Raw genomic sequence first — 57,671 nt, 5'->3', positions numbered from 1 at the left:
TAGGGTTGCTTTGTGGTGTTATATTATTTGTTAATATAGTATTTATTATTAAGCAGTCTGTAACAGCTGAATTAGTAACGGAACCTGTACCATATGTAAGTAATGTTATTGCTATTGGTAATTTAATATATACTGAATATATGTATATATTTCATTTGTCTGGTATATTGCTTTTAATATCAATAGTTGGAGCTTTAGTATTAACTTTACGTGCTAAAAACAGTAGTGTGCGTAGGCAGAATATAAATATGCAAATCAATAGACCATCTTCTATAAAATATGTAAATGTTAAAGTAAAAGAGGGAGTTAATTATGAAGATTCTAATTGATGCTGGTATTACTTTGAATCATTTTCTTATTTTGGGTGCAATTTTATTTACTATTGGTGTATCTGGAATTTTTATTAATCGTAAAAACATCATTACTATTCTTTTATCAATAGAATTAATGTTATTAGCTATAAATATTAATTTTACTGCTTTTTCAGTATACCTTGACAATATTTTGGGGCAAGTCTTTGTGATGTTTATATTAACAGTTGCTGCTGCAGAATCTGCAGTAGGATTAGCCATCATTGTAGTATATTTTAGAAGTTCTGGTAATATTGATATTGAAACAGCTAATAAAATGAAGGAATAAAGAGTTTTTCTTGAGTATTTGTTGACTAATTATAATTAATTATTTTAATTGATTTATGATCAATTAATTGAGGATCAGGTTTTATGGTTAAGATTGAGCTATTATGTGTTTTTTTTCCATTGATAGGTGCTATTTTTGGTAAGATAATCAATAATAGATTTGCTTCTCAATTAGTTATAACTTGTTTAGTAGTATGTGCATCATTGTTGTCATGGTACTTGTTTTTTAATTTTAAAGACAGTTATATTATTACATTATTTCCATGGATTGAGTTATATAAGTTAAAAATTAATTGGTCACTATATATAGACTCATTGAGTATAATTATGCTGGTAATAGTGAATACAGTATCAGCAGTAGTGCATCTTTATTCAATAGGTTATATGTCTCATGATGCTGGTGCACCTAGGTTTTTATCTTATTTATCATTATTTACATTTTTTATGTTGATTTTGATAACGAGTGATAATTTTGTTCAGCTTTTCTTTGGCTGGGAAGGTGTAGGACTATGTTCTTATTTATTAATTGGTTTTTGGTTTGAAAAGGCTTCAGCTACTAAAGCAGCGATGAAAGCTTTTATTATGAATAGGATAGGGGATTTTTTTTTTATATTAGGGATTATAGCAGTATTTTGGGTATTTGGATCTTTAGAGTTCAGTAAAATATTTGGAATGCTTGATTCAGTGTATGTTGAAGGAAAGATGAATTTTCTTGGCTACCAGATGCCTTATGTAGACGTAATATGTCTATTGCTTTTTATTGGTTGTATGGGTAAATCTGCACAGATTGGCTTGCATACATGGTTACCTGATGCAATGGAAGGACCTACCCCTGCTTCTGCGTTGATTCATGCTGCAACTATGGTAACAGCAGGAGTATTCCTTGTTGCTAGATGTTCTCCATTGTTTGAAGTATCAGAATTAGCACGTAATGTTATTCTGACTGTTGGCACATGTACTTGTTTTTTTGCAGCAACTGTTGCTATTGTACAAGATGATGTGAAAAAGATAATAGCATATTCTACTTGTAGTCAATTGGGGTATATGTTTATTGCATGTGGTTTATCAGTATATGATGTAGCTGTATTTCATTTGATGACTCATGCTTTTTTTAAAGCTTTGTTATTTTTGTGTGCTGGTAATATAATTCATTCTACACATGAACAAAATATTCATAAAATAAATGCTTCTTGGCGTCAAATACCATTTACATATGTACTGACTTGGATAGGTTCTTTAGCTTTAGCAGGTATTTTCCCTTTTGCTGGCTTTTATTCAAAAGATTTAATTATTGAAAGTAGCTATCATGTTAATACTATTTCTTTTATAGTATGTAATTTGGTTGCATTTTTGACTTCATTTTATTCTTGGAGGTTAATTATATTAGTTTTTCATAGAATTAATTCAAAAAGAGAGTCAATACATGAATCAGGCAAGATAATGCTTCTACCTTTATTAATATTAGCTATAGGTTCTGTTTTTGCTGGTATGTGGGGGCAGAATTTATTGTTAATTAATGATCCTGCATTCTGGAATGGTAGTATAATAATCCATGAACATGAGGAAGTTGTTTTATTTGTAAAATTATTGCCATTGCTTCTAAGTATACTTGGAATAATATGTGCTTATTCAAGATATTTTTACAGTTACTTTGGTGATTTGCGTTTTAATAAGCTGTTAAAATTCTTATATAATAAATGGTATTTTGATGAATTATATAATGTTGTATTTGTAGTACCTATTAAGTGTATAGCTAATTTATTTTCTAAAGTAATTGATAAAAAAATAATTGATAATTTTGGGTTAGGTGGTATTAGTAGATTAGTAGATTCCTGCTCAAAAGGTAGTATTAAAATACAAACTGGGTTTATTTTTGATTATGCATTTGTTATGCTACTAGGGTTGATAAGTATTATCATGTGGTTGATTTATAATAATATAAGATTTTAAAGATTATGCTATTTTTTATGGTTTTCTTGCCAATATTAGGGTCATGCTTATTAGCAGCTAGTAATTTTAAGGCAGATTCTTTATTCATAAAGTTAGTTTCTTTAGTGTGTTCTAGTGCTGTATTCATTATAAATATTGTTATAGCTGTAAAATTTGATTATCTATTTAAGGGTTTTCAGTTTGTATATCGTTTAGCGCAAGGTTTTGCAGTCGGTATAGATGGCTTATCTTTACCACTTCTATTATTAACAACTTTTTTATTTTTATTATCTGTTATTTTTGCTTTATATAATATGAAGTCAAGTAACTTACGAGTATTTCTTGCTTTATTATTATTACTAGAAGGATTAACGATAGGGGTATTTACTTCACTTGATATAATAATGTTTTATATATTTTTTGAAGCAGTTTTAATCCCAATGTTTTTTATTATAGGAATGTGGGGACATGAAGATAGAGTATATGCTACATTTAAATTATTTTTGTATACTTTAGCTGGTTCTTTGTTATTTCTGGTAGCAGTATTATATGTATACTTCTTTTCTGGTGGGGTAAGTGATATAGAAAAATTGACTTATATTTTATCAAGTTATTTAAATCTGACTGCACAAAAATGGGTTTGGATTGCATTTTTTATTTCGTTTGCAATAAAAATACCTGTTGTACCTTTTCATACTTGGTTGCCAGATGCTCATGTTCAAGCTCCTACAGTAGGGTCTGTTTTATTAGCTGGTATACTGATTAAAATTGGTACATATGCATTATTAAGATTTTCTATACCTATGCTGCCAGAAGCTAGTGTATATTTTGCAAATTTCGTTATAGTATTGAGTATTATAGCTGTAATTTATGCATCATTAATATCTTTTGTTCAGAGTAATATTAAAAAGTTAATAGCATATTCCTCTATAGCTCATATGGGATTTGTTACCGCAGGAATATTTTCTTTCAATGAATATGGTGTATCTGGTGCTGTATTTCAAATGATTAGCCATGGTCTCATATCAGCAGCATTGTTTACCTGTGTTGGTATACTTTATAATAGGACTCATACTTTGGAGATATCCAAGTATAGTGGATTAGCAAAAATAATGCCTAAATTTTCTATTATGTTTATATTTTTTTCAATGGCTTCAATTGCTTTACCTGGTACTTCAGGTTTTATAGGAGAATTTTTATCTATATTAGGAGTTTTTCATTACTCTAAGTTATTTTCAGTTTTGATTGCTCTTGGTGTGATATTAGGTGCTTTATATATGTTATTTTTATGCAAGAAAATAATCTGGGGCGCACCAAATTGTGATTTAATAGATTGTAATCTTAGTAAAAGTGAGTTATTTATTTTAGCAACTTTAGCTACTTTTATATTATTATTTGGATTATATCCTTATTATATCTTGCTAAAATGCTTAACTCCATTAGTGGAGCAGCTGTATTTAAAAAACTTTATACTTTAGCAGCATTTGAGATTATTATGTGTTGGAATAATTTTGTCTATATAATACCAGAAATTTTCTTAGTGAGTTCATCATTAGTGTTCTTATTGTTAGGGATTGTACTGAATAAAAAAGTTATACATGTTTTGTCTCTGATTAGTTTATTAATTACTGTTGGTATTGTTGGTATTAATTTAGAGATCGAGCCTCAGTTGATTTTTAATGGGCTTTTAAAATCTAATTTATATATTTCTGTTGCAAAAGTTATAATTTTATTATCTAGCAGTAGTGTTTTATTTATGCTGTTAGTTTCTGGTAAAGAATATTGTTATGAATTTTCTATAATGATTTTATTTGCAGTTTTTGGATTAATTACTTTAATTTCTGCAAATAGTTTACTTTCTTTTTATTTGTCATTTGAAATACAAAGTATAACTTTATATGCGTTGACATGTTTTGATAAGAGTGCAATTAGATCTTCTGAATCAGGCATAAAATATTTTGTGTTAAGTGCATTGTCTTCTTGTATTATGCTATATGGCATTTCTATGTTGTATGGTTATACAACACAGGTTGGATTTTCTGGGATATGTAACTTCTTTTCCAATAATGATAACATACCTTTAGGTGCAATTTTAGGAGTGATACTTATTTTAATTAGTATATTTTTTAAACTATCAGCGTCTCCATTTCATATGTGGGTACCTGATGTTTATCAAGGTACTTCAACTATTATGACAACATTTTTTTCTATAGTTCCAAAAAGTACTTTTATACTTTTATTGATGAGAATATTGAATGAGGTATTACCAAGTTTATCTAAGGATTGGCAACAGATAATGATTTGTGTTGCTGTGTTATCTATATTTGTGTCAGCATTTGGTGCAATGAGGCAGACTAATTTGAAAAGGTTATTTTCATATGCAGCTATTGGTCATATTGGATATATGTTAGTCTCGTTAGCTGTAAACACTACTGTAGGTAATGCAGCTGCTATGATGTATCTGTTATTGTATGTTATCATGAATATAGGACTTTTTTGCATTTTAGTACAATATAATGATGATGATTGTAATTTGTTAAATTTAAAAGGGTTGCATAATAAATCTCCAGTTATTGCATTTTGTATTGCTGTAATTATGTTATCTATGGCTGGAATACCACCTTTGGCAGGCTTTTTTGCTAAATATGATGTACTGTCAAGTTTAGTAGAAAATGGTTTCATAAAAACTGCGGTAATTTTTGCTCTTGTAAGTGCTGTTTCATGTTATTATTATTTGAAGATTATTAAGGTGATGTATTTTGATTTGAATGATGATTCTTGTAATGTCTCAATTGCTAATAAGAAATTGTGTTTTGTTCTATTGTTGACAGTAATAGTTAATCTTGTATTTTTTGTTTTTGTTAGTCAGGTAAGAGATATTATAGGTTATTTTTTACATTTTAATTTTTTTAATGGATAATAATCCGAATCTTCGGTATATAATACCTGAAGTTATTAAATATTAAAGCATGTGAAAACAGTTTCTGTATTTGGCTCTACTGGTGCTGTTGGCCAAATGATAATTGATATAATATTTTCTGAGTTAGATAAGTATCAAGTAAAAGTATTAGTTGCTAAGTCAAATATTCAACTGCTAGTGTTTCAAGCTAAGTTGGTTAATGCAGAAAGAGTTGTTATTACTGATATTAGTTTATATCAAGAATTAAAGGATTTATTGATTGATACAAATATTAAAGTGAGTGCCGGTAATGATGGCATGATTATGGCTACGTCTTTGGATGTAGATTATGCAATGATGGCTATTGTAGGAATGGCAGCACTTGTACCGATGACCTATTTAGTAAATTCAAACGTTAAAGTTATTGCGCTGGCAAATAAAGAAAGTATAGTTTGTGGTGGTGCATTATTACTTAGTTTAGCAAGAGAAAAAAGTGTTAAAATTATTCCTGTGGATTCAGAGCATAATGCTATATACCAAATACTTGCTGACAAAGGCCATAAAGATTTAGAAAAAATTACATTAACTGCGTCTGGTGGGCCTTTATTATCGATGAATTATGAACAAATGCGATATGTAACTGTTCAAGATACAGTTAAGCATCCTATTTGGAAAATGGGAAAGAAAATATCTGTTGATAGTGCAACTATGATCAATAAATCTCTTGAGATTATAGAAGCATATTATTTATTTTCAATAAAAGCTGAAAAATTGGATGTAATAATACATAATGAATCTGTAGTACATGGGATAATATCTTATATAGATGGAACATCTATTGCTTTCATGTCTGTACCAGATATGAAAATTCCGATTATGCATTCATTATCTTGGCCAAATAGATCAGCTGCTTTATGTAAAAAACTGAATTTAGCATTATATAATCAATTGACTTTTATGAAGCCTGATATTTATAAATTTCCTGGAATAAAATTAGGTTTTGAAGTTTTAAAAACATCGAATGTTCATGCTAATAGTATTATTTTAAATGCTGCGAATGAAATTGCTGTTAATGCTTTTTTATCTAAAAAGATAATGTTTCTTGATATTGTAAATATAGTGTACGAAACATTAAATTTGGTTAATTACGGACGTATTAATTCTTTAGCAAGTATTCTTGATTGTGATGCAATAAGTAGGAGAGTAGCAAGTAGTATCATTGATAAATTATGTTAATATATATTAAAACATTTGCTATCATTGTATTATTAGTGTATTGTTTTATTTGTTTAGTAGTATATATGTTTCTGGTGTATTAACTATATGTTGTTTATCAATAATAATTACTTTTAAAAAAATATTAATTATTGAAAATAAATTATTTTAATACAGTGACATATTTGTTTTGATATTGTTAAATAATGCGTTTACTTAGCATGGTATATTTAGTATAAATATGTTAGGATAAGGAATATGTCTTATAGGTGTCGGATGTTTAGACGTAATATCTTGAATATACTGTTGATATTGGTTTTTTCTTTTGTTGTTTCATGTTCAAATAAAGTTAAATATCAATTTAGCAGGAAATATTCGCCAATTTATAATCCTGAAGGTGAATTTTTTGGTAATGATGAAGAATTTTATCGTGCTTATTCAATTTATAAGGAGCGTAGGGATTCTGCTACTTCAGGTATTAGTAAAAATAGTAAGCATGTTGATACAAAAAAGTTGAGACGAAAAGTTCAAGTAAGAAATGCAAATCCATTAGAGGAATATGATATTTTTTTAGAAAGAGAAGATCATGATTTAATGATAGATAGGAATGGAGTTAATTTAGTTGATGTGGAAGGTGCTAAGTTTGTTGTTCCTATAGAAAATGATATGCGTGATACAGTGCATGATGAGAAGCAAATAGGAGTGTCAGACACTAGTGTTAGTGGTTCTAAACCTCCAGTAAAAAAAGTTGAAGATAAAGGTAAATTACAGGATACTAAAGATAAGAAAGTTGATGACTCTAAATCTCCAGTAGTGAAGACTGGAGATAAAAGTAAGTTACAAGATACTAAAGGTAAGAAAGTTGATGATTCTAAGCCTACAGTGGTAAAAGTTGAGGATAAAAGTAAGTTACAAGATGCTAAAGGTAAGAAAGTTAATGATTCTAAGCCTCCAGTAGTAAAAGTTGAAGATAAAAGTGAATTACAAGATGCTAAAGGTAAGAAAGTTGATGATTCTAAGCCTCCAGTAGTAAAAGTTGAAGATAAAAGTAAGTTACAAGATGCTAAAGGTAAGAAAGTTGATGATTCTAAGCCTACAGTGGGAAAGGTTGAAGATAAGAATGAATTACAAGATTCTAGTGACTCTAGCAATGATAATCAAAGTGATAGGAAAGAACATGGGTTACTTTCATTATTAAAGTTTCCAAAAATAGAAGATGATAAACACAAAGATTTCAATGATGAATTAGAAGATAATAAAGTTAATAATGATGATGGTATTTTATTATCTCAGCCAAAGAATAGTGCAGAATCCTCTCAACATATTCCTGAAGAAGGTGAGCAAAAAAGTAATCACAAACCTTTACATTTTCTTTCATTTTTGAAGGAATCGAGTGATGAACAGTATGATGTTAAAAAAGGTGTACAGAAAGTAGAGAGTAAAAATGATCAAGATAAGTCTCCTATTTTGCGAATCAAAGAAGAAGAAAATGTGAAAATAATTAAGGATGATGAACAGGGTAGTGTTATTAAGGATGGTGATAATGATCATAAAGTAGTTCTATCTCAAGAGGAAGAAGAATTGTTGCAGAATCTTAGAAAAATAAAAGAGTATGATGAAGATTATACTATTACTTATTACTATGATGATGATAACTATGACGATACAGAATATTATAGAAAATAATAGTGAGAATTTTCATAAAAATTAAAAGTAGTAACATTTACTTTTGGTGTATATAATCTTCTATTGATGTGGAAGATTGCGGTGTGGTATGCAATGTGATGTTATAAGTAGTATTCTAAATGAAGAAAATTTGTTTGACTGTATAAAAAAAAAAGATAAGTTAACTCATGAGGTTAAAGTTGGTAGTGTAGTAATTGGTGGTAATAACCCTATAGTAATACAGTCAATGGCATTAGGTGGATCTGGAAATGCTGATGAAGATGCGCATGAAGTTTTAGAATTGGCAAAAGCTGGATCTGAACTGGTAAGAGTTGCAGTGAATTCAGAACAGGCTATAAAAAGTATTCCTTATATTAGGGACGTTCTGGTAGATAATGGTTTTGATGATAAGATGATAATAGGATGTGGACAGTATGAAATTGCTAGATTAGTAAAGGAATATCCAGAGTGTGCATCTGCTCTAGGGAAAATACGTATAAATCCAGGAAATATTGGTTTTGGTAATAAAAGAGATAAAAATTTTGAAGATGTTATAGAGTTTGCAATAAAATACGATATACCTATTAGAATAGGTGTGAATTGGGGAAGTTTAGATAAGTATTTAGCTTCAAAATTAATGAATGATAATGCATTGCTTAGCAATCCTAAACCAGATTATATAGTTTTACAAAAAGCATTGGTGATTTCTGCAGTGACAAGTGCTAAACGTGCAGAAGAAATTGGTCTTTCAAAAAATAAAATAGTTATATCTTGCAAAACTAGTAAAATACAAGATTTAATCCCTGTTTATACAGTGTTGTCAAATGTATGTAATTATCCTTTACATTTGGGTTTAACAGAAGCAGGTTCTGGTATTAAAGGAATAGTTAGTAGTGTTGCAGGAATATCTTATTTATTGCTTAATGGTATAGGTGATACTATACGTGTGTCACTAACTCAACAACCTGGTGAGTCAAGGGTGACTGAAGTGAAATTATGTCAAGAAATTTTACAAAGTATAGGATTAAAGAATTTTAGTGCACAAGTCACTTCATGTCCAGGTTGTAATAGGACTAATCCTAAATATTTTCATCAGTTGGTAAAAGATGTAAATGATTATATAGCAGGTCGTATGTCTGTGTGGAAAGACACTCATCCCAGAGCTAAAGATATGGTTGTAGCTGTTATGGGTTGTATAGTCAATGGTCCAGGTGAAAGTAAACATGCGAACTTAGGCATCAGTCTGCCTGGTTATGGTGAAAGACCTGTAGCTGCTGTATATCAAGATGGTGAAAAGTTATGTACTTTAGAAGGTAAAAATATTTTTGAGCAGTTTACATCAATAATTGAAAATTATGTTAACGTCAACTATCAATGAATAAAAAAGGTATTCTATATTATGAAATCTACAACTGGCGAAATGCCGTTTTTTAAGCATTTTGAAGAATTAAGATATAGATTATTTTTTTGCTTTGTGTTTTTTTGTATTATGTTTGGTGTGTGTTATTTTTTTTCTGAAAAAATATATAATTTTCTGTTAATTCCTCTAATAGATTTGGAAGGTGCTAATTCTGAATTTTCTTTAATATATACTGATTTAACAGAAGCTTTTTTTGTATATTTGAAGGTTGCTACTATGGCTGCTTTACTGTGTTCTTTTCCTGTTTTTGCATGGCAATTTTATATGTTTTTAGCTCCAGGGTTATACAAAAAGGAAAAACTGGTGTTATTACCATATTTAATATCAACACCAGTGCTTTTTGTAATTGGAGCTGCGATAGTTTACTATTATATATTTCCCTTAGCTTGGAGGTTTTTCATTGCTTTTGAAAATAGAGATGCTTCTATGGGTGTACCTATAGAATTTATGCCATCAGTAAGTGAGTATTTAGAATTAGTGTTGCAACTGATGTTTGCATTTGGAGTAGCATTTCAAATTCCTATATTTTTAACATTAATGTCTAGAATTGGTATAGTATCAGCTAAAAGCCTAGCAAAAAAAAGAAGAGTTGCAATTGTAATTATTTTTATCCTCGCTGCTATACTTACACCACCTGATGTATTGAGTCAAATAGGGTTGGCAATACCAATGTTATTATTGTATGAGGCATCAATATTAGCTTGTAAATATATTGAACGGCATGATAAATAATAATTTTGTTTACTTGTATCAATGTTTTTTGTATGTCATGGTATTGTTATAATTGATTAGTTTATTAGGTAATGAGAAAGATTTCTGAAGTGTTTTTACGTAGGAATAGGGTATCAATATTTCTATTAATGATGATATTGATATTTGGTTGTTATTCTTATTTTAACATTCCTAAAGAAAAGAATCCTGAAATTAAAAAACCTATTTTATCTATTTATACTACATTGCAAGGTATGTCATCCGAAGATGTAGAGAAGCTATTAGTATATCCTATTGAACGAGAAGTGAAGGCTATTAAAGGTATTAGTAGAATTACTTCTGTGGCTAAAACTGGATATGCAAATGTGATATTGGAATTCAATGCAGGATTTGACTATAAGGAAGCTTTGGAAAATGTTAGATCAAAAATTGATATAATACGTGCTAAATTGCCTCAAGAAGCAACTTTTCCTATGGTAAGTGAACAAAATTTCAGTTTATTTCCAGTATTAAGTATAGCTTTGACTGGTGATTTACCTAATAGAACATTGTTTAAGATTGCACGTAATTTACAGTCAAAATTAGAAGGTCTGTCGAATATAGAAAGTGTTAAGATTATAGGAAATAGTAAGGATATAGTTGAGGTCAATATTTCTCCTGATGTTATTAATAGCTATAATTTACAAATGCAAGATGTAGTGATGGCTATATTAAATAATAATCAGTTTGTAAATGCTGGAAATTTGGCTTCTGTAATTGGTAAATATACTTTGCATTTGCCGGGTCTTTTAAAAAATGTTCAAGATATTATGAATATACCAATCAAAACTGATGGGTATTCTGTGGTAACTGTTGGTGATATTGCTAATATAAAACTTGTACACCAAGATAATAAAGAGTTTGTTAGAGTAAATCATTATCCATGTTTAGTTTTAGAAATATCAAAGCAAACAGGTAAAAATATTATTGAAACTATATTTCAGGTAAAAGGACTCATAAGTAATTTAAGTGATGTATTCCCAAAAAATTTATCTATTATTTATTTGCAAGATGAATCAGAAGAGATACTGAATATTTTAAATGAGTTACAGAATGCTATTTTAATTTCAGTTTTACTTGTTGTAATCATTATGATGATATTTATGGGTACTAAAACTGCATTGTTAGTTGCTATATCTATACCTGGATCTTTCTTGTTTGGTATGATCGTCATGTATTTTCTAGGTTATACTTTAAATATAGTAATTTTATTCTCTTTAATTATGGCTGTTGGTATGCTAGTTGATGATGCAATAGTTGTTACAGAATATGCTGATAGAAAAATGATTAATGGATTGAGTAAAACTGAAGCATTTAAGCAAGCTGCATATGATATGTTTTGGCCTGTTGCATCAGCTACTTTAACAAAATTGGTGGTATATATTCCATTGTTATTTTGGCCTGGAACTACTGGTGAATTTATGAAATATATTCCAGTTGCATTAATTACAACTTTAAGTGGTTCATGGATTATGGCATTGATTTTTATTCCAGTTTTGGGATCTATTATAGGAACGCCATCCGTTACTGATAAAAAAAGTATAGCAAAGATTGTAGCGATAAGTACTGGTGATTTTATAAAATTAGGCAGTTTTACGGGAGGTTATAGTCAGATTTTAAAGTATATACTTGTTCATCCTAGAAAATTTATTTGTATAGTGGTTAGTATATTGTTTGTTTCTACTTTAGGATATTTTATAGTTGGTCCGGGTATAGAATTTTTTCCGAATATTGACTCAGAAAGGGTACTTATGACGATAAGATCAAGTAATAATTTATCTGTTAATGAGAGGGATAATATCTTAAAAGAAATTGAAAAGAGAATTTGTAATGTAAGTGGAATAAAATTTATTTATGCAAAGGCTGGTTTGTTTGAGTATTCACTAGATGTAGATGATATTATTGGTGAAATTCAGGTAGAGTTAAAAAGGTGGTCTGTGCGTAGGAAATCTGAAGCAATATTGACTGAGATAAAGAATAAATTACAAGATATTAAAGGTATTATTGTAAATATTGCAGAAGACAAAATGAAGCCAGTTACTGGTAAACCAATACGTATTGATATTAGTTCTTACAATGTTGCTAAGGTTAATGATGTGGCAAATAAAATAATGTCTATTATGAATAATTCTTTAGGATTTGAGAATGTTACAGATAATAGATCATCTTTAGAAATAGAATGGAAAGTTGATGTTGATAAATATAAGGCAATAAAATCTGGTGTTGATACTTCTATGATTAATAGATTTATAAAAATGATAGCTGGAGGAATATTATTAAATAAATATCATCCAGATAATGTTGATGATGAAGTCGATATTATTGTTAGATTTCCTAAAGAATACCGTAATTTAAATACCTTAAATAATTTGTTTGTTAGTAGCTTCAATGGATATACTGCTGTTAGTGATTTTGTTGTTTATAGAGCTCAATATAAAGAGGGAAGGATAAATCATGTTAATGGGATGAGAACGGTAAGTATAACTTCTGATTTATCTCAAGGGTATTTGTTAGAAAAGATGATAAATTTTTTAAAACAAAAATTTAAAGAGGATATAGATCCAGAGGTGCTGGTTGAAATAAAAGGAGAAATAAAAGATCAGGAAGAATCCCAAGGATTTTTAATTAAAGTATTTTTTGTAGTAGTATTACTTATTATGCTGATTCTAATTACTGAATTTAATAGTATTTATGATGCATTAATTATTATCACAGCAATTTTTCTATCAACTACTTGTGTATTTTTTGGATTTTTCATTACAGGACACGTTTTTTCTATGGTTATGGGGGGAGTAGGTATTATTGTATTGGCTGGTGTAATAGTAAATAATAATATATTACTGCTTGATGCTTTTTATATTAATATGGAGAGTGTTTGTGATAAAAAAGATGCTATAATAATGGCATCTTTGTCTAGAGTAAGACCAATATTATTGACAGTTGTTACTGGAATTATTGGGTTAGTGCCTATGATGTTGCGTATAAATTTTGATTTTATTAATCGGCAAATTATTTATAATTCCCCATCGAGTCAACTATGGTTTGAATTATCTTATACTATAGCTATCGGGTTATTTTTAGCTACTATTATTACTTTATTTTTCACTCCTGCGTTGCTTATGATTGGGAAATATAATAAAATTAATAAGTCAATTATAAAGGGAAATTAGGGTTACTGTTAAGAGAAATTACTTGACTTGGCTAGCAGTTATAATATAAACTGCTACCGCGGTTTTATCTGGATATGTGTCATTTTTAAATAATCGGGTGCACTAAATCTTAGTTTGTTGTACATTAGTTTTTGCTAAGGGTTTTTATGGTTAATCTACAGAATTTTGATAACTTAGAATTAATAAGGGTGGCTAAGGATATTGCTGACCAAAAAGGCTTAAATTTGGATATAATAATAAGGGCTATAGAAGAAGCTATTCAATTAACTAGTCGCAGTAAGTATGGAAATTGTAAGATTAAAGTTACAGTAGATAGGAAAACTGGTGTTGTGTCGACTTATAGACAAGTATTAGTTATTAGTGATAATGGTGAAATTGTTATTCCTGAAAATAAAGAAAGTGAAATAGATTCTTCTGATATAAGCAAATATAAACTGATTACTTTGGCAGAAGCTAAGCAAATTGATGAAAATGCTGAAATTGGAGATATAATGCTAGAGCATTTGCCTGTTATTGATCTTGATTATAGTTCTGCTAAGATTGCAAAGCAAAAGATAGCTCAAATTATTGTATCAGAAGAGCGTAAAAAACAATATGAAGATTTTAAAGATCGTATAGGTGATATTGTTTATGGTACTGCTAAACGTATAGAATATAATAATGTTATTGTAGATTTAAATGGAAACGAAGGTTATTTATCAGCTGCAAACTTGATAAAAGGTGAAGTATTTCGTGTTGGAGACAGGGTAAAAGCTCATATAGAAGATGTGAGAAAAGAAAATTCAGGACCTCAAATATTTCTTTCAAGAATCAATAAAGGGTTTATGGAGCAATTGTTCAAGCAAGAAATTCCAGAAATATATGATGGGATAGTGACAATTAAGGCAATAGCAAGAGATCCAGGATCTAGATCAAAAGTTGCTGTTTTTTCTTCAGATAAAAATATTGATCCAGTTGGTGCGTGTGTTGGTGCAAGAGGTGTAAGGATTCAGAGTATTATTTCTGAATTACATGGTGAGAAAATTGATGTAATTTTATATTCTCCAGAACTTGCTAAATTTATAGTTAATGCTATAGCTCCAGCAGAAGTTTTAAAAGTGATTATTGATGAAGATAAAGAAAAAGTAGAATTAATCATTCCTGAAAATCAGCTAAGTTTAGCAATTGGTAGATATGGACAAAATATTAGGTTAGCATCTGAGTTGATTGGTTGGAAAATAGATGTAATAGGTGATGAAACTGAATCTACTAGAAAAGCAAAAGAATTAAATGCAGGATCAAAAATATTTGTTGAAGGATTAGATGTTGAGGAAATAATAGGACAGTTATTGTTTACTGAAGGATTTGTTAGTATTGAGGATATAGACCAAGCATCTGTTAGTGATATTTCTGCAATAGATGGGTTTAATGAGGAAATAGCAGAAGAATTAAAGAGTAGAGCATCTGATTATTTGACGCGTAAAGATGCTGAAATGAAGCAAATTTTGGATAGTTTGTCAATTGACAAAGATGTTACTACTTTACCATTTTTAAAGCCAAGTGACATTATAGCATTGTCTGAGAATGGTATTAAAAATCTTGAAGATATTGCTGGATTATGTACAGATGAATTTTTCGATATTGTTCCTAATATTGCGTTAACTAAGGATCAAATTGACTCTGTTATATTAGAGTCTCGTAAAAAAATAGGATGGTTGTAACTTTTGTTTTTGGGTAGTTGTGTATGAATGAGTCTAAAGGTGTTGTAGATAGTGGATTGATGTCTGGTAAAACTGAACGTACAACACTCAAGCTTAGTGATAAGTTAAAGTTATCTTCTAATATACAACAGAATATGAAATTTGCTTTAAAAAAATCCATAACTACTGTAGAGGTTCGTAAAAGTAAAAAAAGAAGAGATATTGATAATATTGAACAAGCTTCTGTAGTGTTACAAAATGATAATGTTTATCAAAGTGATAGAGATAATAATGCTCTGACAATACAAGAACAAATTTCTCGTATGAATGCTTTACAAAATGCTAGTATAAATGATAAAAAAGAAGAAGTAAGTGATGCTCAGGCAGATAAAAAAGAGGAAATTATTAACGCTGAGTCAATAGGGTTGTTGCATATTGAGGAGAATATCAATACTGATCCGGTTATTGAAGAGGAGCATAGTGAAAAAATTGAAGAAGTCATAGAAGAGTCAGTTATAGAAGACCAACCTGATTCAGCACCTTTAGATATAATTGAAGAAAGAAGCGAACCAACAGATGATCAAAATGTAGATAATAGTATAATTGATTTATTGCAGTCTAAAGCTGTTGAAGAAAAGAAGCTTAAGAAATATGAAAAAGAACATGAAGAAAAGAAAGGCAATCCGAAAAAAGGTGTCTCTAATCATATGTACAGTAAGCATGTGAAATTGGTAATAGAAGAAGAATTAGAGGATAATAATAAACAGGTTATCCAAGTACATAAAACTAGAAAAAATCGTGCTGTTAATTTTATAAAAAACAAAATTACTCGTAAGGTACTAATACCGAAAAAGATTACTGTACAAGAATTAGCTAGTAATATGTCTGAAAGAGTAAAAGATGTACAGAATATGTTATTTCAAATGGGGAGGCGTGATATTAAGCCAAATGATTTTTTAGATTCAGAGCAGGCTGCTATTATTGTAGAAGCTTTTAATCATACTTTCAAGTTAGTAAATGATGGAAAATTAGAAGATGATTTATATTCTGATGGTAATGATAAGGAATTACTTCCTAGAGCACCAGTTGTAACTGTTATGGGTCATGTAGATCATGGTAAAACTTCATTACTTGACGCTATACGTGAGTCAAATGTTGCAGATGAAGAGTTTAAAGGTATTACACAACATATAGGTGCATATCAGATAGTACTTGATTGTGATAAGAGGATTACTTTTATTGATACTCCAGGTCATGAAGCATTTACTGCTATGAGAGCATGTGGTACAAATGTTACTGATATAGTGGTATTGGTTGTGGCTGCTGATGATGGTATTATGCCTCAGACAATAGAGTCAATTAATCATGTAAAAGCAGCTAATGTTGCAATGATAGTTGCTATTAATAAAATTGATAAACATGATGCTAATCTTGATAAAATTACTAATAGTTTACTTAATCATGGGATTGTTGCAGAAAGCTTAGGAGGAGATGTTATTGTTGTTCCTGTATCTGCTAAAGAAAAGATAAATTTGGATCAATTAAAATCAAGTATATTATTAATGGCAGAGTTGTTAGAGTTAAAAGCTGTTTATAATACTAGAGCTTCTGGAGTAGTGATTGAATCAAAAGTTGATAAAAGTTGTGGAGTTATGGCAACTTTAATAGTACAAAAGGGAACTTTAAAAGCAGGTGATATTATTGTTGTTGGTCATAATTCGTATGGTAAGGTACGTAATATGTTTAATAGTGATGGAAGAAGTGAAAAAATTGCTATTCCATCAATGCCAGTGAAAGTATTAGGTTTAAATAATATACCTAATTCTGGTAGTAGTTTTATTGTTGTAGATTCTGAAAAGCAAGCACGTGAATTGATTAATTATAGGCAAGAATTGCTTAATACATCTTTGGAAGAAAATACAAAATCAAAAATGGATGCTAGTAGCATGTTAGCTTGTGATATAGTTGATGAGTTAAACGTGATTTTAAAATGCGATGTCATGGGGTCTGTTGATGCAATATGCTATTCGATAAGTAAAATTACTCATGAAGATATTAAGTTAAATATTTTATATAAAGGTGTAGGTAATGTTACAAAATCTGATGTGTTGTTAGCGGAAACTTCAAATTCTATCATTTTAGCTTTTAATGTAAAAACCGATGCGCAGGTAAAAGAATTAGCGAAGCAAAAGTGTGTTGAAATAAATCACTACTCTGTTATATATGACATAATAGATGATGTAAAAAGAATATTAAGTAGTATGTTAAAGCCATTGCAGCAGGAGGTGCAAGTAGGTACTTTGGCTATAAGGAAAGTATTTTCTTCTGGAAATGCAGGAAGTGTACTTGGGTGTTATGTAACAAGTGGGGTGGTTAAAAAAGGTTCTTTAGTAAAATTAAGCCGTAATAATAATGTTATTCATGAAGGAAAGATTAAAGTTTTACGTCGTTTTAAAGATGATGTGAAAGAAGTTGCATCTGGATTTGAATGTGGTATTTTGTTAGATTATTCAAAAGAAGTGTATCCGGAGAGTGATATAATTAATGTATTAGAAGTAATTGAAGAAATTAGAGTAATTAAATGATTTATAAATCTGAGAATTTTAGAAATTTAAAAGTTGCTTCAGTGTTGAATAGGGCAATATCTAAAGTTTTAATGCAAGATATTTGTTTAGCTAATAGTCATTTAATAACTATATCTAAAGTAGAAGTAAGCAATGATATAAGAAATGCCAATGTTTTTATTATAATTTCTCAAGACTGTACAGATAAAGAAGCGATTATTAAAGAATTAAATGACTCATCTTATTTTATTAGAAAGGCAATATTTTCTTATGTAGATCTTAGGTATATACCTAGATTATATTTTAAGCCAGATTACTGTTTTGATAATTTAGTTAGAATAAACCAAATATTAGAATCTCAATAGATATTATTCAGTGGATTTTAAATAAATTACTTCCTTTTTTTTGCTATGTTTATTCCTTCAGTAATTGTTGAAAAAATAAAAGTAAAGTACAGATAATTATGTGGTACTTTAATATGTATTCCATCTAATACCAAAATTATACCTAACATAAGTACAAACATAACAGCTATAGTTTTGATATTACTATACTTAATAACAGCTTTTATAATATAATTTAAAAATAAAATGGTAAATATAATAGAAGTTGCAAATACTATTTGTATAATGAAGATATTGTGTGTAATACCTATAGCGGTCAATATTGAATCTATAGAAAATATAAAATCTACTGTTATTATTTGTAATATTACGACATAGAAATTTGATTTTAAGTTGCTGGTTTTGTGTTTTTTATTGGAAATATCATTCCATATTTCAGATAAACTTTGATATATTAGAAATGTTCCACCGAATATCATAAATAAATTATTAGGTGAAAGCTTAAAATTCAATAGTGATATAATTGGTTTGTTTAATGAAATTATATATGATGCTCCATATAACGTGATAATACGCATTATTAATGCTAATGATAATCCTATGTATTTTACTTTATTTCTTAATTCTGGATGTATTTTGGTAACTGCAAGTGAAATAAAGATAATATTGTCTACCCCTAATACTACTTCTAGCACTAATAAAGTGAAAAATTTTATAATGTCATTTTCCATGCTTATTGCTTTATAGAATGTTAACTGCTATGTACTATATGTTATTTAATGCATATAATATTAAAAATCTATTGAATGTTATTGATACTATAGTTCTTGTATTTTTATTTTCAACTTATTTTTAATTCTTAAGTGATAGAGTTTATTTAGTTATAAAATTGAGGACATTAGTGTTATCAAAGAATCTTGAGGCTAGTTTACATAAAGCACTATCTATTGCATTTGACTTTCATCATGAATATGCTACTTTAGAGCATCTTTTGTTGGCTTTAACTGATGATATAGATGCAAGACGTGTTTTTTATGCTTTTCGTGTATCAATTGATAAACTAAAAATCACAATTATAAATTTTCTCAGATATGAGATTCCTACTTTAATTAATAAGGATATTTCAGAAGTTAAACCTAATGCTGTTTTTGAACGACTAATACACAGGGCTATTATACATGCTCATACTTCTGGTAAGAGTGAAATTACAGGTGCAAATATTCTTGCTGAGATTTTATCAGAAAAAGATTCTTATAGTGCATGTTTTTTGCATGAGCAAAATGTAAAATACATAGATGTTATGAATTATACTTCTAATAACAATTTATATACTGGTGAATTTAATATAGATCAAGAGTTTGTAAGAGAGATGGAGTATGGTAAACCAGTCAGTAATGTAAATAAAGATGTATTAAAAGATAATGAGATTTTAGAGAGTTATTGTGTTAATTTAAATGAGGCTGCAAAAAAAGGAAAAATAGATTATGTGATAGGAAGATCATATGAATTGGATAGGACAATGGAAGTGTTACTAAGAAGGAGGAAGAATAATCCATTATATGTTGGTGATCCTGGTGTTGGTAAAACTGCTATTGTTGAGGGGTTAGCATTAAAAATTATAGAGGGAGATGTGCCAGATCAATTAAAAAAAATGGTCATATATTCTTTAGATATGGGTGCATTATTGGCTGGAACACGCTATCGTGGGGATTTTGAAGAAAGGATAAAATCTGTAATTAAGGCAATAGAAGCAAAAGAAAAAGCAATATTATTTATTGATGAAATTCATACAATTGTTGGAGCTGGATCTACTAGTGGTGGGTCTCTTGATGCAAGTAATTTATTAAAGCCTGCTTTGGCTAGGGGAACTTTAAGGTGTATAGGTGCTACTACTTATAAAGAATATAATAATAATTTCGAAAAAGACAGAGCATTAGCTAGAAGGTATCAGAAAATTAACGTAGAAGAATCTTCAGTGAGTGAGACATTAAGAATATTAGATGGTATCAAGTCTTATTATGAATCACATCATCAAGTGAGGTATACCAACCAAGCAATTAGGTATGCTGTAGAATTATCAGATAGATATATTTCAGGGAAAATGCTTCCAGATAAGGCGGTAGATGTTATAGATGAAGCAGGTGTATATTGTAAATTACATAATACTGGTAGTAAAGTTATTACTGGAAGTGATATTGAACATATAATTTCTAGAATTACAGAAATACCATGTAGTAGTTTATCATGTAATGACTTAGATAGAGTAAGGAATTTAGAAGCAAATCTTAAACAAAGTATATTTGGGCAAGATTTTGCAATATCTCATCTTGTAGATTCAATTAAAATTGCTAAAGCGGGACTTAGAAATCACAATAAGCCTTTAGCGAGTTACTTGTTTGCTGGGCCAACTGGTGTAGGTAAAACTGAATTAGCAAAACAGTTAGCAGAACATATGGGAATGAAATTAATAAGGTTTGATATGTCTGAGTATATGGAACCTCATGCTATTTCCAAAATTATAGGTTCTCCTCCAGGGTATGTAGGATATGATCAAGGAGGATTGTTAACTGACTCTATTTCAAGACATCAATATAGTGTGTTATTACTTGATGAGATAGAAAAAGCACATAATGATATATATAATATATTATTGCAGATAATGGATTATGGGTGTGTTACTGACACTTATGGTAAGAAAGTAAATTTTCATAATGTGGTGATTATTTTGACAACTAATGCTGGAGCATTTGAATTAAGTAAAAATTCTGTAGGATTTATTAAAAATAAGAGTTTCTCTCATGGAGATAATGAGAAGGCAATTGAAAGAATTTTTAGTCCAGAATTTCGTAATAGGTTGGATGCTATAATTTCATTTTCGTCCTTAGATCAAGAAGTTATGTTGCGTGTAGTGAAGAAATTTATTTTTCAACTTAAGGAACAATTGGCAAAGAAAAATGTACATATAGATGTAACAGATGATGTGTTAATGTATTTTGCACAATCTGGTTATAAGGATGCTTGTGGTGTAAGGAATATAGAAAATATTATTTCCAAAAAGCTTAGAAAATATTTAGCAGAAGAAATATTATTTGGTAAGTTATTTAATGGTGGAAATGTAAAGATTAAACTTGATACCAATACTAATAAGTTAATATACGATTTTTGTTGTGCAGATGCATAAACAACAAGTATTGAAATATTAATTTTGTTTCATAGTTCAAATATTTACTAATGTTAACCATATGATATGGTTCTCATAATAGTTTTAGTAGGTTTACGTTTTTGTACTAATTGTATTAAATAATTAGTATTTATTATTGATTAGTAAAACCTTATATGCTAATATTAGTAAGTTTATTAACATAAAATTTAAAAAATGTTAAATTTTAATAAGATACCAACATCTAAGACTCCATCTAAATTATATCTTATCATTGCTTGTGCATCATTGATTATGTTGTTAACGTTTTTATTGATGCGTGAAACAGAGGTACTTGTAAAGAAAGATAATATAGTTAGTAATATAATCACAGTATTTTTTGTTTCGTTATTGTTATTTGCTAGTGCTATTTTTAGTATTATGTATTTATATGACTGCTTAATATATAAAAATAATTTGATAAGTTTATTTAGGAAAGAACATAAAGCAATAATAGAGCCACAGCAGATTGAATTAAATGAAAAGTTTGAACATTATGTTAAGTGGTTGTTGGAGTTTAAAAAGTCACAGTTCGATAGTCTTTCTGATGATGTTAATTTAATGATACAGCAAAGCTCATTTAATTTAGAGGAATATAATAGGGCAATAGATGGATTAAAGTCTCTACAAAATATGCAAAGAGAAATTACAACGCAGTCAAATAATTTAGCATATAGGTTTCAATTATATGATTATGAATATAGTGATAGTTTAAAAGTTGCACAAGATGATTTTGTCAGACAAGTGATGTGTGAGAGAAACTCATATCACAGCTTTTATGATTATTTAAAAGAGTTAAGTGTACCTGCTGAAGATGGTTGTAATGATCCGTTATTTAGCATAAGTCCTAGTATGATTTATATTAATAATTTTCCATCTATAGTATCTGTTTTTAAGTCCTCTAGTGCTTTATTAACTGTAATTGGTAGATTAGAATCAGATAATCCATCATTGTTTAGTGAGTATTGCCAAAGGTTATATAATTTTGATTGTAGGTTAGCATTAACTAATGAAATATCATTATCTAATACATTAAGAAATAATAGTGAGATATATAATGATATTGGTAGTTGGATATACAATGCAGAATTAAAATATAATATGGCATGTAATTCTGTTGCTGCTAAAAGACATTATTGTGATTCATTTATGCTTACTAGAGATTTAGTGTCGTCAAGCGTTGATGAATTCAGTAGTATTGACCTGGATTTGCAAGATGCAGAATATGAAATAGATAGAATATTTGCAATGAGTAGCCCAATTATAGAACAAGTAGCTGAAGATTTAGATGTATTAAAAGAAAGTAGACAGGAAACTCTTGATAATTTTGAGATGGAAGTAACTGAAGAATTAGAGGATTATACAGAAGAAGAAGTACCGGATGAAGTGCAATATGAATTACCTAGCAAATCATTAAGTATGCAGATCATTGAGTTTTTGCAACAAGAAGAAAAATTAAAAGCTTTAATTGAAAAAAGGGATGCTATGACGTCAAGTGGTAACTTGTTGAGCAAAGCTGGTGAAATGTTATCTTATATCAAAATGAGATTTGATGTAGTAAATTCTCATGTTGCTGTTCAGCGGTGTAATTTACATAAAATAACAAGTGAAATATTGTCATTATTAAATGATGTATCAAGTAAAAAAAGGTTTATAGATGCAATAGATATAAAAGATAAAGCTGCTCACTTATTTGAAAATTTATCTCAAGAAGAAAATGATCAAATAGGATTAATTGAAGAAATGAAGTATATTGTAGCACAAATTGTTAGTATTGCTAATTCTACAGAAAATACCTTATTAAAATCATTACATGATGACTTGATATCATATTTGTCTTTGTTAGAGAATATGCAAAAAGTGTTTTCTAGTCAAGAATTGGTGCAATGCAAAGTAAAAATTTCTGAGGGATTTTTAGATACAGGACAGTCAAATTTACAAGAAATATTAGATATTCTTTATGCAAGGTATGATTTTTTAAGTGAGCATTTTACTGCTATTCAAGAGATTTTATTTAATTTGAGTGATATAGAAATAATAAATTCAATGCGGTTGCCTTCATATAGGTATATTTGTCAGGTATATAGTTTATTTGAAAATTTGATAGAATTACAAGATAAATATGATACCAGATGTCAAGTAATTGATGAGTTAAAAGAATTATTGAATGCACTATTGCAAATTAAAGATGGATCATCTTATTTACATTTATTAAATCTTTCAGATGATGAGAGAAGAATTTTAGAAATTCAATTGAGTAGACAAGAAAAACCAATATTGTTGTTTGAGCTACTGGAAGGAGAAGGTTTTTCTGCAATTCGTGAAAGAATGACAAAACAGTTGAGTAAAAAAAGAGGTGCTATTAGTCAAATATTATATATGTTTATTGAAAAAAAGAATCAGATTCTAGAAGATCAAAATATAGCAACGCATTTATTAAATGGAGAAATAATGGATGTTAGGTTTATTGGTAAATTGGAAAAATTAGCAGCTTCACTAAGATTATTAACTGATGAAAATGGAAAATTGATATATGATGATGGTGATATAGAAGAAATTAATACAATTGTAACTTGGTTGAAGAGAATATCGGAATTGTTATATAACAAAACTCCAATGGAGCGTGCAAGAAATATAATAAGTTATTTTGAATGTTTAAATGATGGGTTTTTGACAGACTATAGGTTATCTAATGTTTCTAACTTAAAAGAAAAAGTACAAGCATTGATGAGATCATCTTCTATTTCAGAACAATTAAGTGCAGTAGGACATCAATTTGAAGAGGATCAGATGTTTATGATAGATGATTTGCACTTTTTTTTATGTTTAGCAAACTCTTTAAAGGTACAACTGAATGACTTGCATAAAGAAACTTTAAGTATAATACTTGGAATAACAAATGTTGAAATGCAAGATGAAGATTTATTAATGAGCACAATAAGTCAAGAACTAAAGTTTTTGGTAAGCAATGATGAAGTAGAAGAAACAGTAGATATTTTTTTGATGGAAGAGCATAAGGAATTAGTAAAGTTGGATACGTTACAAAGCAGTGTTTCAAAAATAAAAGAAGAATGCAATGATATAGAAGTACTACTTAATAGAGTGTTTGAATTGTTACCAGGCATACAAGATGAGGCTAAAGATTTTATATTTAGAAGATTGAAAAATATCACTCCATATAATGTGGACTTCATTGTGTCAAATCTGAGGTTATACAGTTTACCATTACAAGAAAAATTAACTAAAGCTGAAACTATCGATAGGCTAAAAGTGTTGATAGGTTGCATGATAGATGATATACGTAACATTTCATTACCTAGTATACCAAACCAACATAGAAGATATGAAATGTATGAAGAAGAAATGGCATTGCACACTCAAATCAAAAGTGATTTAGAGAAATTACAAGAAATATTACAAAAAAAAGAAATTCAAGCATGTGATATTAGGCAAATGATTCAAGAAGTAGATAAAAATGTAAGAAGGACATTTTCAATAAATCCACAACTTTCTGGTTTAATGTCACTTATAACGATAAAAAATAAAGAATATAAAACAATATTACCATTTAAATCATATGTAGCGCATTTTTTATCATTTATTAAGTTTTTAGTATATTGTGTAATTGAATCAATGTTTTCTGTAAAAACAACTTTGGTTGTACCATTAGATCATAAGATAAATGAACAAAAAAAACTTGTTTCATGTTTAGAGGCAAAAGTAAAAGAAAAGTTAAATCAAGTTGTAGAAGGATTATTGAGTAGGAAATTGTATTATCCTAAAGATTTAAAAATTTTAAGAATTATAAAGAAAAAGCTTATAGACAATGGGATTGTATGTGATGCAATTCAAGTTTTAGAAGATGGTGTAGAAAATAGAGTAAAATGTTCAATGGATAAATTGGAAAGTTTAATGCTTACCAGAGAAATTGGTTATACTGAAAAGTTGATGGAGAATGATGAACAGGAGAGAAGGTTATGTTTTCGTAAGTTGTACTTATATAAAATTATTAAAAGGTTTATGGATAATTCTCTAAGTAAAGAAGCTAGTCAATATCTAGAGAAAATTGGTGTTGATTCACAACAAGGTGCTAATCCTTCTTTAGTTTCTTTTTGTGAATGTAGCGCTCGTGTTCAAAGTTATGCTTGTTGTATGTAAAAAGTTTTTATGTTTTAATGTCTTTTTAATAACACATTAACACGTAATATTATAGATGTAATAAACTGTTTGATTAAGGTATTTTATTGAAAAATTACTTTCATAATGAGCTAAGTATGATTTTGTATTAATAATTAAAAATTTGTTTTTTCAATAATAAAAATATTAGATTGTTGCTTACTGTTCTACTACCTTTTATATGTACTTATACAAATATAATCTTGACCTTTCTTTGAGCAGTATTTTGTCAATGTTTTCTACAGCATCATTTTTCACAAATTTCTTTGGATTTTAATTTTCTTGTGTTGACTAAGGTTCTCAAGGTGTGTAGAGAGGAATAAATGTGTTATAATTTAAGTACTTTAATAATTATGGTTTTTATTATAGTTTTTTATAAATTAAAATGTATGATTGAATTTTCTAAAGTATTATAAGTATTTTTATTAATTTACTGAATCCTCACAAGCAGTTTTTTTTTAATTATATCGACAACAATTAGTGAATTTAGTAAAATAAAAAATTTGATTTACAATATTCTAATTAATGTGATTTTTTTATATACAAGAATTAATTAATAAATCTACTCAGATATGTGGAATAGTTATTAGAATTTAAAAAGACATATTTAAATAATTCTCTATTATACAATAAAATTTATTAAATTTAAAGATAACATAATAGAGGAGTTCTAAGCTGTACAAAAAACTCAAAAAGAAGTTGCAATCCAAAACAACAATACTGTTTCTAATTCTTTTCTGTTGATCATAGTATCAATGCTTCTATAACATACTTTAACAAAATAAGAAACTCAATTACTGTACAAAATCATTTTTTAATCTTCAGAAACTTGCTTCCAATCACTCATCAACTTCAACTAATATTCCAAGTGCCCTTTTATAAGTCATTAACAACATTTCATGTTCTTCTCTATCATCATTATCCATCTTTCTTAATTTTACTATTTGTCTCATTACCTTAGCGTTAAATCCATTACTATTTGCCTCATTATATACTTTCTTAATATACCGACTTATCTCTTCTTTTTCAGATTCTAACTTTTCAATTCTTTCTATATAACGTTTTAGATTTTCAATCACTACATTATTTTCATTTTGTGAAGTAAGATTAGAAATATTCATGCAATTTTCTCATGTTTGCTCTTAACATACGGTAGTATATCACATTTTATTTGAATATAAATCATCAAACGTTTGAAAGTTAAAACATATATCAAAATATACTTTAAATATGCAGCATTATATTAAACATAATGCTGCTAGTAAAACATAATACAGTTAAAGCAAGGATAATCCTAATTTATGATGCACAAAGTCATAAAAAAGGTTTCATACATACAAGTTATATTGCACTAACAGTAATACTTCAATACGATACTTGCCAAATTGAGAAGTAAAAATGCTTATATTAACTTTTTATTAAGAAAATATTTTTTTACCAGATGCATTCCAACTTTGCAAAAAGCTCTCGAGACCTTTATCCGTCAGTGGGTGTATAAACATCTGCTTAAAAATAGATGGAGGAATTGTAACGATATCAGCTCCTATTTTTGCAGCTTCTATAACATGTGTAATATTACGTACAGATGCTACGAGAACTTCAGTATTAAGTGCATTATAACTATTATAAACGTCACGTATATCTTTAATTAATTGCATTCCTGATTGTCCGATATCATCTATCCTTCCAACAAAAGGTGATATAAAATAAGCACCAGATTTTGCTGCTAAAATAGCTTGAGGTACAGAAAAACAAAGAGTTACATTAACTTTTACATTATGCTCACATGATAAAACTTTACATGCAATTAACCCGTCATAAGTTAAAGGGAGCTTTACTACAATATTACCTGCAATTTTAGAAATATCTAAACCTTCCTTGATCATGTCTTTATAAGATGTGGATATTACCTCAATACTTACAGGACCTGGTATCAATGAACAAATCTTTAGTATCAAATCTTGACATTCCAAATTTGATTTTGACATAAGCAATGGATTGGTTGTTACACCATCTATTAAACCTGTAATACTAAATTCTTTTAAAAAATCTATATCTACAGTGTCAAGAAATAATTTCATAAGACCTTGGACCTTAATTTATTATGTTATCTATAAAAGTTAATTGCTTCTTTGCCATTTTAAGTAGTGTTTCATCATCTATAAGATGTAAAATTTTTTCTATATCTTCCTTGTATTCTTTAAGAATAGCAGCATTAACACTACAAGTATTAATAAACTGATTTGCTATAACCTTACAATTATATGAATCAACTCTTAACACAGGATTTAATATATAAAACATGCAAACGTCTTCACCAACTTTTAATTTAATAAGCCCGGAACGTAACTCTATCATAAACTTTTCATGTCCAGGCAATATTACAAATTCTCCATCTGTAGTGTATGAAGTAACAGATAAAACATTAGTAATATCTAAGAACTCATCTGGAGTGATAAGTTCAACGTCAAGATACTTCATTACACTTTACCTTCTTTTTGAAGTAATTCTGCCTTTTTTATCACATCATCTATACTACCAACCATGTAAAATGCAGCTTCAGGTAAGTGATCATATTTTCCTTCTACTAGCCCTTTAAAACTTGAAACAGTGTCTTCAAGAGATACAAACTTACCAGGAGAACCTGTAAAGACCTCAGCAACATGGAAGGGCTGTGATAAAAATCTTTGAATTTTCCTTGCCCTAGCAACTATAAGCTTATCATCTTCTGAGAGCTCATCCATACCAAGAATTGCAATGATATCTTGTAAAGATTTATATGTCTGTAATATACGCTGGACTTCTTTAGCAACTTCATAATGTTCTTCGCCTACAATATCAGAGGATAAGGCCTGAGATGTTGAATCTAAAGGATCAACAGCTGGATATATACCTAGCTCAGATATTTGTCTTGATAAAACAGTAGTTGAATCAAGATGTGCAAAAGAAGTTGCTGGAGCAGGGTCAGTTAAGTCATCTGCTGGTACATATATTGCTTGCACAGAAGTAATAGAGCCATTATTGGTAGAAGTAATCCTTTCCTGCATTGCACCCATTTCAGCTGCTAATGTTGGCTGATAGCCAACAGCAGATGGTATCCTACCTAGTAAGGCTGAGATTTCTGATCCAGATTGGGTAAACCTAAAGATATTATCTACAAAAAACAAAACATCTTGATTTTCAGAATCTCTAAAGTACTCAGCCATAGTTAAAGCTGATAATGCAACTCTTAATCTAGCTCCAGGAGGTTCATTCATTTGACCGTATACTAGCACTGCTTGTGACTGATCCTTTTCATTTAAGTTTATTACACCAGATTCTATCATCTCATGATAAAGATCATTCCCTTCACGTGTACGTTCTCCAACACCAGCAAAAACAGATACTCCTCTATGCGCTTTTGCAATGTTATGTATTAACTCCATAATTAATACAGTTTTGCCTACTCCAGCACCACCAAACAGACCAACCTTCCCACCTTTAAGATATGGAGCAAGTAAATCTATTACTTTAATTCCAGTAACCAATATTTCTGTTGCAATCTTTTGATCGGTTAATTTAGGAATCTCAGAATATATTGGTTTAATAACATATTTTGATTCTTCTAATGGTCCACAATCATCTATTGTATTACCTAGCACATCAAAAACCCTGCCTAGTGTACCACGACCCACAGGAACTGATATAGGTGCACAAGTATCAATGAACTCATCATTCCTAGAGAGGCCATCAGTACTATCAAGTGCTATGCACCTTACGATATTGTCACTAATATGTTGAGAGACTTCAAGAATTAACTTTTTTCCATTATAAAATTTCTTACTCTCTAATGCATTAAGTATTTTTGGCACTTTGTCATTATCAAACTTTACATCTACAACTGCAGTCATTACACGAACTACTAGCCCAATACTCTCACTTAATCCATCAACTTGAGTATTCACATTACTCTTACTTTTGCTACTTTTACCTTTACTCTTTGCTTTGTTAGCTAAACTTGACATCTTATACCTTACAATAAAAAACAGAGAATGAAGAAGATCAACTTTTATAGTGATTAGTCAAACTCAACCAGTATTGTAATAAAATAAAAAAAACTTGCAACAACTAACAACTTTATTTTTAAGTACCCCTAGCCGGATTTGAACCAGCATATCCTTTAGGATAGTAGATTTTGAGTCTACCGCGTCTACCAATTCCGCCATAGGGGCTAAAACTTAAGTAAGATATATAAATTTTGATACTTAGTCAATGATTTAGATCAAAGGAATATTACCTTGAAAATTAAATATTTATTATTAACATTAAAAATGTATTTAGAATTTATTTATATAACTTATACTGAGTTGTTTGTAATTTTTTTGTATTATTTGATCAATAATCTAAGGACCAAATTAGCATGTCTACACAAGAAAGTGGTAATACTTTACATTATATATTAGACGAAAAAATAAGTAACTCTTTAACTGAAGCATTAGAAAAGCAAAATTACAATGTTGTAGAAGAGATAATTGATAAATCAGACAACGTACAACTTGCATATTTTTTGTTAACTTCGACATATCAACATCGCAAAGAATTTTTGAATAACATTAATGATAATCTGGTAAAAGACATTCTCATACATCTAGTTCCAGATTTACGTCAGGAAATAATTAAAATTCTAGGGATAAAAAAAGTAGCATCTTTAATATCTCAATTGAATACAGAAGATATAGTGGCAATTATTGAAGATCTTGATAAGGAAAGTCAGGTAAATATTTTAAATATATTACCAAAAAACAGTAAAATTGACGTTAATGAACTGTTATCATATCCAGAAGAAAGTGCTGGTAGATTAATGCACAAAGATATCATTATTGCTCCAGAATATTGGACTATAAGTCAACTACTCACTTTCTTAAAACAGAATAATAAATTAAGCAAAGAATTTTATGAGATTTTTATTGTAGATCCAAAGTTAAATCCTATAGGGTATCTAAGGCTAGATAGCATAATTTGCTCAAATAGTACACAAATTATAAAAAACCTAATGAAAACTGATATAAAAATAATAAAATCACATACTACTCAAGAAGAAGTTGCAGAGATTTTTAGAAAGTACTCTCTATTATCAGCTCCAGTAATAAATAAAGATGGAAGAATTATAGGATCAATAATAGTACACGACATATTAAATGTCATGCATCAAGAAGCTGAGAAAGATGTTTTACATTTAGGAATGGTATCAAATAATGATATCAGCTCTTCATTGATAAAAACAGTTATAAAAAGATTACCATGGCTCTTCGTAAACTTGCTTACAGCTACGGTTAGTTCAATGATTATAGGAATTTTCAGCAATACTATTCAACATTTTATAGCATTATCGATAATAATGCCAATTATTGCATCGATGAGTGGTAATGCAGGATTACAAGCTTTAACAGTAACAATTAGGGCATTATCTACTAAACAACTTACTAATAGGAATGCTAATAGATTACTTTTTAAAGAGTTATCTGTAGGGTTTATCAATGGTTTAATATTGGCTATCGTATCTTCAATAGCACTGATGTTAAGAGGACAACATGTTGATATTCAAATATTAGCAGGTACATCAATGATTATTACTTTCTCAATAGCAACATTTTTAGGTACTGCAATACCAATGATATTGAATTTATTTAAAATTGATCCTGCTATATCTTCTTCTATCATCATATGTGCTACAAGTGATACATTATCCTTTTTGATATTTCTAGGAATGGCTACTATATTTTTATTATAAATAAAAAAATTTATCACTTTACTATACAAAGTGTAATCAGTGATAATGGAAAGATTTGCATTATATTTCTTAATTTATATTGCGTTAAACGTTCAAACACAAAACAAATTATAACAAAGTAGGTAATGTTTTATTGATTGATATATTATACAAAACTTCATTCATTTTAGTATCTTTATGTATCAAATAATTACTTGATCTATATCTTCAATATTAAAAAACCTATCAGTAAACAACAATTGTACTATGATTTCTACAAATCTAATCCTTTAACAAATATCTTTGATGCTGGACTTAATTGTTTTCTTATGTATTTTACTACATAGCGTATTTATGTAACAAAGTCAATTATGAAAAATGTTATAAGTGTAGTAATAAAGATAGATACTCATCACTATAATTCTATACATTCTTGTATAGAATTAACAGTACACAACAGATTCACAAAATGATCTATTGTTCAATATATTTAACAATATTAAAACATTTATGTTATTTGTTAGGAAGTTGTCTATATTTTCTTGATATTATTTATAAAACACTTTGTTATGTATGTATTATGTATCTAATTTTGATAATTTTTTATGGATTCTAGTAATTGCTCTTTTGATTCATAAAATGATGCATGAGGGAATTGATTTTTAAACCATGTGTATTGACGCTTAGCATAGTGTCTAGTATTTTTTTGTGCTATTTCTATAGCTTGATCAATACTGATTTTATTTTCCAAATAATTTATTATTTCTGGAACACCATGTGCTTTCATTGCAGGAAAGTGTTTAGGAATGTTTAATGAGAGTAGATTTTCTATTTCTTCTATTACAGCTGTGTTTATCATATTGATAAAACGCTCATTTATTGTTTTATATACTTGATCCCGTGGTGGTAGAAGAACACAAAGCTTGAAATTGTTAAATATAGGTTGACGTATTGTATTTTTTTTCCACGAGAATATGGATATACCTGTTTGTTCTATTACTTCATATGCTCTTAATAATTTATGAGAATTATTTTGATGTAGACATTTGGCTAGAGGGTCTTTATTTATTAATAACGTATAAAATTCTTTATTTCCTAAATCTTCAAATAGCTTTTTTGTTTTATATCTTACATCATCTTCTATTTTAGGAATTTGTGATAGTCCGTATATTATACTGTTTATATACATTCCACTACCTCCAGTTATAATTGGTAGCTTTTTTTCATATGTAATAGATAATATTTCTTTTTTTAAGTCTTCTATCCACAATCCTACAGAATATTGTTGTGTTACTGATATATATCCATATAATATATGCTTGACAGAATGATCATTTAATTTTGGTTGATCTGTAATTATTGGGATTTCTTTATATATTTGTTTTGAGTCGCAATTTACAATAATTCCATTATTATCTTGCGCTATTTTTATAGATGTTTTAGACTTGCCAGATGCTGTAGGCCCAGTAATAATTAATATATTATTCATGTTGCTTGTGCATAATTAAGTTAATTAGTGAGTGTATATGAAGTATACTAAAAATATAGTATATAATAAAGAGCTAGTAGTTTTTTATAATGCATGGTTTTAATTAAGTTAGGTGAAAGTAGATGGGTGACGAGATAAACAAAGACTCAAAATTTGCCAAACAATTTGCTGCTAATAGGAAAGTTGGTGCGAGCAGTTTTACGGAAAGGTATAAAAACCCTAATGCTTTACCTAGTAGATCAGCAAAATTTTCTGGTATGTTGCAAGATAATAAAAATGAAAAAGACGTTCCTTTTGCTGATTCAAAAAGTGTAATGAGAAAAAGTAAATTAAATAATAAGAATTTTGCAGAATCTACAAAGAAAAGTAGGTTAGATTGCTTATTCCTTGTACGAGGAAAAGATAATGGAAGAGCTGCTTGGCATTATGTATTAGTAGATAAAGGTAAGAGGGAAATGTTTCTTGCTAAAAGTAGATCAGGTTCTATAGATGTTGCTTTATATGGACAAATATTATATTCTGGGTGGGGGGAGAATCCGCCGGAAGATATTGTCAAAAAAATTGAAGATGAATTTGGTGTATAATTGGTAGTATATCTTTGCTTGATAATTATTTTATTAAATTGTTATTCTTTTAGGATTTATTACTGAGAAGGGAAGGGTTGTGTGCAAATACAAAAGGTAGCGATTGTAAATTTTAAAAGAATTGGTGTTAGTAGTATTATTAACTACATGGTAAAGTGTAATATTTCAGTAGTTGTAATAATTTTAAATAAAGCTGATAATATTTTACAGTATCAAGAAGATGGTATTTTAGTAAGTGTTGTACATTTAAATGATGATTTGTCATGTCTTAGAGACGTGGGATGGGTAATCAATATTAATTCTGAGAAAGAAGAAGAAGATGTCATTTTAATACGTAATGCGTATAGTAAGATATTACCTCACATTAGCCATAACGTTATTATCTCAGCTACATCAAGTATTTACTTAGATATGATCAGAGAAATGCAACATAATGTATCTTGTAGTTTTCTAATTGTATCATTTTTTAGGGCTGACAATACGATCAAATTGATAGAATGTGCTAATTATCATAATTCACAAATTAAATGTGATAATACCATTCAAATATTGAATAATAGTTTTTCTAATTTGATTGTATGTAATAATATTCCAGGTCTTATATTAGATAGAGTAATTGTATTTTGGTTAATGATATCTTTAATAGGAGCTTATAATTTTAATATTAATATAGAAGAGGTTGATTTTATTATAAGTAACGAATGTATGGGAATACCGACTGGAGTATTTAATCTATTAGATAAAATAGGGCTAGATAATTTTATATTAAAAGTAAAATATTTAATAAAACATTTGCCAGGTGACTATTTATGTAAATTATACAATTTTGTACCTGTGGTAGTATTACAAATGATTTCTGATGGATATACTGGTTCTACTAGTAAAATTGGTGGATTCTATCGCTTTTATGAATTATATGATGGAAATCATAATCAAGTTATAGATTTATATACTGGTTTATATAGACAAACATATATTGTTAGTCGTGACTTTGAAAAAATTCAAGATTTATTTGGTGCTAATAATAAGCATTGTCAATTTATGTGGTATGTATGGTCTAATACTTTAGTATATATTTCATCTCTAATTCCAAATTTGTCTCATAACATATCTGTAATTGATAAGGCAATTAAATTGGCATATGACTGGAAGCATGGTCCATTTGAAATAATAGATTTGCTTAATGATTTTACTAATAATAAGCTTTTTGACTCATATGATAATTTACCACAAATTTTGTCTATTAAGAAAAATATGTATAACAATAAAAAACAGTGTCTTAATATAAATGGTGATTATATTTAATAGCTGTGAAGATTGCTTTATTTTCTTATAAATAGTGTATTAAAGAAATATATATAGATTTAATAAATTTTATGCATGATATAGATTTTATAAAACGTAATCCAGAGTTATTTGATTATGCAATGCAAAATAGAAATTGTGAAAAGGTTGCTCAAAAAATTATAGAACTAGATATAAAAAAAAAACAGTTATTAACACAGCTATATTCTTTGCAGAAGGAACGTAATCAGATTACTCAAGAAATTGAAAAATTAAAGAAAGGTGGTATTAAATGTGATACTCAAATAGAATCTTCAAAGTATATAACAAGTAAGATAAATGATATTAACAATATGATAAAAGAAGATTCTCAATTAATTGACCTTCTTAATGTATTACCAAATATACCAGATGATATAGTGCCTATTGGAAGAGATGAAAGTAGTAATGTTGAGCTAAGAAAACATGGATATAAAAGAAATTTTGATTTTCAAGTGAAGACTCATTATGAGTTAGGAGAAAAGTTAAATTTAATGGACTTTAAGCAAGCTGCAAAACTTTCTGGCTCAAGGTTTGTAATACTTAAAAATCAACTTGCGCAATTAGATCGTGCTTTGGCTAATTTTATGTTAGACATTCACACTAAGGAATTTGGTTATTCTGAAATATCTCATCCGATATTAGTACATGAATCTGCTATGTATTGTGTGGGACAATTACCAAAATTTGCTGATGATTCATTTAAAACAACAGAGAATTTTCGACTTGTACCTACAAGTGAAGTAGCACTTACTAATTTAGTATCAGGTATGAATATTAATTCATGTGACTTACCTATTAGATTGACTGCTTGTTCACCATGTTTTAGATCAGAAGCAGGGAGTGCTGGTAGAGATACAAGAGGTATGATGCGGCAACATCAATTTAATAAAGTAGAGTTAGTTAGTATAGTTACTGAAGAACAGTCAGCATCAGAATTAGATAGGATGATGCAAGTTGCTGAAGAAATTTTAAAACGTTTAGAATTACCATATAGGGTAATGATATTATGTACTGGAGATATGGGTTTCTCAGCAAGCATAACATATGATATTGAAGTGTGGGTACCAAGTCAAAATCAGTACCGAGAAATTTCAAGTTGTTCAAACTGTAAAGCTTTTCAGGCACGTAGAATGAATACTAAATATACTACTATAACTAACAATGTTAAAGTTAGTAAATTTGTACACACATTAAATGGTTCTGCTTTAGCGATAGGAAGAACTATTATTGCGATTTTAGAAAATTATCAAAATAGAGATGGTTCTATAACAATACCAGTTGCTTTAAGGAAGTATATGAATGGTAAAGAATTTATAAAGTAATTAATTATTTAGTTAATTACTGTTACAGTGTTTTATGTATTCAAAAATATTACTTGATTATCAAAAGTGTAATAGAGAATTTTTGTGTTAAGTAAAATCTATAAAATGATTACTTTTACGTTCTATTAGAGTGAAGCAAATATATTCAGATAAAAATATATCTTAAGAAATACCTTTGTAGATTTAGAATAACTAAATTGTAAATATTACAGGTGCTATAGTACTTCTATTGCAAATTGTATATTAAAATTAAAAAAGATATAAAATATTAGATAATTTTAATTAAATATATGTAGATATAAAATAAAAATATTTATATATTAATATATATTCTTAAATTATTATATAGAATGATGTTAGTTAATAATTCTAGTACTTCTGTTCTTACAAGAAGCTTTTTATTAAAAAAAATAGAAGAATCACGTCATAATATTGAAAATATATTGGATACTACACTTAGTATAATAGATATAAAAGATTATTGTATTTGTATTACTGAATCTTTTGAAAATCATTTTATATTGCTTGTTAAAGGAGAAAATATAAAGGTTGTTGATGATAATGGGTTTTGTGCTGCCGCTTTATTGCATACAAAAGATATGTATAAGTTTTTACAGTGTAATCCTCCATGTGTTACTACATCTTATAGAAAAAAAATGAATCTTGTTATTCATAATTGTGCAATCAACAGTATAAATGATGATGATCTTTACTTAAATCTTATTGATTTGCAAAATAATGCATATTTTTATGATAAACAAAGTAAAAAACTTTATTTTTTGGATGAGAATAAGATACCGTACTTTATTGATGATCATGTAATGGTTGGTGAAAATAGCAATGCTTCTAAGAAAAAGACTTTTTGTTATGATAATTTAGGTAATTTATGCTTTTCAGATACTTATATTGTTTTGAGTTTATTAGATAATAAATATAATACGTACTATTATAATAATAATGGTCTGGTTCTGCGTGATAATATGCATAATATATATTCTGATAATGAATCACTATATTATGATACCTGTGATATTTCTTTTATGACTTGGTCAGAATTACTATCTAATGCGATGAAATTTATTGCTTTTAAAAATTATTCTAGTAATTCAATAAAAAATTATTTTGCAGTTTATGATAACATAACTTTTGATCTATTTGATAGCTCTGTTATTAAAGATGACTTCAGCTTTGATATGTCATGTACTTGTGAAGTTAAATCATTTTCTCGGTCACTTGATGGTGTATATGTTGATGTAGAAAATGTTACTAATCCGAGTTCAGTATTAAAAAATTATACTATAATTTATAATGATCAATGTTCTAATACATTATAGAGTGCGTAATTATTATTAAGTTGAATCTTATGTTAATGTATTAAATAGTTTACTCAATAATATTTTTGTTGAATATTTCAGGGTTTTTTAGGAACAATTGTTTTATATATGTCTTATACTTAGCATGTTTTAGGCAAGATTCTGCAATTATATATGTTTTGCATATCATTGTCTTTTATGCATTTTTATTTCCATCAGTCTATTCATTATATAATTATCAATAAAACACAGTATCTTATTTTCGTCAAAAAAATAAATTTTTTGTATTGTTTTTCATAAAAATATTTATTTTAAAAATTAAAATAGTTAAAGGAATTTTATGTATAAAATAGCATTTTAGTGAAATAATACTAAGATATTAGAGTTATATAGTAAGTAAAATCTAAAAGCTTTTCAATATTGAATAATAATAAAGTTATGAGCTTTGATAATAATTTAAAATAATTGTTCCAAAAATTATTGGTTGAGCAGTACATTAGAGAACATTTAGTCAATTAGGTGCACATCTATTTGATTCTATAACTAATTTTTTTCGTTTTCTTTAGTTGAAATGCTATACTCTTTATTTATTATTTGTGCAATGCATACGTCTGACCATACATTTATTGCGGTTTCAAACATATCTATTATTGTATACACAGGTAATATAATTCCCATGATACTTAAAGGTACTTTCATTGATATAAGATAGCTCATAGCCATAAAATAACATCCCATTGGTACTCCTGCATTACCAATAGCAGCTCCTGTTGCTAGGAATATCCATAAAAACATTTCGCCAATGGAAAATGTATATTCATTCATTTCTGATACAAAAAATACTGTGATTAATATAAATGCAGCACATGCATTCATATTAATAGTTGTGCAGATTGGTAATATAAATGATGATATTTGTTTTGAAATCTTTAAATTATCTTGTGCGCAACGAAGAGTAGTTGGTAATGTTGCTGTAGAGGATTTTGAAAAAAATGCTATAGTTAATGCTGGTAATACGCCACGAAATGTTTCTGTTACAGGAATTTTTTTTAATTTTAACAATAATGGTAAAATGATAAATGCCTGTATAAAATTTGCTAACATTATACATAGTAGATATTTTAAAATACTTGATAAATTATATCCTTCTTCAGTATTATATAATAATACAGTAATAAATGACCACAGTGCTATAGGCATTAGTTTCAGTATAAATTTTGCTATTTCTAAAAATGTATCGAAAAGTGCATCAAGAACTTTATGTAGTAATTCACGTTTATTTTTATCAGGTAATACTAATAGAGATCCTCCCATTAGGAAGGCAAGTATAACACATCCTATTACATTATTATCTAAAAATACTTTGATGAAATTGTGTGGTAATATTGAAATTAAATATGATAAATAATCTGGAGTATTAATATGTTCATTAGTATGTAGTACATTTAGTACAAGTGCTTTTTTTGATGGATCAATTAATAAATACATTGTAAGTGCTATAGTTGCTGCAACTATTGTAGTAGATACAGTATAGAACATGGTTTTTTTTATCAAATTTTTTATTTCGATTAAATTTGCTAATCCAGAGATTGTTGATGTAATTGAAAAAAAAACTACTGGTAAGCTAATTAATTTCAATAAATTAATAAAAATATCTCCAAATGCTTTAGCAAATTCAAATATCCATTTTTGATTTACATGGTATGAAATTATAGCAAGAATTATGGGAATAAAAATTTTTAAACTGAATTTATGAATCATAAGTAATGCAAAATTATATATAATAGCTAATAAATTTCTGTTTACCATATATTATTGAGAAAAACTACACTAAATAAGATTTAAGCACTTAAAAAAATCTATATTTATGATTTGTACAAAATATTATATGTATTTTAACTGTATGTTGTTATTCTAAACTTTAAAAGGGTTTTTATGGTAATTATACAAATTTAGTAGTATTACTACTTCTAAAGTAATGTTACTTATACTCTTATATTAATGTTTATGTAGAATTTTATGGATCATAATAACAATAGATATATTGGAAGTAGTAAATATTTTCAGGATGCTTTTGATTGGTATTGTAGCCGTTATTTATTATGTGTTACTGAAAGGGCTTGGTTGCTTATAATATCACTTTTCTTATCTTCCATGTTGTTAATATTGATACTTGATATGTTTGCATATTTTCCATTAAAAACAGATTTTTCTTTTGTTAAATATACGGAACGTTACACTGATGAGTTTTCTGTAATAAAGAAATTGAGTACTAATAATGAGGAAAGTGAAGAAACTTTATTGTCACAATATCTTGTTGCACAATATGTAAAAAGGTATGAGTCATATTTACATAAAGATTTAGATATACAATTTAATTTTGTAAAGAATAACTCTTCGAGGAAAATATACTTAGCGTTTAAAGAGATGGTAGATTCTAATCATTACACTGACGCAAAATATAAAACTATGTCTATTGAAACTACAATTAATAATATTAAGCTTTTATCAAAAGATTTTACTTCTTTGAATAGTGCTATTGTCACGTTTCAAACACGAGCTTCGGAAAATGGTATAGCATCACATGTTAAATCCCATAAAGTGTTGGTTACTTTTTCTTTATCTAGCATTAAGATGGCTATATCAGGCATTATGCCATTAGAATTTGTTGTACATGATTATAAGAAACTTGATTAATAAATTTTTATTTTAAGTTTAGTTTTTATTATTTATGCTGGATTTGTATTTCCTGTTCAGTATGTGTTCATTCATTTTACATTTTTCTACAATTTTACAGTACTTGATTTATATTAAATGTTATTTGCTGGAAAGTTACAGAGCAGGGTAGAGCAATAGAATAACTAATTAACGGTGTGTTCTATATAAAAGTTGGTTTTATATTCTATTTTGGATCTTCTGATCTACTATAGGTTATTAAATTCTGAATTTTGAATATAGTTCCTTAATTTGTAAACATTTGTATTATTTTCAATTTTATCTCTTATAAACAACCTTTAGTCAACATATTTTTACAATAATTCTGATATGTGGAGAACTATTCTTTGGTATTTTAGAGTAAATACCTAAGAATGTACTAGTTTTAAAATTTTTATAATGCTATACTCAGTGTATGTTCTTCAACACAGCAAAAACAGATACTTTTCTATGTTTGTGCGCAATTTTATGTATGTGCAAATATTATTATTAATATCCATATTAGTTTATGTAATATCCATAACTAACTTAATCACACAATAGTGTTTTAAAAATAGATTGTTGATCTTTCTATCTTTAAATTTAAATCTTAAAAAATATAATTACATAATATATATTATGGAAAATGACAGATAAGCTTATATAATGGAATTCTCTTTTTTTATGGATAATTTAATTTACAGTTCTCTATAGATTTTCTTAATAAAGTAATAAAAATAATGTATAATACTCCATCCCTTATAAGCAATTCTTGTAAAGTATCAATATTAACTGAATTAGCTTTTACTTTTTTATTATTTAATATAGATGTATAATTATATTTGAATATGTATAGATATTAAAAAGTTAAGAATATAAAAATATGACAATAACTGTTATATGTATTTTAGAAGGTTTGTTAATAGCATCAGTTAGTTATTTTATTGCATTAAAAAGTAGAATATCAAAGTTTGATTATAGAATTCTTTGTATGATTAAAGATGATTTGGAAAGAAAAATTCAGAAATTAGAACTTGAAAATGATGATTTAAGAAGTAAAAACAATCAATTTTCTATTGAATTACAGAATATGCAAAGTAAGATTACAGAATTAGAGTTTGAAAAAAAGACTTTAAAATATAACATTGATTTGTATAAAAATGAATTTGCTACAATTGATGAAAAGTACAAGTCATATTTTGAAAATCTAGCAAATCGTATTTTTGATGAAAAAACAGATAAATTCAATAAGATATCTCAAGAAAGTTTAAGTAGAATATTAAATCCATTACAAGAACACATTAACTTATTTAAAAAGAAAGTTGATGATTCATTTGATGTGCATAATAAAGAGCAATTTTTGTTAAAACAAGAAATTCAAAGGATTGTACTTGCAAATGAAAAAATTACCTTACAAGCTGAGAATTTAGCTAACGTTTTAAAAGGAAATGTTAAAGTTCAAGGAAATTGGGGAGAAATGATTTTGGAGAAAATATTAGAAAGTTCTGGTTTAAGAAAAAACCAGGATTATATTTTACATGGTGCAGGCATGGATTTACAAAACAGTGAAGGTAATAAACAACAACCTGATGCTATTGTTAATTTACCAGAAAATAAACATTTAATTATTGATTCAAAAGTATCTTTAACTCATTATGAAAAATATTTTTCAACAAAATCAGAAGAATCAAAAGATGTCTTACTAAAACAGTTTATTACATCTGTAAGATTGCATGTTAATGTATTGTCAAATAAAAAATATCAAAATATAGATAAATTAAAGACACCAGATTTTGTGTTGATGTTCATTCCTATAGAAGGTGCATATTCTCTTGCAATGCAAGAAGATGTTATGTTACATGATTATGCATGGAATAAGAAAATAGTAATAGTCTGTCCATCAACATTGTTTGCTACTTTAAGAACTATTGAATCTGTTTGGAGATTAGAGCGTCAGAATCGTAACACTATAGAAATAGCACGTCAAGGTGGAGCATTGTACGATAAAATAGTAGGATTTGTATCGGATATGCAAAAGCTTGGCAAACAAATAAATGTTTTAAATGGTGTTTATAGTGATGCAATGAAGAAATTGTCAGAAGGAAATGGCAATATTTTATCACGTACTGAGAATTTAAAACATTTAGGTGTTAGAACATCAAAGAAAATATTGGAAAATTTTGATAGTTGATGTTTAATATGAGTTAGATGAAATTATATTAAAAATTAGCTGGTTCAATTTGTATATTAAAAATAATCTTATTCTATAATGTATAAAAGTAATGTTATTTGTTTATTATCAATTGATAAAAGGAAGTAGTAACGCTTTTAAGATGTAATATTAATTAAATTTGTATACTTATAAAAATCTGGAAATAATATTGGTATAAATAAAATCATCGCTCTATTGACAAAGATAAAACTTGCACAAACTTTATAATTATACTTTAAATCAATATAAATAGTTGTTTATCATTATTCATTATAGTGCATGCGGGTAAGGTAATAAACTGTAGTTTGATAACTGCAAACTTCATTAAATCATCATCTAAGAAATTCTTAAATCCACATTTATTGACAACGGTGTAAGAAAATATCACCAAGAGTTTATTAGTACTACGTAATAAACAGTGTTATTTATAAATTTTGTGCTACTAACAATAGTAAATTTATGACTGAATTAGTTTATATTGAAAAACATGAGTGTTATTTATATCTTATTAAAGTGATGAAAAATATGGATTTAGAAAGATTAAATAAAGTATAAATAAAGATAAATTACAGAACGATAGAGCAATACATATATAAGTTACTTCCATTTTACTACAGGAGGCATAGACATCATTATTGCATCAGGGTTTCCATTTGTTAATAAACCAAATTTAGTACCTCTATCATAAATTAAGTTAAATTCTACATATCTTCCACGTTTAATTAACTGATATTCACGTTCTTCTGCAGTCCATTGTTTATTCAAATTTCTGCTTATAATAATTGGGTATACATCTAACAAAAATTTACCTACTGCTTGAGTATATTGAAAATCATTTTCCCAATTTCCTGAATTTATGTTATCATAAAATATTCCACCTATACCTCGTGGTTCTTGCCTATGATGTAAAAAAAAGTACTCATCACATTGTTGTTTAAATTTATTATAATACTGTTTGTTATGTTGATCACAAATTTTACGTAAATTATCATGAAAAAGCTCTTGATCTTCTGTATTTTTATATGTAGGAGTTAAATCTACTCCACCGCCAAACCAGCTTTTGTCTGACATACAAATAAATCTTGTATTCATATGTATAGCTGGTACAAATGGAGAACACATATGTGCAACAACAGAAATTCCACTTGCCCAAAATTTTTTTTCTGAAGAGGAATTGAAGATCTCAGAATTATTTAATACATGAGATAATTCATGTGTTTTTGTAATATCCCCATATACTTCTGAAACATTTATTCCAGCTTTTTCAAAAACTTTACCATATATTATTATCGAGTACCCTCCCCCACCTCCTGGTCTTTCCCAGTTTTTATGATCTACTTTCGGAGAATAAGAAGAAAACTCTTTTTCTATTGATACAAATTTAGAGAGAAGCTGATTTTGTAATGTTGTAAACCAATTAACTGCTTTTTTCTGTTTTTCTTCCATATTAAAATTTTAGAACATAAATATAATGCTAATTAATTTAAGGAAACGCATTAAAAAAATTGATAACACTTCAACTATATATTTAATAAGCATTAACTTAAAGCACTGTAATTAGTTATCATACTGTTAATTTATTGTCAAAATTTTATTAGAAAATCAGTCATACCAATTATTTAGTGAAGCCATAAAAAGGCTTCACTATTTATATTTGTTTAAAAACTCAATTTTGCTCCTATTAAAGTTAGATATCCTGAGTTATTGCTAAGTGTTGGTCTATCAACGGTAAAATAAATAATATCAGCATAAAAAGACAATCTATCATCTAAGACTTTTTCTAATCCCAATGTGTAGACTGAAAATGAATGATTATCTTCTTGTTTATTATCTGCACTGTTCTTTTTACTACTATAAAAATAGTTTGCACTTACGTTAAATATATTAGTCTCAAATTTTATACCTAAATCATAAAAGTGACTATTGATTACCTTAAATTTCTTAGTGTTGTTACTACTATCACCATTTGTCTTCGGAATAGATATTGTAATTTCTTCTTTCCCAGATTTACCTAAATTTCCGTATGAACCTGCAAACGTGAAATTTTTATATCTTACTGAAATACCAGCACTATAAGCTAATAAATCATTAAATTTTGCATCACTTGAAGAAAGTGCTTTTACAGCATGCTCAACTGTTCCTGATATTGAATAATTAATATCAGAAAACAAATTATTTTCATACTTGACACCTATATCAAAAATATTTCTGTAACCAACATCACCATTTTTATCTTTTAAAATATAGCTACAACCAATTTCTAACCCTTTGATTTTTGGCGAATAATAACTTATCACTGGAACAGAGAACCCATAATAAGCACTATAGATACTTGGTTCAGCTAAAATTGTATCATCTACATTATATCCATATGGAAATTTAGTATCATTCTTTAAGCTTACATATTGTGAAAAATTGCCATTACTACCTATAGATGAAGTTTTCATGCTTTGAGCAACAGGAGTAGTTAATCCAATCTGTATATTTCCGGCATAAGGAGATTTTAAAAAAATATACGCACTACTAGTGTTACTGTTTATATCTAATATATTTTTATTTAAACTACCAGTGGTATCATCTGCACCATTAGTCATAAAATTTGTGCCTAATCTTACATGTGATCCAATAGTCACATAATCATTTATATCGTATGAATATGTTAGATTAGGATTTGCACTAATTGACATTCTTGAAAAATCCTTACTATTAATACCATATTGTAATTTTAAGCTACCATTTACTGATAAATTGTCTGCCATAGCTTGATTAATTAGTAAAGCAAAGCAACTTATAGCAGACATATATAATATTTTATTACACACCGACTTACCTTAAAAAAACAAAACATTTTTTTAAGTTAGCATTTACTATTAAAATAATCAAGAATTCAATAAAAAAAAAGATATATAAGATTAAGTATGAAATATTAAGAAAAACGTATTTACTTTAATAAATTATTAGAGAAAACGCAAAATTATTGCGATATGTCATTAATAACCTTAAAATAACACATTAATGTAAATGTCAGATCTAAGTACATGTACTTTTAAGTTAATGATATTTCAGAATATTATTTCATGTAAAGTAAAAATTTAGATAAATCTGATAAATTTTTATATATCATTATTTAACACCATAGTGCCAGTTCCATGTACAGTAAATAATTCTAACAATAATACATGTGGTACTCTACCATCTATGATATGGGCAGACCCATAACCTTCTTTTACTACCTTAATACAAGTTTGTAATTTTGGAATCATTCCTGAATTTGCAACACCTTGTTTAATTAGATTTTCTGCATCACCTATTGATATTTCAGATAATAAATTACCGTTAGCATCAGTTACTCCAGGAACATTTGTTAAAATAATTAATTTAGCTGCTGCAAGAGCATTTGCAAGAGCACCAGCGACTAAATCAGCATTAACATTATATGTAATATTATTCTCACCACTACATACAGGTGCTATTATTGGAATGAAATCAGATTCCTCAATAAAAAATAATAAATCTGTATTAACTTCATGAGGCTCTCCAACAAAACCCATATCTAGTATTTTTTCTACATTATTTGATTGATTCTCTTTATAGGTATAGCAAATTTTTTTTGCTTCTATCAAATTAGCATCTTTACCACATAATCCAATAGCATTACCACCAGCTTTATTGATAAGTTGTGTAATATCTTTGTTTACCAACCCACATAGTACCATTTCTACAACTTCTAAAGTTTCAGCATCAGTTACTCTTAGGCCATTAATGAATGTACTTTTTTTATTAATCTTTTCTAAAAAACTATTTATCTTGCTTCCTCCACCATGTACTACTATTGGATTAATTCCAAGCTGTTTTAGTAAAACAATGTCATGAGCAAAACTTTCTGCTAATTTTCTATCTGTCATAGCAGCTCCACCATACTTAATAACAAATGTTTCACCAGAAAATTGTTGTATGTAAGGTAAACATTCTGATAAAACTTTTGCTGTATTAAACCATTCAGCATTTCCTCCAAATTGCTCAATGCTTGGTTCAACATCTTCCTTATTATTATTATTATTTTTTAATACATTGTGCAATTTCATAAATTAACTCCTCTATTCCTTGTTTACATTTGCTGCTAGCACTGATAACTGGATATATAACAAAACCCAGATTAAGATTTTTAATGTAATTTATGTTAACATCAAGAATTTCTTTACTTACTCTATCAATTTTTGTTAATACTAATTGATAATATATATGATTTAATTCAAGCCAATTGATAAAATCTAGATCTATTTCTTTAAATCCAACTTTAACATCTATAAGTAGTATAACTTTTAATAAATTTTTACTGTTTAATAAATAGTATTCCATAAGAAAAAGATAGTTGTTAATAGTGGTTTTATTTGCTTTGGAATATCCATAACCTGGTAGATCAACTAATACCATAAAATTTTTATTAATTAAGTAAAAATTTATTTGTTTTGTGCACCCTGGTCTGGAAGATGTCTTGGCATTTTTTTTATTATTTGTAATTGCATTAATTAAGCTAGACTTTCCCACATTTGATCTACCAGCAATTGCGATTTCTGGTATTGAAAAGTCAGGAAATGATTTTACATGAGTTGCACCTATAATAAATTCACATTTTGACATTATTGCTTTTAACTTCATCAGTTTAAGTAATTAATTATAAAGAATATTAAATTATATAAAGTATTGTTAAATACTATCACATATAAAAATTTAAAGAAAAAAATTTTACAATTAATATTACAAATGGTATTATAAAAGAATAGTAGAAGTTGAAGGATTATTAATATTGAGTGGTAACAAAGCTATGAGCTTTGATAGTAATTTAGAGGAGTTATATCAAAAATTTTGTAAATTAAAAAGTATATTGGAAGACACAAGTCAACTAAGTGTGGATTCATTTGTTGCAGCTTCGAAAGAGTACTCAGAGCTATTACCTGTGATATCAGTAATAGATCAGTATAATAATCTACAAAAAGATATTGCAGATTTAGAAGAATTAATGAATAATCCAGAAACTGACCACGAATTAAAAAGTTTAGCTAAGGAAGAATTCTACGAAAGGCAAAAGCAGTTGCCTAAAATCAAGAATAAATTGAAGTTATCTCTTATTCCAAAAGATAAAGATGATGCTCGTAATGCTATTTTGGAAATTAGAGCAGGTACAGGAGGAGAAGAGGCTGCACTATTTGTTACTGATTTATATAGGATGTATACAAAGTATGCTGAACAAAAAAATTGGAAACTTGAACAGATTAATTCATCTTCAACTGGTATAGGTGGACATAAGGAGGTTTCTTTATGTATAAGCGGATCTAATGTTTTTGCAAGATTGAAGTTTGAATCTGGTGTACATAGAGTGCAAAGAGTACCAGAAACTGAAGCTTCTGGAAGGCTTCATACTTCAGCTGCTACAGTAGCAGTGCTACCAGAAATTGAAGAAGTAGATTTAAAAATAGATGAGAAAGATCTAAGAATAGATGTATATAGATCAAGTGGCCCAGGTGGGCAATCTGTAAACACAACTGATAGTGCTGTGCGTATTACACACATACCAAGTGGAATTGTTGTTATACAACAAGATGAAAAATCTCAACACAAAAATAAAAATAAAGCTCTTAAAGTCTTAAGAGCAAGGTTATATAATCTTGAAAAACAAAAAAGAGACTCAGAAATCTCACAAATGAGAAAAAGTCAAATAGGATCAGGCGATCGTTCTGAACGTATAAGGACTTATAACTTTCCTCAATCTAGAATTACAGATCATAGAATAAATCTTACATTATACAGGTTGGAGGATATTATGAAAGAAGGAAATTTGGATGAGTTTATAGACGCATTAATAGCTGAAGATGAAGCTAACAAACTAAAAAATTTACATCTTTAGTTAGTGTGTTTATAATATCATTATTCTAAATACTTTAAATATACATTAAGATGTATATACTATATAATTAGTAAATGATAAAGCTGGATACAATCATTGGATTGTGTCGTAAAGATGCTAGTTCAACAGCAGCAAAAAAGTTTACTATACCTACAGAGAGAATTAGTCAAATCAAGATATTTTTTAGATTTTTTATCATAATGTAAATAGTACAACACCAAATTGAAATTCACATAAAACTATATAGTTTTCCTACACAAACTTAAAATCTCTTAATACCCTGCCCTTCTTTTATAATACACTCCAACCTGCATAATGTAAGATTTATTCTATGATCTGTAATTCTAGATTAAGGAAAGTTATAAGTCCTTATACGTTCAGAACAATCCCCCAACCCTATTTTACTTTTCCTAATTTGTGATATTTCTGAATCTCTTTTTTACTTGTCTAGATTATATAATATTGCTTTCAATGCTTTAATAGCTTTACTTTTTGTAAATTATCATACTTATTTATTACTGATATTACGGAGATAACTCTGAATATTCCTTAGAAAATAGAATAAATTAATCTACACTTAATTGACTTGTGTCCTCTAATATGCTTTTCAATTTATAGAACTTTTGGTATAACTCCTTTAAATTACTGCCAAAGTTTATAGCTTTATTGTCACTTAATATTAACGATCCTTGAACTTCTACTATTTTTAATAGTACTATTTGTAACATTAATCTTTTTTAAAATTTTACACTTTTGAAATAATAAACCCATTGAAAACAAATGAATACTTTTCATAGTGTTTTCATAATTGGATATAACATCATGTGCATAGAACAATATTTGTGGAAAATAATTTACTGTAAAAAATATATACTTTTTAATCAATACCTCCATACACTAAAGGACAAATACCATAAATTAGCTTAACAATGTATGGCAATATTGTTAGAATTACGTCTATACGAAACAATATACCATGCAAAATAACTGTTGATATAACAAATAATACCATATTAAAACCACAGGCTATAATCACCATAAAATTGTGTATACGGTTCTATATAAAATTATATTGACACTATTAATATATATTGTGCTCAAAAGAATTTTTAAATATGATTATTATCCTTAGCAAGTAATAAAGGAATCCATAAAAAAGCATTAAATATCTACACAATGGTTTCTACAAAGGTGTCACATACCACAAAAACTTGCTAGAAATACTACATGTAGTAATCCCAACGTTATATAGATGTTTTTTTAACAATAATATGCAACTTGATTCTTTGAAAAAGAGTCAGCATTTCCACAAAACAGGTATATCAGGTATTACATACATCAAACTTATAAGCATTCCTAAAGCAATAATTATAGGAAATACTTTTATACTAAAATTATTTATTAAAAAGCAACACTTCTACTGTAATTTGCCAACAATATAGGAATAGGTAATCTATTATTAAATTTTTATTTACTTACACTAATGCACTTTTTTAATTACAAAATAACGTTATGAGAAACTAAATATATAAATTTTTTATATATTAGTTTTATTTTCAGTTATTAATTAATCTAAATTGACATCTAATGCGTTAAATTATTAAACACATTACTCATAACATTCCTAACACATATCCAATGATAATGAATTTAAATTGTATCACGAGCTATGGTGCTAATTAATTGATAATAACAATTATATTAAATTAAGTAGCATATTAAATAGATAACTGTAGGTAATATAATTTAAAAAAAAGTTAAGTTTTTATTATAAAAAAGTATAGATTTTATTGTTTTCTTTATATAAGATATAAAGATATTAATAACAGGATACTTATATACGATGCAACTATTACTTTTAGTAGATAACAATGATAGAGCTTTTTTGTCTGACATAAATTTGTATAAAAATGAACAAGGAAAATTTATACCACGTAATCAATGTATCAAGCTAAAAGATACACAAGGTAGAGAAATATCATTATTAAGTCATATTGATAACAGCGATTTATATGGTGCTATCTTTACTAAATTTACTGTTGTTAGTAGTTCAAGATTTATCAATGAAACTGTTATATTACGTGGTACTAACAAACATGGTCAGGATGTCTTCTTGGGGTTATTATTAGATAAATATGAGTTTAGGAGTTTCCTGGATAAAGAAGATGAACTTTGTCTTTTTATAAGTGATTTAGATGAAATTTGCATTTTCTTAAACAACAACAATTATCTCGGCTCAGGACTAATTAATGAACGTAGTGATAAACAATTGTTTATTGATTTAAAGAATAATATGGTAAAACTCAAACCCAAAATGAATCATAAAGAAAAGTTTTGTACTAGTTTTAGATTTTTTAATAAAGATAATATTATGGTTAACAGCATTATTATTCCAGTTGAATTATCTAATATTGGTGCCACAAACACGACAACAGTGACATTGAAATAATTTTTTACAATATAATTCAATTAGGTATCACAATCTGACAAGTATTAGATCAATTATTTTACAATTCACAATAGCGAAAATCAACCCAAAATTATATTGCATGTGCTAAAGTTAAGTTTAACAAATAGATTTATCTTCAATAAATTATATATTTTATAGTATTGGTGAAAACTTACAGAAAAAATAAGAAATTCTTTAGTATCACAATATGCTACACTAGAAATCTTTACCGATTATATATCAAGTCATTAGTACTAGAAGGAAATGTAAACAAGAATGTTAATTGCAATAGTGAGTAATGCTACTGTCATTGAAAAATTGTATAATAAAAAAATATAAACATGAATAAAATTTATAAAGGCAAGTTATCGTGCTTACGCATAATTCTGTTAATTTTCTTTTTTTCTAACAATTGTAAAGATTTGAATAGATATTCTCTAGTACGTGACGGTACAATAATATCATCTATATATCCTCTAGAAGCTGCTACGTAAGGATTGACTATTTTAGTTCTATATTCATCTACAATATTTTGTATTTTTTCTTTGTCTGTTTCATTCCTAAATATTATTTCAACTGCTCCTTCAGCTCCCATAACTGCAATTTCAGCATCTGGCCACGCATAATTGATATCACCACATAAATGCTTGGAGTTCATTACTATATATGCTCCTCCATATGCTTTACGTACTATTATGCTAATTTTTGGTACAGTAGCTTCCGCATATGCATATAGTAATTTTGCGCCATGTGCTATAATTCCAGAATGTTCTTGATTTACACCAGGCATAAACCCTGGAACATCTATAAAAGTTATAATTGGAATGTTAAAAGCATCGCAGAAGCGTATAAACCTAGCTCCTTTTCTTGCAGCGTCAATATCTAAACATCCAGCTAAATGTAATGGTTGGTTTGCTATTAATCCTACTTTGTATCCTCCTATCTTACCAAATCCTACAATAATATTACGTGCAAAATCTGGCTTTATCTCGTAAAATAGCCTTTCATCGCATACTTTTTCTAATAGTTCATTCATATTATATGGTGTAGAACTATTTTTAGGTATTAATGTATTTAAAGATAAATCTTCTGTATCTAAACACGATGCTAGCTGAGATTTTGATAATTCTGTATTATTAGATGTAATAAAATCCATAAATTTACGAACATATAGCAATGCTTCAATTTCATCATTGAATACCAAGTCTGCAATGCCAGTTTTATTGGAATGTACTTTTGCTCCACCAAGATCTTCTTGACTAACATTTTCGTATGTAACTTTTTTAATTACATCTGGCCCTGTTACAAACATATAAGAAGTATTGCGTACCATGAAAATAAAATCAGTTAATGCAGGAGAATAAACTGCACCACCCGCACAAGGCCCCATAATTATAGATATTTGTGGAACAACACCAGATAAATTTACATTACGTTGAAAAATTTCTCCATAACCAGCTAATGAGTCCACTCCTTCTTGTATTCTTGCCCCTCCAGAATCATTAATACCAATTATAGGAAGTCCTAGTGACGCAGCTTTATCCATAATATTACATATCTTTTTAGCATTTAATTCACTTAACGATCCTCCAAAAACAGTGAAATCTTGAGAATAAACGCATACTTTTCTTCCATTAATTGTTCCATACCCAACAACTACACCATCACCAGGTATTTTAGATTTATCCATAGAAAAATTTACAGATCTATGTTCTATAAATGTTCCATATTCTTCAAAAGAATTATCATCTAGTAAAACTGTTAATCTTTCTCTTGCCGTTAATTTACCTTTAAGATGTTGCTTTTCTATTCTAGATACTCCACCACCATAGAATGCTTTTAATTTTCTATCGTGTAAATCTTGCAATTCTGAAAAATTCATAATATTTAAAAAGATGAGTACATTAGAATATTATTATCACATTTTATAATAATATGTAAATTTTTTATAGAAGTACTCCAACACAATCTATTTTAAAGCATTTATTACTTAGCAGTTTATATTCTTAAATTTTACAATTTAGATCATCAATTATTTTAATGTTACTCTTGTTAATCCAGTAGAACCTGTGATAGAGATTTCACATGATATAAGCACATTATTTAATAACAAATGCTACCATTCCCATTGAAAAAGCTAAAAGATGTTACATATTATTTATTCTTACTCGCTTTAGTATAAGGTCTACTAAATTGCCCTTCATATCACAAAATAACTGTTTATCACTACGTTCATAAGTTGATTCTCCATCAATGCAATTGTTATCATACATGAAAAAACAAGATGTATCATTAAAGATAAGAACACTGCCATACTAGTCTTAACAACACCGTGTAGAATTAACTATTTGTTTTCAAATTTCTACTACCAATCACAGTAAAATTGCTAAAGATAAAATTGTATATATATGTATCAAAAGCAACACATGCATCGATTTCTTCATTAATTTCTTTTACAAATTCTCTAAGCAATGGATCACATACAACAAATTTACCGTCTATGTTGTCATATAAAGATACATCAGACAAAAACAATCTCCCATTTTTATTCATTAAAAGTAATAGTTGTTTCATAATAATGTATAAATACAACTGATATTGCTATAAGCATAAACCAAGCAAAGTTATTGTTATACAATGAAATGAAAAATCTTAATAAGAAGACATAATACACTTTTTAAAAAACTTCACAATTCATTGCTATTTTTATAGTAGCAGTTTTGCAAGAAATTGAAAACAGATGAGTAAAATTTATGATATAAGTACCTACTAATTACTTTAATGTCACAATTTTTCTTCCTGAATGTGCAGTCAATACTTCACAAAGACATAGCACAGTATCAACAATTCTACCTTCTTTGTTAAAGAATTTAAAAGGTACAACTTCTGATTTTGGATTAGGTTTGCTTGGTGTAATATCTTTTAGAGTTGCTTTTACATCGGCAAATAACTGTTTATTACTACGACCATGAGTTGCGCCTTTAGCAAGACAATTGTTCTCATCAATGAAAAAACACGGTGTACTCTCTTTACGCATCATAAATGAATCAAATTCACCTTTAGCTAATGAGAGAGATAAATGCACTTCTTCACCATGCACATTATTACCACGTAATATTACAACCTCATTATGCAATTTATTGCTATTAATAAAAACAGCATTACTAAAACATGTACCTAATAAGACAAATTGATGCATATAAGGATCAGTTATTGGTGATGGCGCAACACCAATATCTTTTAACATTGCTCTAACAGATTCATCTCGTGGAATAAACCTACCATCCATACTATCACATAAGGACCTGTCATACAAAAAAAGTCTATTATTTCTGTCACAAAAAAGCAATAACTGCATAAAACATAACCAAATTAACTAACATCTTATAAATTATAATATAAAAATTAAACAAAATTTACAACATTTATATATAAACATGTTGCAATTTGCTGACATAGAAATTACTTACACAATACTTAAAAGTATAACAATTTGTATTATTTTAGAGCCATTCTTCCTAACCCTGTAGGACTTACACTAACTAATTCAGGTAAAACGATTATTGCATCAAATATAGTATCATTTTCATTAACAAAGTTAAAGCGTACACCTACCATTTCCTTATTAACCTTAGGCTTCAGTTTTGTGATACTTGATTTCAAACTACAGAATATTTCCTTGATTGTACGTCCTTCAGTTTTTCCTGAACTAACATAATGATAATCACTTACTACAAAATAAGGATTACCATCTGTATCTAATCCTTTCTTTGTAAAATCTTTAAATAGAAATTTATCTACTAATAAACTTAAATGTACATCCTCACCTTTTAAGTTAGAACCAATATTTATGACAACTTCATTCATAAACTTTACACTATTAACAAAAGCACAACTTGTAAAAGTAGCACCAACAATATTGGGATCGTAAGCAGGACTTGCTGCTGCTGCTTCTTCCTCATTACTCAAATTAATACATTTTACTATGTTTTTCATATTTTCGTCACGCGGAACAAATACTCCATCTACATAGTCGCATGAAGATTTATCAACCAAAATAAGTTCATCATCTTTACTAATTAAAAGCAATAACTGCATAACTCTGTAACCACAATAGTATATATTTTATAATTTTACATAAAAAAACTAGTGAAGTCTATAATCTACATAATATGATATAAGTTTTTAATAGGAATTTACTTCACAAAACATGTGAATATTCTTCAATCTCTTTATATGCAATTATGAGATTTCATAAAATCTACAGTCTTTGTGATTACATGTTGTAGTATAAGTTAATATAGTTATAGTGTTAAATACTTTCACAAGAAATTAAAATCCGTATATCATCTTATTTTAAGCTATAAAATAATTTTTTATTGATATTACCATTTTATATATTGTTATTAAATTAAAATATATATCTCAAGTTAGTATTTATTATAAAAGTTTGTTATATATCTATTGTCATACAAATTAGGCGTATATACCGATTATATACCTTAATCTAAAGTAATGAACTTCAAAAATTAAAATATCAGCAAAATAATATTACTGTGTACAGAAACATTTCTTATCTAAAGCTTAAATAATGTAAATAATTTATTTTTCTATTGCTATTGTTAACACTAAATGCTCATTCTAAATTTTTACTGATAATCACTGAAGGTCGTATAGTACTGTATATTCTTCCTTAGCTATACATAAGATACGATAAAGATGTAATTACATCATCATATAAATTACTAAAAATAAAGATACTTTTCTATTCTTTTTACTTTGCTATTTCAACTTTACAAAGTTTATAAATGATGTTGTTATATGCTAGTTATATTAATAAAAAAGATATACTTAACTCATATTCGATAAATATCAACTCAAATATTTTACAAATGAAAGATTAGATATGTAATATAAATTACTACATTTTAAGATGATTTATAACTATTATATTGCTGTCACATATGATGTTTTTTCGTTAGATCACTTAACTTTTATTAGAATGTGCAACTGCGCTAATTTATAACATGATCTAATTCATTAGAATTGTAATGTTATATTATCAGATAGAATTAAAAAAAAATCTTACATGTAAAATATAATTCTCACGCATTTAATATTTTACATAAAGCTAGCACTAAAAATAAGTATTAGAACATTGGATTTGTACATCACTCTTTTTTATAATATATCATATATGCATAATAGATAATGTAATTTTGTAAGATAAAAATTATTTAGAAAAACTGATATTCAATAAATATATGTTTCTTGTGATAAAGCAATTCTAACCTAGATAGATTTTTTATTATTTAATATATTAATGTTTAGATACTATTAAACCTATCCTTCTATAACCTTGTATAATCAGATAATAAACTAAATATACTGCCTTATAAATCGATACATAGTCTTACTGCTTATTATCTGTTAGTTTTATAATTGCATTAAAAAACATTACACCATATTAATTAATAAAGTGACCAATTATGATTTACAACAAATGTTATTTAACTAGGAATGTGATGCATATTTACAAGCATGACTTTTTTAAATTTATATTATGTTTTGATCTATTATTATCATCATATCAAAAATAATAAACATTTATTCATTACTGTAATCACGTAAGTTGATTTAATGATATTTTTTCCTATTATGACCATTATACTACACAATCTTTATACTTGCTGTTTTAACAATGCATCTTTAAAAATTCGTATTAACTGATTATAGAACATTATACATCACATATATAGTACTTTGTTTTTTTACTATTTCTTATGAAATTGCTTGTTAATGCAGCATTACATTCTTAAGTTTTCAGCATCCCTTTCTAATATTGCTAACTCGTTAGATTCCATAAAACTTGAAGGAAAACCTCGCTGTTGTAAATCATATTCATTAATTGAAATTGCAGTACGATAATACACATTACCATGATTATCAAGAAAATTATAAAAATTAATGTTACCAATGAATTTTTCGTGAGGATTAGTGGGTATAGTACCTTTTATATATTTATAAAATACTTCCACAGTATTTGACATTTTAAACTTTATAACAGGATTTGGGTGATCGAAACTTTCACAGTGCATTGTACTTACAATATTTCTAGTATCATGATAACTACTAGAATGTATTACTGAATCAATTGAAAATTTGCAGCCTTCAAATATATCACTCATAGTTACCATCTTACTAAACGAAGTAACTAAAACTACATGGCAATTTCTATGCATACCATATAAAAATAAATAATTATGATTTGAGAATACACTTTCAACAATATGAAAATCATCAAATCTAGTACCAATAATTTTATCGAAATCAATTTGGCTATTAGTAAAATCATAATCTAAATTACCATTAAAATTATTGTCACATTTATAATACACATTTAGTGATTCATAAGATACACAGTGCTCTGTAGGCACCATACAGTATTCCCCTGTTTTTAATTTTAATAATGTTAAATTCATAATTTTTTATTATTAATATTTATTAACAATAATAATAAATAATAATTAATTAGTAAATTTATTTTTTAATAAATAAAAAATACACATTATCATAATAATTTACGAGCTATTTTTTGATAGAGAAAGACTGATCACCTAATAACTCAGAATTAGCATTAACTAAAATAAGATGTGACATAATATTATGCATATTTTAATGTAAGCACTATTTGAAACCAATAGCACAGTATTATCTTTTGTTAATATACTGCTTTCTAACATACTAAAATTATTTATTGCTGTAATACCACTGTCATTTTGCACCAGGTGATATCTTGGTAACAGTAGTACTAATTTCAATTTGTCTTTCAGTATTTCTGTTACAAAGATAATTCGTTATTGCTCTAACAGAACGCTCTTTTTTTTCGTATACTACTATAAGATTTTTTATAATTTCTATTCATCTTTATAACTTATCTTTTACATTATGGCATAACATTAACATAATGTACTTTTTTC

General features: G+C 27.6%; 42 protein-coding genes, 1 tRNA gene and 1 pseudogene (1 of these 44 only partly in view). 25 read left to right on the top strand and 19 right to left on the bottom strand.

Annotated features, from left to right (window positions below; translation table 11 throughout):
- From DRF75_RS01135 to rbfA, 13 genes are all read left to right on the top strand, one after another.
- Positions 1–329, top strand: the 3' portion of a protein-coding gene (locus DRF75_RS01135; protein ID WP_045171378.1) for an NADH-quinone oxidoreductase subunit J. 274 nt of this gene lie to the left of the window's left edge; 329 of the gene's 603 nt are visible here — the last part of the coding sequence; its start codon lies beyond the left edge, outside the window; it ends in the stop codon at positions 327–329.
- A complete protein-coding gene (gene nuoK / locus DRF75_RS01130) occupies positions 313–639 on the top strand; it encodes an NADH-quinone oxidoreductase subunit NuoK (protein WP_045171377.1) in 327 nt (108 codons plus the stop codon). The genes DRF75_RS01135 and nuoK overlap by 17 nt, the downstream gene beginning before the upstream one ends.
- A gap of 83 nt (positions 640–722) precedes the next feature.
- A complete protein-coding gene (nuoL, locus tag DRF75_RS01125) occupies positions 723–2,588 on the top strand; it encodes an NADH-quinone oxidoreductase subunit L (RefSeq protein ID WP_045171376.1) in 1,866 nt (621 codons plus the stop codon).
- 5 nt (positions 2,589–2,593) lie between these two features.
- Positions 2,594–4,045, top strand: a complete 1,452-nt coding sequence (locus DRF75_RS01120; RefSeq protein WP_045171374.1) for a complex I subunit 4 family protein — start codon at positions 2,594–2,596, stop codon at positions 4,043–4,045.
- Positions 4,046–4,062: 17 nt separating this feature from the next.
- Positions 4,063–5,487, top strand: a complete 1,425-nt coding sequence (locus DRF75_RS01115) for an NADH-quinone oxidoreductase subunit N (RefSeq protein ID WP_129992520.1) — start codon at positions 4,063–4,065, stop codon at positions 5,485–5,487.
- 51 nt (positions 5,488–5,538) lie between these two features.
- Entirely contained in the window at positions 5,539–6,702 is a 1,164-nt protein-coding gene (gene dxr, locus DRF75_RS01110) for a 1-deoxy-D-xylulose-5-phosphate reductoisomerase (RefSeq protein WP_045171373.1), read from the top strand.
- Positions 6,703–6,957: 255 nt separating this feature from the next.
- Positions 6,958–8,367, top strand: a complete 1,410-nt coding sequence (locus tag DRF75_RS01105; protein ID WP_129992519.1) for a TRP75-related protein — start codon at positions 6,958–6,960, stop codon at positions 8,365–8,367.
- Between the two features lie 88 nt (positions 8,368–8,455).
- Positions 8,456–9,724, top strand: coding sequence for a flavodoxin-dependent (E)-4-hydroxy-3-methylbut-2-enyl-diphosphate synthase (gene ispG / locus DRF75_RS01100; protein ID WP_052453686.1), 1,269 nt, complete (start codon positions 8,456–8,458; stop codon positions 9,722–9,724).
- A 21-nt stretch (positions 9,725–9,745) separates the two neighbouring features.
- Positions 9,746–10,498, top strand: a complete 753-nt coding sequence (gene tatC / locus DRF75_RS01095) for a twin-arginine translocase subunit TatC (protein ID WP_045171580.1) — start codon at positions 9,746–9,748, stop codon at positions 10,496–10,498.
- Positions 10,499–10,569: 71 nt separating this feature from the next.
- Entirely contained in the window at positions 10,570–13,686 is a 3,117-nt protein-coding gene (locus DRF75_RS01090; protein WP_129992516.1) for an efflux RND transporter permease subunit, read from the top strand.
- Between the two features lie 146 nt (positions 13,687–13,832).
- Complete coding sequence (gene nusA / locus DRF75_RS01085) at positions 13,833–15,386, top strand: transcription termination factor NusA (RefSeq protein ID WP_045171578.1); 1,554 nt, start codon at positions 13,833–13,835, stop codon at positions 15,384–15,386.
- Between the two features lie 23 nt (positions 15,387–15,409).
- On the top strand, positions 15,410–17,950 hold the full coding sequence (gene infB / locus DRF75_RS01080) for a translation initiation factor IF-2 (RefSeq protein WP_045171577.1): 2,541 nt from the start codon (positions 15,410–15,412) through the stop codon (positions 17,948–17,950).
- Complete coding sequence (gene rbfA, locus DRF75_RS01075) at positions 17,947–18,294, top strand: 30S ribosome-binding factor RbfA (protein WP_045171576.1); 348 nt, start codon at positions 17,947–17,949, stop codon at positions 18,292–18,294. Before infB ends, rbfA begins: the two co-directional genes overlap by 4 nt.
- Before the next feature lie 26 nt (positions 18,295–18,320).
- Here the strand turns inward: rbfA and DRF75_RS01070 are convergent, their stop codons facing one another.
- Positions 18,321–19,004, bottom strand: a complete 684-nt coding sequence (locus DRF75_RS01070; protein ID WP_045171575.1) for a TerC family protein — start codon at positions 19,002–19,004, stop codon at positions 18,321–18,323.
- A gap of 170 nt (positions 19,005–19,174) precedes the next feature.
- On the opposite strand from DRF75_RS01070, the gene DRF75_RS01065 reads away from it, so the two are divergent.
- Both DRF75_RS01065 and DRF75_RS01060 read left to right on the top strand, forming a co-directional pair.
- Entirely contained in the window at positions 19,175–21,454 is a 2,280-nt protein-coding gene (locus DRF75_RS01065; RefSeq protein WP_045171574.1) for an AAA family ATPase, read from the top strand.
- A gap of 195 nt (positions 21,455–21,649) precedes the next feature.
- Complete coding sequence (locus tag DRF75_RS01060) at positions 21,650–25,630, top strand: hypothetical protein (protein ID WP_129992515.1); 3,981 nt, start codon at positions 21,650–21,652, stop codon at positions 25,628–25,630.
- Positions 25,631–26,487: 857 nt separating this feature from the next.
- Here DRF75_RS01060 and DRF75_RS01055 read toward each other — a convergent pair.
- The 5 genes from DRF75_RS01055 to DRF75_RS01035 form a co-directional block, all read right to left on the bottom strand.
- Positions 26,488–26,769 (bottom strand): DUF2312 domain-containing protein, encoded by a 282-nt coding sequence (locus DRF75_RS01055; RefSeq protein ID WP_045171572.1) that lies wholly within the window; start codon positions 26,767–26,769, stop codon positions 26,488–26,490.
- A gap of 297 nt (positions 26,770–27,066) precedes the next feature.
- Positions 27,067–27,729, bottom strand: a complete 663-nt coding sequence (locus tag DRF75_RS01050; protein ID WP_129992514.1) for a transaldolase family protein — start codon at positions 27,727–27,729, stop codon at positions 27,067–27,069.
- Between the two features lie 13 nt (positions 27,730–27,742).
- Entirely contained in the window at positions 27,743–28,129 is a 387-nt protein-coding gene (locus DRF75_RS01045; protein WP_045171570.1) for a F0F1 ATP synthase subunit epsilon, read from the bottom strand.
- Positions 28,129–29,652 carry a F0F1 ATP synthase subunit beta gene (gene atpD / locus DRF75_RS01040; protein WP_082020027.1) on the bottom strand — a complete coding sequence of 508 codons (1,524 nt, stop codon included), beginning with the start codon at positions 29,650–29,652 and terminating at the stop codon, positions 28,129–28,131. Before atpD ends, DRF75_RS01045 begins: the two co-directional genes overlap by 1 nt.
- Before the next feature lie 123 nt (positions 29,653–29,775).
- Positions 29,776–29,859: transfer RNA gene (locus DRF75_RS01035), tRNA-Leu, on the bottom strand.
- A 188-nt stretch (positions 29,860–30,047) separates the two neighbouring features.
- On the opposite strand from DRF75_RS01035, the gene mgtE reads away from it, so the two are divergent.
- A complete protein-coding gene (mgtE, locus tag DRF75_RS01030; protein WP_045171569.1) occupies positions 30,048–31,418 on the top strand; it encodes a magnesium transporter in 1,371 nt (456 codons plus the stop codon).
- Positions 31,419–31,983: 565 nt separating this feature from the next.
- Here mgtE and miaA read toward each other — a convergent pair.
- Positions 31,984–32,886, bottom strand: a complete 903-nt coding sequence (gene miaA / locus DRF75_RS01025) for a tRNA (adenosine(37)-N6)-dimethylallyltransferase MiaA (RefSeq protein ID WP_045171568.1) — start codon at positions 32,884–32,886, stop codon at positions 31,984–31,986.
- A gap of 122 nt (positions 32,887–33,008) precedes the next feature.
- Here miaA and DRF75_RS01020 point away from each other — a divergent pair, with 122 nt between their 5' ends.
- The 4 genes from DRF75_RS01020 to DRF75_RS01005 all read left to right on the top strand — a co-directional run bounded on the left by DRF75_RS01020 (position 33,009) and on the right by DRF75_RS01005 (position 37,452).
- The gene (locus DRF75_RS01020) at positions 33,009–33,470 is read left to right on the top strand and encodes a hypothetical protein (RefSeq protein ID WP_129992513.1); all 462 of its coding nucleotides are present in this window, start codon (positions 33,009–33,011) and stop codon (positions 33,468–33,470) included.
- 81 nt (positions 33,471–33,551) lie between these two features.
- On the top strand, positions 33,552–34,775 hold the full coding sequence (locus DRF75_RS01015; protein WP_200887590.1) for a 3-hydroxyacyl-CoA dehydrogenase: 1,224 nt from the start codon (positions 33,552–33,554) through the stop codon (positions 34,773–34,775).
- A gap of 71 nt (positions 34,776–34,846) precedes the next feature.
- The gene (gene serS, locus DRF75_RS01010) at positions 34,847–36,118 is read left to right on the top strand and encodes a serine--tRNA ligase (RefSeq protein WP_129992512.1); all 1,272 of its coding nucleotides are present in this window, start codon (positions 34,847–34,849) and stop codon (positions 36,116–36,118) included.
- Positions 36,119–36,471: 353 nt separating this feature from the next.
- On the top strand, positions 36,472–37,452 hold the full coding sequence (locus tag DRF75_RS01005; RefSeq protein ID WP_129992511.1) for a hypothetical protein: 981 nt from the start codon (positions 36,472–36,474) through the stop codon (positions 37,450–37,452).
- 522 nt (positions 37,453–37,974) lie between these two features.
- Here DRF75_RS01005 and DRF75_RS01000 read toward each other — a convergent pair.
- Positions 37,975–39,192, bottom strand: a complete 1,218-nt coding sequence (locus DRF75_RS01000; RefSeq protein ID WP_045171595.1) for a dicarboxylate/amino acid:cation symporter — start codon at positions 39,190–39,192, stop codon at positions 37,975–37,977.
- A gap of 258 nt (positions 39,193–39,450) precedes the next feature.
- Between DRF75_RS01000 and DRF75_RS00995 the strand changes: the two genes are divergently transcribed.
- Positions 39,451–40,128: a VirB8 family type IV secretion system protein gene (locus DRF75_RS00995; protein WP_045171563.1), complete on the top strand. Its 678-nt coding sequence runs from the start codon at positions 39,451–39,453 to the stop codon at positions 40,126–40,128.
- Between the two features lie 880 nt (positions 40,129–41,008).
- The gene (locus DRF75_RS00990; RefSeq protein ID WP_045171562.1) at positions 41,009–42,316 is read left to right on the top strand and encodes a DNA recombination protein RmuC; all 1,308 of its coding nucleotides are present in this window, start codon (positions 41,009–41,011) and stop codon (positions 42,314–42,316) included.
- A gap of 618 nt (positions 42,317–42,934) precedes the next feature.
- Here DRF75_RS00990 and hemF read toward each other — a convergent pair.
- The 4 genes from hemF to yihA form a co-directional block, all read right to left on the bottom strand.
- Positions 42,935–43,783, bottom strand: a complete 849-nt coding sequence (gene hemF / locus DRF75_RS00985) for an oxygen-dependent coproporphyrinogen oxidase (RefSeq protein ID WP_129992510.1) — start codon at positions 43,781–43,783, stop codon at positions 42,935–42,937.
- Positions 43,784–43,995: 212 nt separating this feature from the next.
- The gene (locus DRF75_RS00980) at positions 43,996–45,138 is read right to left on the bottom strand and encodes a porin (protein WP_240729874.1); all 1,143 of its coding nucleotides are present in this window, start codon (positions 45,136–45,138) and stop codon (positions 43,996–43,998) included.
- 312 nt (positions 45,139–45,450) lie between these two features.
- Positions 45,451–46,422 (bottom strand): acetylglutamate kinase, encoded by a 972-nt coding sequence (argB, locus tag DRF75_RS00975; protein WP_045171559.1) that lies wholly within the window; start codon positions 46,420–46,422, stop codon positions 45,451–45,453.
- Complete coding sequence (gene yihA / locus DRF75_RS00970; protein ID WP_045171558.1) at positions 46,394–46,996, bottom strand: ribosome biogenesis GTP-binding protein YihA/YsxC; 603 nt, start codon at positions 46,994–46,996, stop codon at positions 46,394–46,396. Before yihA ends, argB begins: the two co-directional genes overlap by 29 nt.
- Positions 46,997–47,162: 166 nt before the next feature.
- Between yihA and prfA the strand changes: the two genes are divergently transcribed.
- Positions 47,163–48,242 (top strand): peptide chain release factor 1, encoded by a 1,080-nt coding sequence (prfA, locus tag DRF75_RS00965; protein ID WP_045171557.1) that lies wholly within the window; start codon positions 47,163–47,165, stop codon positions 48,240–48,242.
- 74 nt (positions 48,243–48,316) lie between these two features.
- Positions 48,317–48,448, top strand: a complete 132-nt coding sequence (locus DRF75_RS05185) for a hypothetical protein (protein WP_276318944.1) — start codon at positions 48,317–48,319, stop codon at positions 48,446–48,448.
- A gap of 77 nt (positions 48,449–48,525) precedes the next feature.
- Here DRF75_RS05185 and DRF75_RS00960 read toward each other — a convergent pair.
- A pseudogene (locus DRF75_RS00960) lies at positions 48,526–48,735 on the bottom strand (peptide chain release factor-like protein); the annotation flags it as partial.
- A gap of 384 nt (positions 48,736–49,119) precedes the next feature.
- Complete coding sequence (locus DRF75_RS05180; RefSeq protein ID WP_276318943.1) at positions 49,120–49,254, bottom strand: hypothetical protein; 135 nt, start codon at positions 49,252–49,254, stop codon at positions 49,120–49,122.
- An 831-nt stretch (positions 49,255–50,085) separates the two neighbouring features.
- Here DRF75_RS05180 and DRF75_RS00955 point away from each other — a divergent pair.
- Positions 50,086–50,691 carry a hypothetical protein gene (locus DRF75_RS00955; protein WP_045171556.1) on the top strand — a complete coding sequence of 202 codons (606 nt, stop codon included), beginning with the start codon at positions 50,086–50,088 and terminating at the stop codon, positions 50,689–50,691.
- A gap of 352 nt (positions 50,692–51,043) precedes the next feature.
- Here DRF75_RS00955 and DRF75_RS00950 read toward each other — a convergent pair whose 3' ends face one another.
- The 5 genes from DRF75_RS00950 to DRF75_RS00930 form a co-directional block, all read right to left on the bottom strand.
- Complete coding sequence (locus tag DRF75_RS00950) at positions 51,044–52,573, bottom strand: acyl-CoA carboxylase subunit beta (protein WP_045171555.1); 1,530 nt, start codon at positions 52,571–52,573, stop codon at positions 51,044–51,046.
- A 458-nt stretch (positions 52,574–53,031) separates the two neighbouring features.
- Positions 53,032–53,220, bottom strand: coding sequence for a hypothetical protein (locus DRF75_RS00945; protein ID WP_129992508.1), 189 nt, complete (start codon positions 53,218–53,220; stop codon positions 53,032–53,034).
- Positions 53,221–53,464: 244 nt separating this feature from the next.
- Positions 53,465–54,049 carry a hypothetical protein gene (locus tag DRF75_RS00940; RefSeq protein WP_129992507.1) on the bottom strand — a complete coding sequence of 195 codons (585 nt, stop codon included), beginning with the start codon at positions 54,047–54,049 and terminating at the stop codon, positions 53,465–53,467.
- A 140-nt stretch (positions 54,050–54,189) separates the two neighbouring features.
- Positions 54,190–54,789: a hypothetical protein gene (locus DRF75_RS00935; RefSeq protein ID WP_129992506.1), complete on the bottom strand. Its 600-nt coding sequence runs from the start codon at positions 54,787–54,789 to the stop codon at positions 54,190–54,192.
- A gap of 1,709 nt (positions 54,790–56,498) precedes the next feature.
- Entirely contained in the window at positions 56,499–57,131 is a 633-nt protein-coding gene (locus tag DRF75_RS00930) for a hypothetical protein (protein ID WP_129992505.1), read from the bottom strand.
- Between the last annotated feature and the right edge of the window lie 540 nt (positions 57,132–57,671).

This window comes from Ehrlichia minasensis, from assembly GCF_004181775.1.
GTDB lineage: Bacteria > Pseudomonadota > Alphaproteobacteria > Rickettsiales > Anaplasmataceae > Ehrlichia > Ehrlichia minasensis.
This window is presented reverse-complemented; position numbering and strand designations above follow the sequence as displayed.

Coding starts and splice junctions, on each gene's coding strand:
- nusA (WP_045171578.1), top strand. CDS start 13,833: ATGGTTAATCTACAGAATTTTGATAACTTAGAATTAATAAGGGTGGCT.
- mgtE (WP_045171569.1), top strand. CDS start 30,048: ATGTCTACACAAGAAAGTGGTAATACTTTACATTATATATTAGACGAA.
- atpD (WP_082020027.1), bottom strand. CDS start 29,652: ATGTCAAGTTTAGCTAACAAAGCAAAGAGTAAAGGTAAAAGTAGCAAA.
- DRF75_RS00940 (WP_129992507.1), bottom strand. CDS start 54,049: ATGCAGTTATTGCTTTTTTGTGACAGAAATAATAGACTTTTTTTGTAT.
- serS (WP_129992512.1), top strand. CDS start 34,847: ATGCATGATATAGATTTTATAAAACGTAATCCAGAGTTATTTGATTAT.
- DRF75_RS01060 (WP_129992515.1), top strand. CDS start 21,650: ATGTTAAATTTTAATAAGATACCAACATCTAAGACTCCATCTAAATTA.
- argB (WP_045171559.1), bottom strand. CDS start 46,422: ATGAAATTGCACAATGTATTAAAAAATAATAATAATAATAAGGAAGAT.
- DRF75_RS01105 (WP_129992519.1), top strand. CDS start 6,958: ATGTTTAGACGTAATATCTTGAATATACTGTTGATATTGGTTTTTTCT.
- DRF75_RS00955 (WP_045171556.1), top strand. CDS start 50,086: ATGCAACTATTACTTTTAGTAGATAACAATGATAGAGCTTTTTTGTCT.
- DRF75_RS00930 (WP_129992505.1), bottom strand. CDS start 57,131: ATGGTGCCTACAGAGCACTGTGTATCTTATGAATCACTAAATGTGTAT.
- tatC (WP_045171580.1), top strand. CDS start 9,746: ATGAAATCTACAACTGGCGAAATGCCGTTTTTTAAGCATTTTGAAGAA.
- ispG (WP_052453686.1), top strand. CDS start 8,456: ATGCAATGTGATGTTATAAGTAGTATTCTAAATGAAGAAAATTTGTTT.
- DRF75_RS00995 (WP_045171563.1), top strand. CDS start 39,451: ATGGATCATAATAACAATAGATATATTGGAAGTAGTAAATATTTTCAG.
- prfA (WP_045171557.1), top strand. CDS start 47,163: ATGAGCTTTGATAGTAATTTAGAGGAGTTATATCAAAAATTTTGTAAA.
- DRF75_RS00990 (WP_045171562.1), top strand. CDS start 41,009: ATGACAATAACTGTTATATGTATTTTAGAAGGTTTGTTAATAGCATCA.
- DRF75_RS01045 (WP_045171570.1), bottom strand. CDS start 28,129: ATGAAGTATCTTGACGTTGAACTTATCACTCCAGATGAGTTCTTAGAT.
- rbfA (WP_045171576.1), top strand. CDS start 17,947: ATGATTTATAAATCTGAGAATTTTAGAAATTTAAAAGTTGCTTCAGTG.
- hemF (WP_129992510.1), bottom strand. CDS start 43,783: ATGGAAGAAAAACAGAAAAAAGCAGTTAATTGGTTTACAACATTACAA.
- nuoK (WP_045171377.1), top strand. CDS start 313: ATGAAGATTCTAATTGATGCTGGTATTACTTTGAATCATTTTCTTATT.
- nuoL (WP_045171376.1), top strand. CDS start 723: ATGGTTAAGATTGAGCTATTATGTGTTTTTTTTCCATTGATAGGTGCT.
- yihA (WP_045171558.1), bottom strand. CDS start 46,996: ATGAAGTTAAAAGCAATAATGTCAAAATGTGAATTTATTATAGGTGCA.
- DRF75_RS05185 (WP_276318944.1), top strand. CDS start 48,317: ATGATAAAGCTGGATACAATCATTGGATTGTGTCGTAAAGATGCTAGT.
- DRF75_RS01120 (WP_045171374.1), top strand. CDS start 2,594: ATGCTATTTTTTATGGTTTTCTTGCCAATATTAGGGTCATGCTTATTA.
- DRF75_RS01070 (WP_045171575.1), bottom strand. CDS start 19,004: ATGGAAAATGACATTATAAAATTTTTCACTTTATTAGTGCTAGAAGTA.
- DRF75_RS01090 (WP_129992516.1), top strand. CDS start 10,570: ATGAGAAAGATTTCTGAAGTGTTTTTACGTAGGAATAGGGTATCAATA.
- miaA (WP_045171568.1), bottom strand. CDS start 32,886: ATGAATAATATATTAATTATTACTGGGCCTACAGCATCTGGCAAGTCT.
- DRF75_RS01005 (WP_129992511.1), top strand. CDS start 36,472: ATGTTAGTTAATAATTCTAGTACTTCTGTTCTTACAAGAAGCTTTTTA.
- DRF75_RS00950 (WP_045171555.1), bottom strand. CDS start 52,573: ATGAATTTTTCAGAATTGCAAGATTTACACGATAGAAAATTAAAAGCA.
- DRF75_RS05180 (WP_276318943.1), bottom strand. CDS start 49,254: ATGGTATTATTTGTTATATCAACAGTTATTTTGCATGGTATATTGTTT.
- DRF75_RS00980 (WP_240729874.1), bottom strand. CDS start 45,138: ATGTCTGCTATAAGTTGCTTTGCTTTACTAATTAATCAAGCTATGGCA.
- DRF75_RS01115 (WP_129992520.1), top strand. CDS start 4,063: ATGTGTTGGAATAATTTTGTCTATATAATACCAGAAATTTTCTTAGTG.
- DRF75_RS00935 (WP_129992506.1), bottom strand. CDS start 54,789: ATGCAGTTATTGCTTTTAATTAGTAAAGATGATGAACTTATTTTGGTT.
- DRF75_RS01000 (WP_045171595.1), bottom strand. CDS start 39,192: ATGATTCATAAATTCAGTTTAAAAATTTTTATTCCCATAATTCTTGCT.
- DRF75_RS01055 (WP_045171572.1), bottom strand. CDS start 26,769: ATGAATATTTCTAATCTTACTTCACAAAATGAAAATAATGTAGTGATT.
- DRF75_RS01050 (WP_129992514.1), bottom strand. CDS start 27,729: ATGAAATTATTTCTTGACACTGTAGATATAGATTTTTTAAAAGAATTT.
- DRF75_RS01020 (WP_129992513.1), top strand. CDS start 33,009: ATGGGTGACGAGATAAACAAAGACTCAAAATTTGCCAAACAATTTGCT.
- infB (WP_045171577.1), top strand. CDS start 15,410: ATGAATGAGTCTAAAGGTGTTGTAGATAGTGGATTGATGTCTGGTAAA.